Raw genomic sequence first — 57,671 nt, forward strand, 5'->3', positions numbered from 1 at the left:
CAGGGTTCCGACATCAACGTCTTCGTCACACGCGACCTCGACTTCGCAGACCTTTATCCTGATCCGGTTCGCGAGCGGTTCGAGAGCTTGCGCAAGCAGAGGTACGGCGAATGAACGCACGCCCTGCAATCTCCGCGGAACGGCATTTTCTGGCCGAGGCGCTGGAACCCATCCGGGCCTTTCTCGACGATCCTGCCGTCGTCGAGATTTCCTGCCAGCGCAGCAACGAGATCTGGCTCGAGAAGATCGGCCAGCTCAGCATGGTCAGCCAACAGGTCGACGGCCTGGACCAGGACGCAATCCGCCACATGGCGTCTCGCGCGGCGTCTTTTACCAAGCAGACCGTCAACGCTGAGAACCCGCTGTTGTCGGCGACACTGACGGGCGGCGAGCGCGTGCAGTTCGTCCTCAGTCCGACGTCGGCGACGGGGCATGCCTTCTCGATCCGTAAGCAGTTCATTCGTCGCTTTGACCTGGACGACTACGAAAAGGCTGGCGCGTTTCGCTTCACTAAGGTCACTGGCGATGACTATATCGATGACGTGGATATCGAGCTTTCAACGCTGCTCCGCGCCGGCAAGATTCGCGCTTTCCTGGAACTCGCGGCCGTCAATCACCGCAGTATGCTGATTTCCGGTGGGACATCCACCGGCAAGACGACGTTTCTCAACACTATGCTGACTTCCATTCCAAACCAGGAACGCTTCATCCTGATGCAGGATACGGAGGAACTCGAACCGCGACAGGAAAATGTCGTGTCGCTGCTGGTCTCGAAGGGAGGCCAAGGGGAGGCCAGGGTCACCATGACTGATCTGCTGGCCACGGCGCTGCGGCTCAGGCCGGACAGGATCTTCATGGGCGAGCTGCGCGGCGACGAGGCTTTTGATTTCCTGAACGCGATCAACACCGGCCATCCCGGATCGATGTCGACCATCCATGCGAACTCGCCGCACCATGCGTTCAACCGCCTGTCGACGCTGGTGCTCAACAGCAATGTCCGCATGGAGCGCGACGATATCATTCGATATATCCGTTCGATCATCCCGATCGTGGTGCAGTTGAAGAAGAGCGATGCCGCCGGCGGCCGCGGCGTCAGCGAGATCTACTTTGCCGATGAGGTGGACAAAGATGGCAAGCGTATTCACGTCAGCGGAGACTGACCGCCCAAAATGGACCGTTCTGCAGCGTGCCTCGCTCTTCACCTTGCCGGTCGCCCTGTTTTGCGCCGTCATGCTATGGCTTCTTTTCTTTACGCTGATCTACGACGCCTATATCTTCTCCTTTGGATCGGCCTCCTACTTCGACTATGTCGGGCAGGTGCGCTTCGTCGATGCTCTCCGCTATACCTGGTCGATCATTCACACTCGCAACACGGTCGGATTGTCGCTGCTGGCTTTCACGCTTGCCGTGCCATTCCTGTTTCTCCTGCTGTGCCTCTGGATGCTGAAGGGAGGCAGGACTCTTTCGCGCAAGATCCTCTACCTTTTGCATGTCCGCTCGATGTTCAGCCTGATCGCGCATACGGCTCTGGTCTTCGCGGCTGCCTATGCCGGCGTGATCGTCTATGGCGTGGCATTTTATCTCGTGGCCACCAAAGCCGGCGAACACGCCGAGATCGCCGGCTACTATAGTAATCATCTGGCCGCGATGTATCAGGCGCCTTTCGGTGCGACCGACACGGCTGGGACCTATCAGAAGCCTTCCCGGCAGACGGTGCTCGCCGCACTTGCCGGTCTTGCCGCCGCCGGCGTGCTGGTTGGATTTCCGATCGCCGCCGCTATTGAGCGGCGTCAGCGGATGATCATGGGTCGGGCGCGCCTGGCGACCCTGAAGGATGCGGCCGATTTTCGTCTGCGCGACAAGCGCGGCATCGTCCTCGGTCTGAAGCAAGGGCTTCTGCTGCGCAACGACGGCGACCAGCACGTCATGGTCATCGGCTCGCCGGGGCAAGGCAAATCGCGAGGCTTCGTCATCCCGACGATGATGAGTTTTGAAGGGTCGCAGATGGTCCTCGATATGAGCGGCGAGCTGTTCGAGGAAACGTCGGGATACCTGAAGAACAAGGGCTACGAGGTATTTCTTCTGGCGCCAGGCTCGAAATTCACCGACGGCTATAACCCGCTCGATCTGATCAGCACCGAGCCGAACCAGCGGATCACCGACCTGCAGAAGCTGACGCAGATGCTGCTGCCGGAACGCCTGCGGTCCGACTCTTCCGACTTCTGGGAGGAGAGCGCCCGGATCCTACTGACGGCGATGCTGGGGTTTGTGCTCGAATGCCCGGACACGCGCAAGTCGCTCAGCGAACTGTACCGCATCCTCAATTCCATGTCCGACGAGCGCAAGGCGATCGTGCAATTGCTGGAAAATTACGAGGCGGTCCTTTCCGACCAGACCCGTATGCAATTGACCAAATTCGCCGGCCGCCACGAAAAGATCGGTGAAGGGATTGCCGCCGAGATCGTCGCCAAACTCAACTTCTTGCAGAACCCGCTGGTCGAAGCGCTTACCTCGATCACGTCAATCCCGATCGACACCATCAGAAAGCGCAAGATGGTGGTTTATATCCAGGCAGACTGGAACGCCATGCAGATCTACGAGCGGCTAATATCGATGTTCATCCAGCAGATGGCCGACAAGCTTGTGCAGATGGGTTCGTTGCGCAACGGCGAGCACGAGGTCCTGATGATGCTCGACGAGTTCGGCAATGGCGGCCGCATCGATACGGTGCTGACGCTCGCGCCGCTGATCCGCAAGAACGGCGTGCGCTTCGTGTTCATTCTCCAGGATGGTGCCCAGCTCGAGCGCCTGTACCAGCGTTCCGGCCAGAAGATCCTCATGGGCGCATCGACGATCAAGCTGTTCATGAACTTCCAGAGCCAGGAGGACGCGACTGCGGTCTCGATGGCTGCCGGCAAGACGACGGAATGGGTCGAGCAATCTTCCTATTCCCATCGCCACGGACGCCGCCAAAGATCGATATCGAAAGTGCCGGTCTCGGTCGACCTGCTTCCCGTCAACACGCTGATGATGATGAAGCCCGAGGAGGCAATCCTGCAGGTCACCGGCATGCCGCTGATGCGTATCATGAAGCTCGATTCTGGCGGCGAGCGGATGTTCGCCAAAGTTCGCAAATTCGGGCCAGTGTCCAGGCCACGCATGGAGCCGATCGAATCGACAATCGGCCATCGCGACCACGCAGCCGGCAACCGATTCGGGCAATCCAACGACAAACGCTTCATCGTCAAAGACGGTGTTCGCCATGTCTATATCTCCTCCCTCGATGAGCTTCGGGATCGGCTCGACCTGGATGAAACGCGCGAGGTTGGGGTTGCCGACGATGATGCATCCGCAGCCGAGCAGAAGCAGCGACGAAAAGAACCTGCATCGACACCTGTGGGAAGGCGCCCACAGGACCGCGCGCCGAACCGACATGGTCCCGACCGTGACCCCGGCGTTGGTCTGAAAATCGACGAGCGGAGACTTGCGGATAATGTCTATTTGGGATCTCCGGCTCGCAACGGCCGTCGACGCCAAGCTGCCGACCATTTTACGGATCATGCCGCCTCGCACCCTGCGAAGCCAGGTGTTCTCAAGCGGCAGGAGGTCAGGGAATCGTTCGGAAGCGACTTGCGGGCCTTGAACGATGCGATCTTCGAACAGGCCGACGAGCTCGCACTCGAACCAACCGACCTCAATTCGGATGTCGACCTGCTGATCGGGACCTTATCGAACCGCCTGACGGAGACGAGTTCACTGGATTGCCTGCATCAGTTCGCGAGGGTGGCGCGCGATCCGTTGGGCGAGGACGTCGAGCAACTCGATGAGCCGGGCGAATAGGCGCGTTTCCCTCACCAGCAATTCAAATCGGCGAGGCAAGAAGCGCCGCGCTTTTTTGAGGAGAGCAATATCATGGGCGAGATCAAACACTTTTCGAAAGTGGATTTTTCAGATCCTCGGAGTATCCAGCAGATCGTCTCCGCGGCAAAGGCTGACGCGGGTTTCTGGTTGATGGTGAAAGAGCGCGAGATGGAGAGGCGGACGCTTGCCGTTAACGCGCTCACCACTGTTAGAAGCGAGGGGGGTAGTCCCGCTGCGGAAAGACTAACGCCGTCGATTGCCGACCTCGCCGCCGAACTGGTCTCGCGCATGTTTGGAACATGTTCAACCGGGACCCTCGCGAACATTCAAGAGGCCTTGCTCCAAGCAGCGGGTGCCGAACTGCGGGATGCTAAATTACAGAACGCGGGAAATAGCTCCAGTTCCGACGTCGATGACGGATAGCTACGGCGTATGTCCATCGGCAGATAGGCTGGAAAGATTTCCGGTGTGTCGCACCTGATCGATGACCCACGACTGCAGACGCCGGGCAGTCTCCGCCGCGTTCGCCGCAGCTAGGTTGTTCGGAAAAATTCCAAAAAGCGGTCCGAGATACTTAGCTCGCGGCAACATTACCTCCTTCGCCTGGCGATACTCGTCACTGTCCATTCCAAAGGCTTCGATGATAAGGTTTAGGGAATGGGTTGCTCCATAGCTGACGTTCAAGATGAAGTCTGGCCGGCATGGACCGATGGGTGTGTCAGAGGCGAAGAGTGGTTTGGTGATCTCGATACGAAGTTCTGGTGCGGCCTCAAATAGTGACTGTTGCAGCCAGAACAGGAGATGGGTTACGTCCCGCTCAAATCCCGATTCCACCGGAAAGAGGGTGTCGCCATTGTAGACGGGCTGTGCATAGGCTTGGACCGCTCGGGCCAGCCCATCGTCATCGTCTCCAAAATCCACATTCAACAGTGTCAGGAAGGGTCCGCGGCTGGTAGGATCGCCACGAAGCGGCTGGCGGACTTTTGCCAGGATATCGATCTTGCGCGCCGAGGATGCCGGCATGATTGTCTGTGTCGAAACGCTTGTCGCAAACAGCGCCATGAAGCCGGTTCGACGTACAGTCTCGGGCCAGTCTGGGCGCGAGGTCGCGAGCAACCGCTGCCAACGGCTGTCTGGATCACGGTAGTCGGCCGCCCATGTCGACATCAACGCGTTAAGCGTCCAGGTGCGCAGTACCCGAAACTCACGCGCCGCGGAGCGTAGCCTTGCAAGCTGATCTCCGAGGCTGAAATCCCGCTCATCCTGCAAGGGCGGAATGACATTGGTGCCGGCTTTATCGAGCACCCTCCAGAGGATTGATCCAAGCCGGGAGGGCCGATCGTTTCGCTCGACCGATCGGATCCGGTCTGAGGCGGAGACGTCGGCAAGTCGGTCGGGAATGGCTGGGAGCGCATCGATGTAGCTTCGTTCCGACTTGGGCAACGGGCGAAGATGATAGCCGCGATCGAAGAGAGAGGGCGCGACATCCTTGTCGACATGAAACGGGCAGGCATGTGCATGGTTTGGGCGCTCTTCATGCCGGCCGGGATCTTCGTCTTTCGGCAGCAGACGCCGTAGTGTGTATGTGTGCTCCTGTTGAATCGGGGCAAGAAGGGGCTGGTATCGGCCGGGCAGGCAGTCGCATTCGATCCAACCGTCCATCAACCGAGAGCGCTTGATGACGGATAGGGCGATGGCCTCGACTTCAATGGAAGCAGCGTTGCCATACCAGGCGCGCAACGCAACTGCCTCTCGTTCTTCGAGTGTGGCGAGACCGTGGGGAGGGCTATTGCGAACAACGATCCGCATGCCGACGTCCTAGTACCCTGATATCCAGACTTGGTAGCCTGTGTATCCGGAAGCCGCTGCGGCGCTTAAAGCTGCCAATGTCTCTGCCCACGCATGGACGCGGCTGTGTTTTACGAGCCGCGCGTCCTCGAGAACGGCCGACAAAAAAACGTACACTGGGATCACCATAACGTAACCAACTGTCAGGCTGTCGCCGATCGACAGGCGGGCCGTGATGAAAATCAGTCCGAGGATCAGAAGCGCGACGGCGAGACGCGTCAGGTCAAATCGATAGCTTGATGTTGTGAGCGATGCCATGCAATCCTCCGAGGAAATGTCACCACCAAACTTTAACTGCAGTATAATAGACCGGCAATGGAATTGTTGTTTAGAAGCGCAGGCCATGTCGTGCGACAATCGTCGGGACTGATGACCGGTGGACAGAATTGAGGCCGCCTGCAATCCAGGACCGCTTGCTGCATTGTTGACTGACGGTGTAGAGAGGTAACGGGCTTGTGAACGTCCCAGTGACAACGATGGGCAACAAAGAGTTATAGGCATGGTTACATTGATCATCTGTCGCCGTCGGATCCGCAATGATTGATTTATTTTCAAACATGTTGATAAACAGGCGCCGCAGCGACGACGCTGTTCCAAGGGATGACCCGTCCTGTCCCGGCATTTCGCTTTCAAACGAACGCGGGATATTCGTACAATGCCACGTGTGAAGGTCGATGCCGACGTAGAACTGGACAAGTCGATCCTCACATCGCTGTCGTTTCAGGAAAGACTGGCCGTCGGTATTGGCCGCCTGAAAGCTAGGCGTCGCGTTACCAACAAGGATTTGGCCGAGCAGCTCGGTGTATCGGAAGCCTACATGTCGCAAGTCACGCGCTGCATGCGTGACGTGAAACTTTCGACCCTCGACAAGATGCAGCGCGAGTGGAAAGTCGTTATCGAAGATCTGCTAAAAGTCACCGAAGACGATCTTCCTCGCGTCGCAGCGTTGAGATCGCGGCGGGGAAAGAAAAAGAGGACAGCGGAGCCCGCCGCCTGAGCTCGGCACTCAGGGCAGATTGAAAACGCGCGGCTAATGATTCAGGTTGAACCAGAACCGCTCCTTGACGCCCGTGTCGTCGGGTATGTCGAAGAAATAGGGGTCGGCGCGTCGCGGGCGCGGAGTGGCAATCTGCTGGACGCAGTCGGTGTCGTAGTTCCCGAAGCTGCGACGGATGGTTTGACCGGGCAGCCTCGTCGCATCTGAACGCGGGTTGGGCGAGCGGCAGACATCGACTGTCTTGATGCACTGGTCCGGCTCACCTCGCCATCCATTGTCGCCCTGCGAGCGGTAGCCGACTGTCATGCCGGCCGGGCACTCCTCGAAATCCTCGCGGCCTGGCTTGCCCGAATTGGCTTCGTGGCAGATAGGCCAATCAAATCCGGGTTTCTTCATGGCATCAATCAGCCTCTTCATGGGCGGAACGCAATAGGGAACGCCATGCCATGATGGATTCTGCGATGCCGCGCATAGGAGCACCTGACAACCCCATGACGCGTCGTCGGCCTTCGCATCAGGGCTCGATACGGTGAAGCTCCCAGCCGCCAACGCCGCGACCACGATTGAAAATCGTCTCATTACTTCGCCTCCATCTATTTCTTGAATTAACGTCCAGGTGCCACCGGTCCTTGAAGGAAAGGGCCGGCCGTCCTGACGAGGAAGGCCAATTCGGCAATGGCGACGACATTGTCCGACTTGCTCATCGGCAGTCTCAATATCCTTCAATTCCCAGGCGCTTCAGAATGATTGCGGGATCGGTTTGGCAGTCTTTTTTCCATTCCGGATGACGCGCGCAGGCGTAGGCATACTGGCTAAGGTCTGCCGACGACAGGTCGGCTAGCCGGTTGCCAACAGCCTTCCATTGCTGCACGTCCGCCGGATCACATCCGGCGCCGGCGACACCGCAGTGATCGGTGTCTCGCTGTTCGATCCGGTTGGGCGAACCAGCATTTTGCGCGCTGGCTGCAACCGGAACAGAGGCAAGCAAGGCCATTGCTACGGCAAGGGTTTCGAGAACACGTTTCATTCAGCCTCCAGGCAGATTCTTCAACTCAGCGCGTTGTTTGATTGACGGGGAGCGGCAACGGCAGTCCCGGTTCGGATTCCGGCACCCTGCGGTCGGACGTGTCTGCCTTCGCCACCGAAGCATCGTATAGCCAGGGCGGAAGCAGGTCGGGTGAGGACCAGACTCCGTACCCCAGACCCCTGGCTTTTCTTTCGATGTCGAAATAGGCAGGCACCTGAGGCTCACCCGGGTAGTTGAACGCATAGCCGATGCCTTCGGCAATTGCTGTCGCTGCCAGATTGGTCTCTCCGACGAAGCAGTGGGCGACCAACACCTGCTTGGCGTCGCGTCCGATCGGCCCGCAGTTGACGTTTTGGCCAAGCGTCCGAAGGATCATCCATGCACGTGACACCTGACCGGCCGGCCATCCCCCCCCAGCGCTCGTCGCGGTCTGCTCCAGGCGGGGCGCCTCGTAGCCGGCCAGACGGACGACCTGTCGGCTCTTGACGAATTCGAAAGTCGTTGCATCAACGACCTGAACCATGCCGTAGATCTGGCGCGGCACATCGGCTGGTCGACTTTGTGCGAGCGACGCCGCTGGTATCGCCATGAACAGCATCATCGAAACGGTCACGGCTTTCATCGTTGGGTCCTCGCCTGCTGCGTGAGGAACGAAACCGGATGCGGCATGTCAGGATACGCCCAAAGCCCGACGCGTGCGGATCGCGCCGCCTCCTCAGCCGTCCTATATCCAGGAACGATCAAACGGCCCGCCCCGTCGACTGCGGCAAATCCCCATCCCTGAGCGATCATATAGGTTGCCAGATCGTAGCGGTGTTGGCCGGTGGTTGTCTGGCACGCCACGACGGCATTGTTCTGGTCGAGATCTTTGATGGTGGCGCAGACAGGTCGGGTGTCCCGGATCAATGCTTGCACCATGATGAGGTCTAGCTCGCCGCAGTCGCGCACGACGCCGGCAGATACTGTGATATTTGTCCCTCGGAGGCACGATTGCAGGCCGTAAAGGCGATACCGCCGGCCGCCGGAAATCCAGGTGTCACCGGTTTCGAATTGCGCCTCTGAAGGAAAGGGACGGAATTTGGACTGATCGTCGTCGCGCCTGCCAGTGGCGGGCAAGTCTTGTTCAGCGGCCTGAACTCGGACGACCGGAGCGGAGGGTGTCCGCGTGATGTCGCCTTGTGCAGGCATCGGCATGACGGTCATCGCTGCATAAAAGCCGGACACTGTGATCGTGGAAATCAGCATGAGTGATCTCACCCGCATCAGTTCGTTGATAGATTGGCACGAAAGCGAGCACCGTAGGGATGGACGAAATAGGCGTTCGCCCAAATCCCCGCCTTGTCCCGGCGAGCCTGCTCCTCGGCTTTTGCATATTCCGGAAAAACAGGACGCCCGGCACCATCACGGGCAGCAAACGCCAGTCCTCTGCTGATTAGCGTTTCCGAAAGCGATCGGACCGCGCCATCTTCGACAAAGAAGCACTCGGCATAGTGGACCGTGGGCGTTCCGGGCGCATTTCCGAAGACATGACAGGGAAATGCGTTGCCCGCACCTACCTCTGCCTCATTGAGGGTCGCTGTCATTCCGGCAAGCGAGACCATCGCGCATGTCGTCCGCAACCCAGTGAACTCTACTGCTTCTATCGAAAGACAGCCCTGAGCGCCGGCCAGTTTGACAATCGTCCCATCGAGCGCGACGAACCCAGTGCCGGTAAGGGCACTTTGAGGTCTGATGGTCTGCAGGTCGAGCCGCGTTGCAATCGAGAATGTGTCGAGCGGCAAGATTGGCCCTGGTATCAGATCGCGCCCCTGCGCGTAGGCACGTTGATAGTGCTGGACGAAATCCGCAGCGGTATCGGGATCGGTGTCGGCCGCAGCAGCCGGGCGCAGCGCGATGAGGATGTTGACGAGGGTGTAGGAGAGGAGGCGATCGAGCCGCCATGCGCCATTCTTCATGTCCGCATCCGTCTGGTTTCGACTTTTCGACCATGCACGAAATTATACTGCAGTGCAAGTCTGGAAAAAGCATGCGGATTGGAGTATGTCTTTATCAGGCACTGAAAATCGCACGTGGAGAAGAGCGGATGTCAGCGTTCAGGCAGTCACTTAAGGTCGTTGTCTTCCCGTTTCGGGCGGCGTGGTTCGTCGTGTTGAGCGCCAATTTTATCATAGTGTCGGCTGTGGGCCTGTTTTTTGCGTCGTTCGTCGCATACGGCGTCGCGCTGGTGTTTTCATATGCGTTTCTCCCCACAGAATGGGCGCAAGCGCTGTGGCAATGGGCAGCTGATCTCTACGCTCATTCGTCCTGGTTCAAAGCGGCCACGATCACATTCTTCGCGCTGGTGTTTTTACAATTCCTTCGCTTTTGGCCGGGGAGGGATCCGGTCGCATATGCAACTCGTGAACGCGAAATGACACGGCTGAACGAGGATTTGATCGCCGCTCGGCGGCAGGAAGAGCTACGAGCCAAACTTCGGGCATGACGAGGGCAGGGCAGGTTCGTCCAGAGCGTGGCGGAGATGTCCGCAATCTTTGGCCACCATCGAACTCCCTTCCTCCCAACAGTAATAGTCGATGCAAGATGGTGAAGAAGCAAATGGCAGTTAAACCCCTTTCCCTCGCGATCTCGACGTTCAAGGGCGGTGCCGGCAAATCAACCTTGAACGTCAATCTCGCAGCCGAGTTCGCGCAGCAGGGACATCGAACGCTTCTGATTGACTGCGACGAGCAGGAGTCATCGACGCGCTGGTACAATGTCTCGATGAAGCGCGGGCTGCTCCCGACAGACGGCACGTTGCTGCATCTGCGCGTCGCACCTGGCGACAGGTTTCGCGACCGCCTGGCCGACGCACCTGAAGCGGATATCCGTATCTATGACGTCGGCGGCTACGTGCATCAACGGGCTATCGAGGTTTATCACGAGTGCGATGCGGTCCTCATTCCGATCATCCCGGAGCCGACCGCTGCCACGTCAGCAATCAAGGTGGCGACGATCCTGAAGGAAATATCCAAAAAGCGCGCTGCAGGGCCGATCCCCTATGCGGCCATCTGGAATCACATCGACATGATCGCGCTCAAGCACAACAGGTCACTTCCCGAGGTTCATGCGATCCTGACCAGCGGCCGGATTCCGATGGTGGAGACGGTAATCCGGAAGAGCAATCATTTCAGCGATGTCGGAGCTGGTTTCGGCTCGCTCTATTCCAAACTGGCAAGTATCGAGAACAATTCCTCGCTGACCCGATCGGCAAAGCGGCGGGCATCCGAGAGCGTGCTCGATGCGATTGATCTCGTGAAGAAGATCAACAACGAATTCATCGGCCTGCTGCAGGCGGAAGCTGCCTAACGTATGTCGAGGGAACGGACGCCCGCCGGCAATATTCTTGCCCTTGCACGGTCCAGGGAGGACCAGGCGAAGGAGGTGGAAGAGAGTGCCACGTCTTACATGCCGACGAATATCGACCTTGAGACGCTGATGCCAGATGAGGCTCTGGAAGCAGAGGCCGAGGGCCGCGAGCCTCAGGCGCGGCGGCAACCAGCCAAGACCCGAAATCCCGGTCCACTGCCACCGCAAGCGATCGCCACGGACGCTGAAACAAAGCGCAAGCGTATCTCTCTCTATCTCGACGACGACGTACTCACAAAGATATTCCGCGTGTCGCTGGAGCGGCATGAACAGCTCTCTTCTGCGACGCACCGGCTGATTTTAGAGGCGCTGAAGGCGAGGGGGCTGTAACCAGATGCGTGAGCCCGCCGTGATGTTCCGCCTCCCCGTTCACATTCTGAGCAATCTCGAGGCCGTGTCTCGCAGGCTCGATGTCTCTGTGAACATCGTCGCCAAGCTCATCGTCACCAGAGAGGTGATGCACATCCCTGCGATGCTCGAAGAACATGATCGTCAGTTGGCAAACATGCACCAGTTCCTGCGAGAACTTGCTTTTCGAAACGAGGAGTTCCTTTCCGAAGGAGACGTTCGTGCTGCAAGCGCAAAAGCGATAGCGCAGCAGCTCGAGAACGTCATGGGTGCGCTCGATGCTATCAGAGACGCAGCCTACGTCCGGCCCTCTACCTTTATCGCCGATTTGATCAGGAACCATGATGACCGACATGTCCAAAAGTCGCTTCGCATCTAGGTCCCAGGGCCGCCGACTGCCGAGCTACTTCGAGCTTATCGAAGACGAGCTCCGTCGCCGAGGCGGCGGTGGAGGCGGCGCCGCAAAGCGACCATCGTCGGCCAAGGCGGTTCCGCGCGCCGGCAAACATCCCGGCGCTGCCACGGCTTTCAGTCGTGCTTCCGGCAACAATGCGGTTGTCGTCAAAGTCCTGTCTTATGGAGCGGGCGCGGCTTCAGCGCGCAACGTGCTCGCCTATCAGAGCAAGGAAGAGAAAGCGCGCGACCAGGATGGCCGCGAGGTTACCGATCTGCGAGGCGCTGTGCGCTCCTGGGAGCGGGAGTTCGGCAACCGGAAAGGCAGTCAGGATATTCTCCGCCTGACCTACGAACTGGAGAATGCGAACCGCGACGATATCGCTCGAGGTCTTGCTTCGCTCGCGGAAGATGGTTTCCGTCAGTCCGGCGACGCAGATCGGACCTACGCGTTCAGCGTCAGCGAAGGCGTGAAGGGAGGAACCCGTCTGCATTTTGCTTTGGTCATCGCTCACGAGAAGAAAGACAGGTCGGATCGAAGCAGCGCGAACCGGGTTCCTGCGGAAATGGAGGATGTGCGTGCGATCGACGATCGATTGGACAGGGCTCTGCGGGACGCTGGAACTACTCCGGTTTCGCGCTATCCGGCGGAGTTTTCCTCTGGACCCAAAGGCCTGACGGCAACCCTGCATGCCATGCAGAGGGCAGGGGCGGAGGTCACGCTTTCTACAAAGGTACGCATTGAGGAGCGGCCTGGCAGGAGCGGCCGTTATGAACTCGGCGAGGTGCGGCGCGAAGTCACGACCAGGGACCACAAGGTATTGACCGCGGAAGGCAGGACGGTTGGGGTTCTCATGCAAACCCGCCAACCGCGGGATTTCATGCACCTTTTGCTCTCAGGACCAGCCAATGTGGACCGCGACCAATTTGTCCTCGCGGGCCGAGATTTCCTGCGGGAGCAGTTCGCAGGGCATCGTTATGCCTATGCCGTCCACAATCGTCACGATCTTGAAAAGCACCCGCACCTGCATGTGATCGTCGGACTACGCAATTCGAACGGGAAGATCCTCAACCCCAACATCCGCGACTTCACCGAATGGCGAGTCCGCTTTGCCGAAAAGGCTCGAGAGCGCGGTATCCCGATCGATCGCCAGAAGCGCATCGAGCGCGCCGGTCCACCGCCGGTGAAAAGATGGGAATGGGAGATGTTCCGGCGGATGGGCGCAACGGCTCCGGGCAACGTCGTTGATAAGGTCATGGCGAGGGTGCGTGACACTCCGACCGCACCAAAGCGCCAGGATGCTCGGATCCGGGTCGAACAGAGTCAGCGGTCCGTCGGACGTGTCATCGAGATGTTGGAGAAAATCGCAAAAGATCGATCGGCCCCCAGCACCGCACGCGATCTTAGTCACGATCTGTCCGTGGGGCTTCGTCGCGAATACCAACGGCTTGAAACTGCGGTTCGCGAGGGTCGCGATCCCATACGAGAGAAAGGCGAAGAGCATATGCTACGATCCACCCCCATTAGTGCCGCACAGGCGAGGGCGGCGAAAGAAACACTAGCGAACACCGCTTTGAGCGTTGCTGCCAAGATCACCAATCCGTCCGATCGGTTGATCTTCGAGCAAGCGACAAAGATCATCGGCAAGGTGGTTGGGCTGCAGCTCGATTCCCGGGTCGCGAAAAATCGGGATCGGGCAGAGGTTGGCAAGAATAAGCGCACTTCGGATAGCCTGGAGACGAAGTCGGCGACCGGGCGCGACCATGTTGCGGAGCAGGGCGTCGTCAACAAGAGTTCGAGCAACCGTGCTGTTGATCAGTCGCGCGTAGCCCGCTCGAATGCCGAGCATGATAGCCCTGACAAAGATCGTTCGGATCAGCAGAGAGCCCAGCAGCGCGATCGCGAGATATCGAAATCGATCAAGCTGCGCCCCCCGCAGAACAAGGATCGGGACCGCGGACGGTAGCCCGGACCGTCGAGCTACATCAAACGAAGCAGCCCCCGCTGCACGTGACGCACTGCCGAGGTCGGCGTTACTCTAGATCCAAAGCATGCTTGATCTTCGTCTTCAGCCAACCCACAGTCGCCCGCCGACTGGTGTCGGAGGGGGCGACCGCGTTTAATCCTGGATAGAAGATCTCCATGAGACCGGACTTATTTGGTTTGACGAGGGGCGCTTCCGCTTTCCGTACCACAACCGTCTTGTTGAGATCGGCTTCACGCCACCGCGTCAGGCTTAGTATCAGATCGAGTTCAGATTTGCTGTGCGGATGCTGTCGCTGTCTTAGGTCCAATGCGCAGGCTGCGTCTATCCAGAAGTCGGGTAGGGCGCCCGATGCCTTTAGGAGATCGTCGAGCAGCCGTGTCAGCGTCGCGCTTGCGATACCGACACGTTGGTCGAATGGCGGAGTTGAATGGTGAGAAATAAATCCAAAACAAACATCAAGTTCACGCATGTCGTGAAGCATGGCCACGAAATCAGCGTCGATATCACTGAGCGTATGGTCTTCAATCTGCGGCTTGTGTCTCAGGAGGATGTCGTCACGCTCGAAAATGACCAAGCCAGTTGAACCCACTTGCCTGTGGATGCAATGCACGTCGAATACGTCAGAATCCATAGCTGCAATCAAAGCTGAAATAGCTTTCTCCTGGGCGAAGTCGGTTGCGAACTGCGTCCGCCCCAAACAGGCACTAATGCTCTGCTTTCAATGGAACGGCGCCTTGCTGAAATTGACAGTTTCTAACCATGGTGCTTACCGCAGATTGCGCGATGGGATGCGAATCCTAGCGAAACAAAACGAAACGAGGCTTGCAGGCTATTGTTTTACAGCGGAAAGTTTTTATCAGCGAGTGAAAGGAGAGGGCAGGCCCGCGCTGCTACCGGGCGCGAGGAAAACATGGCTTCCTTGCCGCACTCGCGCTTCAGCCTTCCGGCGACAGAAAGCGCTTCAAGCTCCAGCCTGCGAGCAAGATGTAAGGGGGCATCGCGAGGGAATAGTGACCGCAGTTCAGCTCTAGGACGCTTGGCCTGGCCCCGGCTTCGTGTAGTTTTTCGATGAAGCGTCTCGATAGTTCGGGTAGCACCACCTTGTCTCGGGTCGCGATCACCAGGTGAAGCGCGAGGTCTGGCCTCGCCAGATTAGGAGCGTAGCTCTCTAAATTCAGCAGGCCCCATGCCTTACGAAGATCGCTGATCTCGATCGCAGGCTCCAGGCTATCACGTATCGCCCGGGTCGCACGGCCTGTCCAGACCATGTCAGCGAGGCTACCAGCCGTCAAAAACAGGGACGCCTTCGTTACTGCCGGTTCATGTGCAGCGATCAGTCCGGCAACCCAGGAGCCAAGGCTCATGCCGAGAACCGAGATCTCTTCATAGCCTTCCCCTCTCAGCCAGCGGATGAGCTTTCGCCCGTCCAATACAGCCTGCCTTACAGACTGAATCGTTCGACCGAGATTCGGGCTCAGCATGTCCTCGGCATAGAGCGAGCCGGGCCGGCTGCGTTCAAAGTGATAAGGCATAGCGATCTCGAGAACCGTAACGCCACGCTGTGAGAAAAACTTGGAAATCTGGCGATTTCGGCGGCCCGCATTCCAGTGGTGAAAGATCACCAGTGCCTGATCAAGCGAGCCGCTTTCGGTTACCTTCGCCCAAACCAAGTTGTTCTCTTCGACCTCGGTAGAAAGGTCTGAAGGAAATCTCAGCCACCCCTCTCGCATCACAAAGTCATGATCGCTCTCGCTGGGCTCGTCGTAGAAGCTTGAATCAGTCAAGGCGCGGTCGGCAAGGGTACAAAACTCCTGTACAGTTCCCGCCCTCTTCTCAGCCGGGAACGCGAGGGAGCTGTCGAGGACGAAAGCTGTTGCTTTTTTCGCTTCCTCACCACGTCGCGCTCGCTGCTCGTCCCAACGATCAAGCCATTTATGATACACTCTGTTTGCTCTCCACTTCGATTTCCCGCCGTTGCCCAAACTCCGGATCAAAGAGACCGTACACTGCGAGCAAAACGCCAGCGCCGAGGAGGATCGAAAAGCCGTCGAAGGCGTCGATCAACACATAGCTGGCAAAGAGCAGACCCACGACCGCTGACATCTTCCACAAAGTTTCACGGACCTGCTTTCCGTTCGCCAAGCGAAAGGAGCCATAAACAAAAACGACACAAGCCGAAATGGCGACGAGCAAACTGCTGTAATGGGTCGGCATTCGATAGCCCAAGCTATTGCTGCCGTCGGGGAGGCCATAGATAGCCGAAAACATGTCGTGGATTATCCAGGTCACGACGTCTTGTCCATTCGAGCTCAAGTACGCACTTTGGAGTTTCATGCATACGGCCACGAGAACACCGAGGACGGTGCAGCGGAAGATCCCCCGCATTACCCTCAGGCAGATTTCGCCTGTCTCGCGCCGATGCTCCACCTCTGGCGGCGTCCTCGGACCCCCTCCGAGTCTCCAAAGATCATGGACGATTGTGTGCAGCAAGATAAGGCCGGCAAGGAAAAGATAAAAGCAAACACTCATGTAGAGGTAGGCGAGCGCGGTGAAGACGATCTCCGCTGACACCGATATGAGATGAGGTTGCACAATCGCTATCGTGCCCCAGCTGATGGCGTAATCGCCATTCCCCTCTAGCAGGGGGACGAGACACACGCCCATCCATTGAAGAAGACCAGCTACTAAGACGCAGACCAGGAAGACTGCCCAATAGGAATATGAGTAAGCGCGAACATTGCTCGTCCAGTCGTTGGTGCTTTTTGAGCTGTCGGCTTGTGCTACCAGTCGTAAGCGCGCGTTCTGTTTCCAGAAGGCCAGCATCTCAATTACGACCGCGAAAAATAGCGGGAAGAGCACCATGAAGAGAAGCGTCCAGTTAGGTGCCCATAGAAAACCGACTTCCTTAACGACACCATCTGGCCGCCTATACGTCACGTTGTCGATCCCAACCATGTACGACAAAAACCCGAGGGCGGAAGCACCGGCGAATATCGATGCCGGGAGATTCAACGGGGATCCATGACTGAAAAGCGCTTCCGATCTTTCCGCTAAGCTGAAGCGTTGTCTTTTTCGGGGAACTTCGCTGTCTTGTGTGACACCGCCTGCAGGTTGCGCCTCATCAACGGTGAGAGACGGCGGCGCCTCTGGCACGAGCGATGCCGTGCTTCTTACTGAATTTTTCGAATCTCGCCTTTTTGAGGTTAACCGTGATTGAGCCGCGCTGAGCTCCATCAGCCATTCGCTGGTCGCCTCCGGATCATCGCATCCAAAGATCCGTGCCAGCCACCGGATGTTGGAAGAGCTAATCCCTTTATCATTTTCTTGAAACCAGAGCTGAACTGTGCGCAAGTCAACCCCCAGCCGGTTGGCATCGATCTGTGATATCGCCTCAGCTAACAACTCGGGCGTCCATGGGCCTTGCGGAAACCCGTCGCGACCCAAAGGCCGGCCTGCTCCGACGGCGGCTAGCTGCTTGAACAGTTCTTTGAAATCGCGCCCGTCCTTCAGAGGGGTGACAAAAATCTTCCCGTTCTTTTCCAATGGCTCAGATGCTCAAATTCGGTTTCGCTTTATTTGGCCGCGAGGTCACATACCGCCGGGATTTTGGGCGCAGCATCGTGATAGGACGCGGGCTATCTATAGGGCAACTACCGCAGGTATATAGTTCTACGAGATAAGGAGAAAGCACAACGAGCGGTGGCCGTGTGCTCGTCCGTTCAAATTTTTGTGATTTCTAGGGAAAAACAAAGGAATGGCGTTGCGACAGAGGCGCGACTCCCTCGACTGTCGACGTGAGACGGCAAGCTATAGTTGCGAAAATCGCATAAGCATATTTATGGAACATCCTGACCAAGGCCATCTCACCATCGGCTACGGGGCGAACTAATTACGCGAACGCTATCCCTTTTTTCGCGATCTCGGGAGCACCGGCCTGCGTTCTTAGTTATAGGGCATCGTTCGCAGCCGAATAGCAGGCGCGACTATCCTTCGCGTCGATCTGGTTGCCGGCCTTGACCAGCGCATCCGAGCGTGACGTCGCTTTCGGCAGGCAGCGCAGTTTCGATCTCATCGCTTCGATTAAAAGGCAGCACACGCCCGGGCCTTCACGGCTTGGCCGGTCGCGACCAAGATGCGGAAAATAGCCCCGGCATCGGCGCGGAATTCGGAGTGATCTTGCCCGACACTCCGGAGGGAGCACTCGCGGCTGCCGAGCGAATGAGGCGAAAATATAGGCAATTACGTTCACTCTCCGCAGCACACCCTGTCACGTCGGAAGGTGTCGGCGTTTCCGTCGCGAAATCGCACTTCACCTCGAGCGAGCAGACGTCGGGCTATACGAGACCAAACACGACGGTCGCAATCCGCGACCGCCTTGGTTCCACTGAAGTGGCAGCCTAGCGAATCGACTGCCGTGTTGGAGCGAGGCTTGATGACCTGGGTGTCTCGCTAGGACTCAACGACGCGAGACTGGCATCCATCGCCTCCCATACAGGATCAATCATTCACATACTTGCGCCAATTGTGTTCCTCTTTGAAGCCGAGCAGCTCCCGGATCTTCCGGTTCGACAGCAGGCCCTCGTTTTCGCCCACCGGCCGCCTGAGAGGGACATTTGGGAAGAAGCGAGCAAGGAGCTCCGAATTGGGCTGAGGGACTGAATTGGAATCGTTGCTGGCGTTGAAGACCTGATAGCCAAGCCCGTCTTTGCGCAGGCAAAGGTCAACGATCTGCCCTAGGTCACGGGCATCCACGTAAGAAAACGTCAGCCTCCGCCGGGCTCCTGGGTTTTCCGCGAAACCAGGGAATCGGGCATAATCCGAAGGCTCCATCACGTTCCCGATCCGCAAGGCGTAGACGTCAGCTCCTGTTCTTCTTTGGAACCCCTCCGCAGTGACCTCGTTCACGCGCTTTGAAAGCCCGTAGGCATCGACCGGATCGATCGGATAATCCTCCTCGAGCGGGAGCCATTTCGGATCCACGATGCCGTCAGTCAGGCAAATGCCATAGGTCGTCTCGGAGGATGCGATAATGACCTTTGGCACCTTCATCTTGGCCGCCACTTCCAGCACGTTGAAGGTGGACATGACGTTTACCCGAAAAGTCTCGGCGTCAACCGGTATATGTCCTGCGGGTACCGACGCCGCAAAGTGAACGATCGCGTCAAAGCCACGATGACCGATGCCGTCGTCGATTTCGTGGTCGTCGGCATATGTCTGCATGACCGAGAAAACCTGACCCAGATCCGTCAGGTCGACCAGCATGTCGCGAACCTTGGGATGGCGCAGTGGGGCCCGATCAACGTTCACCACCTTGTGCCCCGCCCCCGCAAGGTAATCCACCACGTGTGGGCCCGCCTTGCCGCTACCCCCCGTAAATAAAATCCGCATATCAACGTCCTCCATCAAGACTTTCATTGGCATTTGATCGCGAGGCATGCCGCCGTGGCGGGTGCGCGATACTCTTGATAATTGGGCACAGCCAAGCAGTTCCGACCGACGCCAGCGAAAAGGCATGCAGAAAGCGGTCTGCCGCGCTCTGCATGCCTTCAAACTTCGACTGGGAAAATAGGAAGTGCGAGGCAGGTCGCAATTGGCTACCAGCGCGGGCAGTCCTTCACATTGTCTTTGGTCAGCGGGAAGAGCTTATATGCGATGTATTGGCCCTTCTTGGCCTCCGCCGGATTGCTCACAGCCTTGAAAAGTGCGTCGAACGACAGTTCGCCGATCAGTTTCGGCTGCGTGCACACCGAGGCATCCATTTCGCCGGCTGTCAGGGAGTTGTCCCCGAGGTCGGAACCGCCGCCCGTGGCGATAAGAAGAGCTTTCGAATTGGAGGCTTCAATAGCCTTCGCGCAACCGATCGCCATGTCGTCAGCATGACTGAAGAACATGTCCAAGTCCGGATTTGCTGTCAACGCATTCTGGCAGATCCGTTCGCCCGATGAAGGAGTCCAGTCAGATGGTTGAGACGAAACAATCTTGAACTTGATCCCAGCCTCGTTCAGCGCTGCTTCGAATCCCTGCTGCCGTTGTTTTACGACGGAGAACCCCGGCGCTCCTTCGACTACTGCGATCTGCGCTTCCCTGTCTTTGGGTAACACGGCCGCAGCGTAGACGCCAGCAACATGCCCGGCGTCGATATCGTTTGTGGTCACAAGCGCTGTGAGGTTTGGATAGACGTAGTCGACCGGATTTGTATTGGGGTCGCCAACCGGAACAGCAGAGGCCACGATGGGAATGCCCGCGTCGGCGACCTTGTCGACAAGGGTCTGGACCGTGACTGAGTCGTTCGGCATGAACGCGATGCCATCGACCTTCTGCAGAAGGAGATCGTCGAACTGGTTCGCCTGCGTTTCCATGCTCATCTTCGGATCGAGCAGAATAACCTTGACGCCGTTGGCCTCCGCCCTTTCCTTGAAGCCGTTCACAAGCACGACGTCATACGGGTAGGCCATCGTATTCGGTATCAGCCCGAATACGAGGTCCTTCGCCGACACCACGTTCGCCATCAGCAAAGCCGTAGAAAGGCCTCCCAACAGCATACTTCCAATCTTGAGGTTCATTTCCGGTAATCCTCCCTGATACGGCCCCCCTGGTTCACCGATTTCACGGCGACCTATGGTCGGACGTCGTTTTGAAACTTAGCGCGAATGAGTTGATCATTCCGATGCTGGGATCACTCCCTTGATCCAAGCGCACAGAAACACCGCCCTATGTACTTGCTCGACCGCTATTCAGCTCTCTCGGTTTCTGAGTGCGGCTAAGAGCGGTTAAGACAGGAAACAGCGTAGCACGTAGAACTCATCGGAAAAGTAGCGCTCACCGCAAACGTCTTTAGCGAAATACGCAAAGGTCAGCCGCGCGGGGACTATATAAAACACAAGATCAGATGTGAGTTCATGGCCAACCGCGACCTGCGGACTTCGAGACGCTAACCGTACGCCGGATTTGCGCGAGGAGTTTCTGGCGGAAGACTTCGGCGGGTGTTTTGTAGCCGAGGCATTTGCGTGGTGTCGCGTTCAGATGATTGCAGATCTCGGTGAGATCGCGGTCGCTGAGGCACAGAGGATCCACCTTTCTCGAAACCCATTTACCGTCTGTTGGTGTTTTCGACGGTGTCTTTCTGCCATGGAGATTGTGGATCGCAGAACCATGCTTGCGCTGCGATGCTCGCAAGGTGATTGAGCGGCGGGCGAGGTGGGGCACAGACTGGAGGACCTGGATCAGCCAGTCCATGACGGGTCTCGACTGCCGGTCATTGTTGCGCAGGAAGACGGCGAAGCGACTGACGCGTTCGACCAACATTGGCCTTTCCTAACTTCTTGCGAAACTGGATGATATCGCCTTCCCAAAGCCCGAACTGTTTCCGCTCGGCAACGGCGTCTGGCCGGTAGAGAATGTTGACATCCGGGGTAAAACGCCTGCCATGGCGGCGCCTGGCGTGCCGTGGTCGGCGTCTGGCACGGTGCTCCGGCAGATGTCGCCGCAGCTTGATCGCATGACCGTCCGAACTTGTAGATCGTCTCATGGCTGACGCAGATCGGATGGCGCTCAAGCTGCAATCGGCCGGCGATCTGTTGCGGCGATCAGCCATGCATGATGCGCTCGATCACCGATTGGCGCAGATACGAGAACCGGGCAATTTTGCGCGGCCTGGCACGTCGTTCTCGCGCCATACATTGGCCATTGCGCAATAATAACCGTCGAGGTCCGGCATCTCACCATCCTCGAACGCATTGCGGCGCAGCTCACGGAAAGCAGCTCACGAAAAAGGGTCGAACGATGTCGGTGCAGTTTCTCGGCTATGACGTCAACGCTGATTCCAACCGTACGCCAGCGCGCGATCTTGCGGCGTTCATCCAGATTAATCTGGGATTAGGTGCGCTTCATGTCTCATTCCTTGCAAGGGTAAACGTTGCTATCTATTGCAAGTCGCACTTTATCCTCGAACCCACCCCGGCTACATGTTGTCGTCACATAGCTAATGGAACTAGCTGTGTTTAGGACGTGATTTCGATCCCCAGCGCCATGGTGATCTTCGGCTGGCGATAGACAAATAATTGATTCCGGAGCGCTAAAGCCGTAGCAGGACCTTGGTTGCCCGTCGCTCGTCCATTGCCCGATATCCTACCGCGACGTCGGCCAGTGGAACTTCCAGATCAAAAACTTTGCCGGGATTGATGGTACGCTTCAGCACCAAATCAATGAGATCTGGCAAAAACCGACGGACAGGTGCTGGCCCTCCCAGCAAATTTTTCTGCGCAAAAAAGAGAGTTTGTCCATCAAGCTGGACGCCATGCGGTACACCGACGAAGCCGATTGAACCGCCCGGTCGCGCAGAGCTGATCGCTTGCGTCATGGCCTCCTGTGTACCCACGCACTCCAATACGGAATCCGCGCCCACTCCACCAGTGAGTTCTCGAATGCGGGCTACCCCCTCGTCGCCGCGTTCGGAAACAATGTCCGTCGCACCGAATTCGAGCGCAAGATCCTGCCTGGTCTTGTGGCGGCTCATAGCAATGATGCGTTCCGCACCCATTAGCTTGGCGGCCAAGACGCCCATCAACCCCACCGCGCCATCGCCTACGACGGCTACAACTGATCCGGGACCGACGCGAGCTGCATCTGCTGCGTACCATCCGGTACCGAGTACGTCGGATGTCGCCAGCAAGCTTGGAATAAGGTCGTCAGGAGGTACTTCGGCCGTGGCGACCAAGGTACCGTCGGCGAGGGGAACGCGCGCATATGGCGCCTGAGCTGCAGACATGAATTCGCGCTGCTCGCAGGACGATTGAAACCCGAATTGGCAGTGTGGGCAGGTGTTGTCCGAAATGCAGAAGGATCCGACCACAAACTGGCCAGGACGCAGTGTTCTGACGGCGCTCCCGACTTCAACCACTATGCCGCAATACTCGTGCCCCATATGCATCGGGCCTGAAACGTCTTGCAAGCCGCGATAGGGCCAAAGGTCTGAGCCGCAGATGCATGAGGCAGACAGCTTGATAATGGCATCGGTTGGAAGCTGAATTTTGGGTTCTGCTACCTCCTCACAACGAATTTCTCCGGGAGCGCGAAGCACGGTACCAAGCATAATATCCTCCTCCAGCTGCCATCGTGAGCCAAGCGGAAAGTTCCGCGACGCCATCACCGTGCAGCGCATTGTCACGCCATAAGCATTGAATCGGAACCATATCGTCCACTGCTATGGTTGATTAGAGCAAATGATTTCATCACAGTTATCGACTTGGCTCATGAATACAATCATATCGACTGTCTTCAGTCAGGCCGACCTCAACGCGGCTGGATGTGCCAGGCCGTCAAACCGGCAGATAGGATGGCCGCGCTGTGGGGTCATACCTGCTGTTATCCCGCTTGCGGAGGCACCCCGAATGCGAACTGACTGCACGTACGGAGTTGGCGTTAAAGCCGACCCGCAGAATCATACAGTACCAACATTGGCGATCTGGACGCCGGACAGGACCGTTGTAGGTGGCGATTTAACGTTGCGTCATCCTGCCATCCGCTAATAGCCCCAACGCGCCGCGGCTAGAAAGCCGAGCAACCAGAAAAGCCGTAAAAGGGCTTCAAGATGACGTCGGGCAAGGGTTTGAGCAGTCGATTTGAAGAGGGGTATAACATCGAGTTTGCCGGCCTGTTCTGAGCGACTTCACCGAAAGATCGTGACATGCCATATGGATGGCAAAGCCATGGGCAGGCAGAGGGTGAGGCATTTCACGGCGGCTTCCGCGACGCTTAATTCTCTGAGGCGCGCTCAGGTGGTAGGCGAGCCTAAGTCGAAAAGTTGCTGATCGATTAAAGGAAATAAAATGAAGACCTATTCGATTGCTCTTATTCCCGGCGACGGTATTGGTGTGGCGGTCACGGATGCTGCCTGGCAGGTGCTGGAGCTCGCAGCCCGGCGGGCGAAGTTCACGCTTAAGGCAACGACCTACCCTTGGTCTTGCAACTTTTACAGGGAAACCGGTGCGATGATGCCCGCCGGTGGAATTGAGACCCTTCGGGGCCACGACGCTATTTTGTTGGGGGCCGTCGGTTGGCCAGCAGAAGTGCCCGATTCCGTTTCGCTGCACGGGCTATTGCTGCCGATACGCAAGGCCTTCGTCCAATACGCCAATATTCGACCTCACCGGCTTCTGCCAGGCGTCGAGGGCCCCCTGAGGTCAGGCGGTTTCGATATTCTTTGTATCCGCGAAAATACTGAGGGGGAATATTCCGGTGCCGGCGGTCGTGTGCATGTAGGCACTCAGGACGAAGTGGCTGTGGAGACATCGATTTTCACCCGAAAGGGTGTTGAACGCATTTTGCGTTTCGGCTTCCAACAGGCCCGCCTGCGCCGCAAAAAGCTGGCATCGGTGACAAAATCAAATGCGCAAAAATACTCGATGGTCTTTTGGGACGAGATTACCGAGAAGCTGGCGGCCGAATATCCCGATGTCGAGGTTAACAATTATCATATTGATGCCATGGCGGCGCGCATGGTTATGGCGCCTGAAAGTCTTGACGTCGTTGTTGCATCGAACCTCTTCGGCGACATTCTGACGGACCTTGGGGCCGCTATCCAGGGCGGCCTGGGGTATGCGGCATCTGCCAACATCAACCCCGATCATAGTTCGCCTTCCATGTTTGAACCGGTTCATGGTTCAGCGCCCGATATCGCTCATCTTGGGATCGCCAATCCTATCGCGGCTATTTGGTCGGCCGCAATGATGCTTGATCATCTGGGCGAAGCAACAGCTGCGGCTGAGATCATCGGCGCCATTGAGACGGCGACCTTACGCGGTATTGGCACCAAGCCAGGCAACGACAAGACGGATGAAATCACAGCTGCCGTACTTACGGCTCTTGCCTGATTGAATAGGATTATCAAGATGCAATCTCTCAAAGACCCAACTCTATTCCGGCAACAATGCCTGATTGACGGCGTGTGGTGTGATGCTGCGTCTGCTGCGTCTGTGCCGGTGACGAATCCGGCCACACAGGAAGTCATCGGCCATGTACCGGACATCAGTGGTGACGAAACGCGCCGGGCTATTGCGGCCGCGCAGACAGCCCTGGCGCGCTGGAAAGCAAAAACTCATGCGGAACGTGCCCTACTCCTGGAGGCTTGGCATCGCCTGATGCTCGAACACGAGCAGGATCTCGCGATGATGCTTACAATCGAGCAGGGAAAGCCTTTGGCGGAAGCACGTGGCGAGATCCGCTACGGCGCTTCCTTCGTCAAGTGGTTCGCCGAAGAGGCACGCCGGATCGGCGGAAACATGATCCCGTCCCCGACGCCGGGTAGCCGCATTATCGTCCTCAAAGAAGCGGTGGGCGTCTGTGCCATTATCACACCGTGGAACTTTCCGAATGCCATGATCACACGCAAGGTTGCCCCCGCACTGGCCGCTGGCTGCACCGTGGTCGTCAAGCCCTCCGAATTCACCCCGTTTTCTGCTTTGGCGCTCGGCGTTCTGGCCGAACGTGCAGGCATCCCGGCAGGCGTGATCAACATCATCACGGGCATGCCGGCTGACATTGGCAAGGAACTGATGGCGAATGAAACCGTTCGCAAGATATCGTTTACCGGCTCCACGCGCGTTGGTTCTGTGCTGATGCGCGGCGCGTCAGACAGTATCAAGCGGTTGAGCCTTGAACTTGGCGGCAATGCGCCGTTTATCGTGTTTGATGATGCAGATCTCGATCTCGCCGTCGAAGGCGCGATCACGTCAAAGTTCCGCAATGGAGGCCAGACGTGTGTGTGTTCAAACCGCATTCTCGTCCAGGCAGGGGTCTATGACGAGTTTGCCGAGAAGCTCTGCGCACGGGTGTCTGTCATGAAGGTAGGTCCAGGCGCCGGCTCGCCTGTTGATATCGGACCGATGATCAATTCCGCAGCCATCGACAAGATCAACCGGCATCTTGAGGACGCACTTTCGAAGGGCGCTCGTATCCTGTCCGATCGTCCTCCGATGCCTAAGGGCGCGCAGTTTGCCGTACCTATGGTCTTGGGAGGCGCTACGACAGATATGCTGCTGGCAAGTGAAGAGACCTTCGGGCCGGTGGCACCGCTGTTCCGTTTTGAGACGGAGGAGGAAGCAATCGCTATTGCCAATGCCACGCCTTTTGGCCTTGCCTCCTATTTCTATACCGAGAGCTTGAGGCGCTCCTGGCGTGTCGCCGAAGCGCTTGAGTTTGGTATGGTTGGTCTTAACACGGGCTCTGTCTCGACCGAAGTCGCGCCCTTTGGAGGAGTCAAGCAATCTGGCTTAGGGCGCGAAGGGTCTCAAAGTGGTATCGACGAATATCTAGAAATGAAGAGTTTCCACATCGGCGGCCTCGGCTGAAGCGCAAGGGAAAGGACGAGCCGTCCAAATTTGATGGCTGTGCGCTTTGCGCCCGCCATGGGGCTGCACGCATTCATGAGCAGGGCTCATTACAGCATGCCAATTTAATACGGTAATCGGGATGCTAGTTTTGGGATACGTTAAGAGTAACGGACGCCATCCTACGCATCAGGAGAGATTACGATCAGACATCGCTTTCCAATTGCAGGCGTCCTCCGAGCGTTTGCCCGTGCTGATGACCAGTGAGTGTGATGGCCAATAAGCATTTATCTGCCAGTTTGCCGGACGCGACAGCAACCGCGCTCAGCCGGGCGGAACGCACGGGCTTCAAGATTGCTGTGATCGGTCGAACAGCGGCAGTCATGATGATCGCTGTCGCCTATCTTTTGAGTTTTTATTTTCCTATCAATATTGCGATCTTCGCGATAACGGGAACAATAGCTGTCGCTGGCCTCACCCCTCTGGCTGCCATCGGCACGCGGTTTGAAAAACCAGCGCGCTTTGCGCTGTTTGCATTTGATGCTTCAGCAGTAACGATATTGCTGGCATTCGTGCCTTTGAGCAGTGGCGGAAATATTCCCCAGAACCTGGTTTTCCTCACAAGCTCGGTCCAGCACTATTACCTGGTGGTTGCCGCGGCAATCTTGACGCTTTCTCCACCGCTGGTCCTGTGGACCGGAGCGTGGGCTGCTGGCGGCCTGCTCTTTGCAACATGGTGGATCATGTCTGGCATGGAGCATATTGTGAGCTACAATGACCTGCCAATCTCGCCGCCCAGAGACGTTTACATCCAGACGGTTCTGAATCCGAACTTTCTTGGCATCGCTTCCCGTGTGCAAGAGGCTTTGATCGTCTCTCTAGTGACCGCGATTGCCGCCTTGGCCGTATATCAGGCGCGGAAAGTCGTGCGGGACCAAGCCCAGGCCGAAGTGAGTGCGCGCCGCGTGCAAACATTGTTCGGGCGTTACGTCCCTGCCCCGGTTCTCCGAGAACTTATTGATGAGGGGCACCTTGCGCCTCAAACACGGCTGGCGACGCTGATGTTCGCGGACATCGAGGGTTTCACGAGCCTGTCGCAGGGAATGAAGCCGGCAAAGCTTGTTCAGATCCTCAACGAGTTCTTCACAGCCATTACAGATATCGTCGATGGTAACGGCGGTGTCGTCATCAATTATATCGGTGATGCAGTTCTGATATCTTTCAACGCCCCGCTTCCGATCGATGGCCACGCTGACCGGGCGCTGAAGGCGTCTCAAGAAATTCTGACGATGTCAGAAAGCCGGGTATTCGATGGAAGGACTATACGTGTTCGCATTGGTGTGGCGACGGGTTTCATCTCTGCCGGAACGGTTGGAACAGGTGAGCGCCAAACCTACACGGTCTACGGTGACGCCGTCAATTTGGCGCAGAGGCTCCAGGAGCTGAACAAGGAAATGCGGACAAATTGTCTTATCTGCGGAACTACCGTCACGAACGCGCGCGAGCATCAACCGCTCACAAGGTTGGGTGAGGTCAAGATCCGAAATCTTTCCGGGTTGATAGAGGTGTTTGCGCCGACTGCCGCCCCTTCCCCGGCGACAGTGGCAAGATTGAACGGGGCATCGACAAGCGGAGATCATGTCTAGCGGGCAGTTTGTTTACATTTACGGCGCGCCGGCCCCAATTACCCTCGGGGCTGCGGAACCCCGGAAGACGAAATGCGCGGAGTGTAGTCCACTGCCGGGCCTGATGTAGGGTAATTCAGGTTCGACGCATTATCAGAATTCAATCTGCAGGAGCCTAAATGACCGATATCGATGCAAAATTCTCTGGCCAGTTCCGCATCGGAGGCGAACTCCCGATTAACCGCCTTGGGTTCGGTGCGATGCGCATCACTGGACCTGGCGTCTGGGGCGAGCCCGAAAATCATCAGGAGGCCGTCGATGTGTTGCGACGCCTGCCCGAGCTTGGCGTGAACTTCATCGATACGGCGGACAGTTACGGTCCCTTTGTAAGCGAGGATCTTATTGCAGAGGCGCTTGCTCCGTATCAAGGATTGACAATCGCGACCAAGGGCGGCTTGGTGCGACCGGGCCTGACGGAGGGGCAATGGCCGCAGATTGGTGATCCCCATTATCTCGGGCAAGCCGTTCGTATGAGCCTGCGGCGCCTCAAAGTAGAGCAGATCGACTTGTGGCAACTCCATCGTATTGACCCCAAGGTGCCGGCGATTGAGCAGTTCGAGGCCATTCGTTCGTTCATCGATCAGGGGTTCATACGCTTTGCCGGACTTAGCCAGGTATCGGTTGCTGAAATTGAGGCAGCGCGAAAGATCTTTCCGGTCGCAACGGTCCAAAACCGTTACAATCTTGTCGACAGGGCGGACGAAGACGTGCTGGACTATTGTGAAGCCAAAGGCATCGGATTCATTCCGTGGTTTCCGCTAGCGGCAGGCGAATTGGCTAAGCCTGGCGGGATGATAGACACCCTGGCGCAGGCGAAGAACGCGACGCCCGGGCAGATTGCACTGGCCTGGATGCTCAAACGCAGCCCTGTCATGCTGCCTATCCCTGGCACCAGCCGCGTCGCTCATCTGGAGGAGAATGTGGCTGGCGCCGCAGTCACACTTTCAGACGATGAGTTCCGCCAGCTTGATCAACTTTCCTTACCTTCATGAAGTTAGCAGCGGCAGCCCGCAAACGCTGCCGCTGAAATGCCACAGTGGATGCATGGCGCTATGCGTCCGATACCGCCAGCAGCCTCTTGCTATGGAAAGGTCAGTTGCCGTTGCTCAATGCGCATTCTCGGCTTCGAGGCACGTTTTAGCGATTTTTGCCGAAGACATTGCCGCCGGCCAACCGATATAGAAAGCCAGATGGGTGATGACTTCCGAAATCTCAGCCTGTGTCACGCCCATCATCTTCGCTCTTGCGAAGCGTCGAGGAACTCAATCGTCATGGGAGCTGGCTTGGCGCCATGGCTCAGTCAAACAATGATCAGGGTGCGGATCAGACGCCAAATGAGAGCGACCTGAAGACAGCCGCTTATCTCGGCCAACGCGTTTCCGAGATCACGCTGCGCTTCTTGTCTGGGTCACCCGGGAGCAACTGAACATTATAACGGTGTCGGAGAAATTCGTCCTTCGAATTCCTGACGGCCTTGATCTGGCCGGCCGGTGCGTCCCCATTGCTATGCCCTGGTATTACCACCTGGTCGCCGCTCTATCGTTGGAACGTCGGCAAGGGAAGCAAGGTCGCCGTCATAGGCCTGGTTGTCCCGGTCACATGGCTCTGGAAGGGGTGACAGTTTTCGTCGAGACGGTGGAGGCAGGTAGCTTCTCGCGTGCCGCTGAAGCGTTCTGCTGCAGCGATTGCGGATCGCCAGCGGACGACGGCCAGTGCCGAGCAGCCCGCGCCTGGATCCCAGACGTCCACCGTGGTTGCTCAGGAAGTCTCCACATCTCAGACCCAAATCGTCGTCACCGAATAATAACGGACATGTTCTGAAAGGCCGCTGTTACCCCGGGCGGTCCTCCATCTGCTGCCATTGCATTCCGGCCAGGCCGCTCGCTGCAGAGATACAAAATCCGACCGGTGCCCCTCAGGCGTCCTCTCCGACGATCAGATCTGGCTCTCGTTTTCGCCTCCGCGCACAAAAATATCGCTACCGGGACGGTGGCAGCAACTCACCGAACGAGCGAAGTTTCCGTGCCTGCCAAACCTGGATTGCTCTGGACTGACCGCAATTTGCGCCGGCACATTGATGAGTATTCTTCATAATCGCATGCAGGATTGAGCACCTAGTTCGCTATTCGCTCGCCTCTTATATCCTCTTGAAGGGATCGCACAGTAGGCGCTCGGCGCAATGTTGGCTCGTGAGCGCTTGTGCCGAAGCAGCGTTGTCCGCAAAAGGCGTGCCCCGCAAACTAAGATTCGTCGACGTCCTCCCGTCGCCAATGCCGCCCAGCGGCACGAGAATAACAAGGACTCAGCCTGATGCTGTTGGAACTAACTTCGAGAAGCGGTTCAGATGTGGACCGCTCTTCCTCCTGGGGTGGCGTGTTTGCCGTTTCGCTTGGTGCTTTTGCGCTCATCGCTTCGGAATTCATGCCAGTCAGCTTGCTGACGCCGATTGCAGCCGATCTCCAGATCACCGAAGGACAGGCGGGACAGGCGATCGCGGTATCGGGCGCTTTTGCCGTATTGACGAGCCTGTTTATCTCGGCAGTCGCGGGCGAGCTCGACCGAAAGCTGCTGTTGCTTTTGTTGACGGGCTTGATGATCATCTCGGGAACGGTCGTCGCCATCGCACCCAATTACGAGATCTTTATGATCGGGCGCGCGTTCATCGGTGTCTCTATCGGTGGATTTTGGTCGATGTCAGCTGCCACGGCAATTCGGCTCGTCCGTAGTGACCAGGTGCCCCGGGCCCTTGCGATTCTCAACGGCGGAAATGCACTCGCGACCGTGATCGCCGCGCCACTGGGGAGTTTCCTCGGAGGGCTCATCGGCTGGCGGGGCGCATTCTTCTTCGTTGTCCCGGTCGCAGCCGTTGTGTTTGTCTGGCAGTGGATGAGCCTGCCGCCGATGAAACCGACATCCCTGACAAGCGCGGCGGGTGTTTTTAAGCTGCTGAAGCGTCCAGTCGTGGCCTTGGGCATGGCGGCTGCCAGCATCTTCTTTATGGGTCAATTTGCCCTGTTTACCTACGTGCGGCCGTTCCTCGAAGTTGTACAGCATGTCGATGTCCCCACGTTGTCGCTTCTGCTGCTCGTCATGGGCATTACGGGCTTCATCGGGACTCTTCTGATCGGCTCATTTGTGAAGGATGGTCTTTATGGATCGCTTGTCGCCATCCCCGGTCTGATGGCGCTCATTGCCTTGGCACTCGTCCTGGCTGGTGGCAACCTGTCACTGACAGGTGTTCTTCTGGCACTCTGGGGTCTCTTTGCAACTGGCGCTCCTGTCGGTTGGTGGACCTGGATAGCGCGTACGATGCCGGATGAGGCCGAAGCCGGCGGCGGCCTCATGGTGGCCGTCGTTCAATTGGCAATCACCTCTGGCGCTGTCGTGGGGGGCATACTCTTCGATGCAAGCGGCTCAGGTGACTTTTGGCGTGAGCGCCGCCCTGCTGTTCATTGCCGCTCTTCTCACGGTTCTTACAGCTCGCAGCAGTCGTGCCGCACTCGCTCTACTTCGCGGAAGCTAGCCTTATCGAGGAAGTTAGCTCACTCACTCATCCTGCATTTCGGCATGGTGTGCTGGCTTTGCCGCGAATATCTTTTGCGCTGTGAGCAATGATAAACGCGGTCGAAGGGTATAATGTCGGTGCAGCCGGCTGCGCACCGATTTCAGCCACGCCTAGATTGCGGGAAGGCAGATGATGACGGCGGCGGCGTTGTCGCTAGAGGAAGCCGTTGCTGTTAGGCAGGCCGCGGCATCGAGGCTATTCAGGGAGGGATTGTGCCGGTGGACGTGATAATAGCGGGAGACTGCGGACCGGCTCATGGGCCGAAAGAAGGCTTTTCTATCGGGGGCTATGTCGAACTCATTGCGCCAGCGCTGCGAGCGGCGGATTTCCGGCTCGTGAATTGCATGCGGACCTACTCTGCCAGGCCCGCGGCAAACTCAGACGCGCCGCAGGTCGCACAACCAGTCGCAATGGCAGAACTGTACACCCATGCTGGTTTCAACGGCGTCACAATGGCGAACAACCATGCCTATGATGCCGGCCCTGAGGCAATGCTCGACACGGTCGAATTGTTTAAGGCGCGCGGTATCCAGGTTACCGGTGCAGGCAGAGACTTCCTCGAAGCCAGCCGACCAATTATCCTGGAAAAAGATGGGGTACGCACCGCCTATCTTGGCTGCACGTCGCTTGGGAAAGCCGATGGAACCGCAGCTAACGACAGGCCCGGCGTGTTCAACATCGGCATACAGACGAGCTATGAACATCGCGGTCCTCATGCACCGGTGCGCATTCTCACCAAACCCGATGACAGCGAGCTGGCCCGGCTCACGGATATCGTCAAACAGTTACGCCAAAGCGTCGATAGCGTGATCGTTGCGTTTCACTCTGGCGTCATTCGGGTCCCGCGGGTCATTTCCGATTACCAGGTGACCGTTGCTCACGCGTTGATTGATGCTGGCGCCGATCTGGTCGTATGCCACGCGCCGCATATACCAAAAGGCATTGAGGTCTATAATGGCAAGGTGATCTTTTACAGCATCGGTGTCTTCGCCATGACGAAGCCGTTCGCAGCACCGTCGTGGTCCGAACCGGCGTGGGCCCACGGGGCCATTCGCAATCACATGGACCTTCACCCGGATTACCCTTACATGCCCTATGGCACGGACAGCCGGTTCGCCCTGTTGGTCAAGAGCGGCTTTGACAGAAATGGCGTCACACGCGTGTCGTTTCTACCGGTGTTTTTTGACCAGTCCTATCGGCCACGGACGCTTGACGCCGGAGACCCGCGTTTTCAGGAGGTCGTTGACTATATTGAATGGGCATCGGCCGATCTGCCCCATGCGTTTAGAATCGAGGGAAACGAGGTCTTTGTCACCGCTTAAGGCAGCATCGGAGAAAGCCGGTGGTCGGCAGACCACGCCTTGCGGCGGTTTGCACGGCGGTATTGAATATATTTGGGAGGCACAGAATGGATCTTGGTCTATCGGGAAAAGTCGCTTTGGTAACGGCGTCCAGCGGCGGCATTGGGATGAGCGTTGCCAAAAGCCTGGCAAGAGAGGGTGCCGATATCGTGCTGTTGGCGCGTTCGTCGGACAAGTTGCAGCAACTGGCCACTCTACTAAGAGAGGAATACCACGTCCGCGTCATGCCCGTCGTCGGCAGCATGCTGGAGCCTGCCGACCACGACCGCCTGTTTTCGTCGATTGAAAGCGAATTCGGCAGGCTGGACATCGCAGTGCTCAACACCGGGCGGCCGCCTTCTCCGTTGCGCGACGCGCTTGCCGAAGCGGATGGATCGCGGTGGCAACAATCCTATGAGACATTGTTGGCCTGCATCATTGCGATCACCCAACGCGCCTATCCGTTGATGGTCGCAAACAAGTGGGGCAGGATGATTGCCCTGACCTCCGCCTCGGTCCATCTCCCAATGCCACATCACGCGCTTTCAAGCGTCTTTCGGGCTGGTGTAGAAGCCTATATGCGGCATCTTTCGAGTGAGATTGGCGCGGCTGGGATAACAGTGAATTGTGTGGCGCCAGCACTCATCGATTCCTCTCATCGCGAAGCAACTTTATCCTACTCCGCCGAGCAGACGGCGAAACGCACGGCGATGAGTGCCCTGAAGAGGCTCGGCACCCACGAGGAGCTTGCCAGTGTCGTTACCTTCTTGGCCTCGGTGCCAGCCGGGTTTGTAACGGGCGAGTCGCTTCGTGTGGATGGTGGCATGGTCACAGCCGCGCTGCATCATTAAAGAATACACGCACAGGCGGCAGCGCCAGAGCAGGGTTAACTTTGCTGGTTCGCCATTTCGCACGGGCCGCTTGCTCGAGCGAGATGACTATCAGGGCCGTCGAAAAAGCTCGACCAGAAAATCGATAAATACCCGTGTTTTTCGTGTCATTCCCCTGGCGTTTGGATAGACGGCATAGACACCTGTATCCACTTCCGTTGGGCTCACCTCGTAGTCGGGCAAGATCCGCACGAGCGTCCCCTCGGCAAGAGCTGAGCGCACTGTAAATTCCTGAAGTACCGCCAAGCCCATACCCGACAAGACGGCAGTCACGAGAACCGGACTGGCATTGGTGCGCAAGTTGCCATGAACCGAGACGTCGATCTGCTCGTCGTCTTTCGTGAAACGCCAGAAGTCCTGGTAGATCGACCCCTGATAGACGATGCAATTGTGCTGCGTGATTTCCTGCGGCGTGGTGGGGATTCCATGTTTGGCAAGATAGGTCGGGCTGGCGCAGATTACTCTTTTGCTGGGCGTCAAACGTCTTGCAACGATGCGCGAATCTTCCAAATGCCCAAGCCATACTGCCACATCGATTTTATGAGCTACTAAATCGAGCCGTTCGTCACTCAGCATAACGTCAAGGACAAGGCCCGGATGATTTTCCAGGAAGGCTGGTAGAGCGGGAAGAATGATCCGGCTTGCGGAGATACGCAAACAAACGCGCAGCTGTCCCTTTACCGTCGTCTGAAACGATGACGCATCCTGTTTGGCGGCCCGCAATTCGGTCAAGACAATACGCGCACGCTCATAGAAATTTGTGCCCGGTTCCGTCAGCGAGTTACTGCGCGTTGTCCTGTTGAGCAGCCTGACACCCAGCTCGTCCTCAAGCGCTTTGACCTGACGGGCAACCGAGCTGACGGTCGTATCTTTGCGTCGCGCGGCTGCTGAAAAACTTCCACACTCCACGACATCGATAAAGGTCTTTATATTGCCGAGTTCATCCACAACGAACCTCCCCGTTCCTTGCAATCCACGCGATAATGCCGATGATGGCAAGCGCGACTATGGGTTAATTCAATATGGATTCTCGACGATTGACAATGTCTTTTGCGCGTGGCGCGAAAATAACGTGGTGGATTTGATTGACCGCCTCCTGCAGACGGGTTCAATATCTTTGCAAGAAAAACGAATTTTGACCGGGAGGTCCCGTGCTAGAACCGCGCGCAGTGCTCGAGCTTTACCCGCCGCATGACAATACGCTGAAGGGGCTTTTTGACAGCCGAGCCTCCATCGGGCCGCTGCGTCCTTTACTGAATTTTGTCGACAAGCGTTATAGTTGGCAGTCCTTTCAAGGCGAAGTTGACCGTGTTGCCGCCATGCTGCACGCGCGCGCTGTCGGCAAGGGCGATCGCGTCGCAATTGTTGCAACAAACAGCGATGCTCATGTCATCTTGCTATTTGCTCTTGCGCGTCTCGGTGCTGCAATGGTGCCGCTCAATCCTAGCTTTGGCGTCGCTGAATTGGCTTATATCATTGGGCACGCGGAGGTACGAGGAGCCGTGGTCTCTCAGGCCGTCCTAGCCACCGTCCAAGCCGCCATCGGACAGGTTGATGTGCAGCCGTTTCTCATGCTGATAGACGGTGAAGCTGATCATATACCAGGATTCTTCGGTCAAGTTGCTTACGCCGGCGATGCCCCCATCCGTGGCGAACCGGACGACACTTGCCTTATCATCTACACGTCTGGAACCACAGGGCTGCCAAAAGGTGTGATGCACAGCCAAAAGAATTACGTTGCCTGCGCGGAGATCGCTGGCGCGCGGACGGCACTCCAGCCCGATGAGAAAGTTCTCATTATTCTGCCATTCTTCCATGTGAACGCATTGTTTTATTCCTTGGGTTCGATCTTTTCGGCCGGCGCAAGCGGGACGCTGCTGTCGCGGTTTTCCGCCAGCACCTTCTGGGAGAGCGTGGTGGAAACACAGGCAACCCACGTCAATATTATCGAAGCAATTGGCAATATTCTTCAAAAGCGCCCTCGAGAAGAGTTCCGCACCGACCATCAGCTTCGTGTCGTCTATGGCGTGCGTGCCGCCTTTGTGAAGACCTTTCGCGAGGAGTTTCAGATCCCCGTTCTCGTTACCGGTTTCGGGATGACCGAGTGCCCGGGCGTTATCTGCAATCCTCTGGGTGGTCCCGACAAGCCGGGCAGTATCGGGATTCTCGCAACACATCCCGACACCACGCGACCTTGGACGCAGGCACGTGTGGTTGATGATGAAGGTCAGGATCTGCCAAACGGCGCGGTGGGCGAGCTCTGGTTGCAGTCACCAACAATAATGCAGGGTTATTTCCGCGATCAGGAAACAACTAAGGCGGCCTATCGTTCGGGCTGGTTCATGACCGGCGATCTGGTTCGCCGTGACGATGATGGATATTTCTATTTCATCTCCCGGAAGAAGGACATCATCAGGAGGCGTGGCGAAAATATTTCAGGCGCCGAGCTCGATCGGGTCATCGGCGAGCACCCCGGCGTTTACGAGGCCGCTGCGATCGCGGTGCCTGCCGAGCTTGGCGAGGATGAAATCCTGGCCGCCATCGTACGCAAGCCGGGCGTCGAGCTCAGCGCACTGGAAATTGCAGATTGGTGCCGCCAGCATCTCGCTCCCATGAAGGTGCCACGCTATGTCTTGTTTTTGGACGAACTGCCGCATACGCCTACACATAAGGTTGCCAAAGCCCAATTGCGTTCCGATCCAAGTTTGCGCCAGCGCGCCACCGACCTTGAACGAACATCCTGAGAAGGATCATTCAGGATCCATTACAGCAATGGTCCAGGTGGGTGAAGGCATCCGCGAAACGGCTTGAACCGCTCGTCTTTTTCGATTCCTTCAATTGTCGTGATTTTCGGGTCAGCGACAATGCCAAGGGCCGTCATGCAAGAGCGGGCGATTTGCCCGCCGACAAGAAGGAACATGCGCCGCATTGGGCAGCCGTGAGCGGACCCGCAGACCCGGCCCACCGGCCGAATCTCGCTCGGGTCGACCATCATACCGCTTGTCGGCATCGAGCTTGAACCAAGAGCGGACACCGCTGCGAGATCACGATTAAGCGCGCCGGTCCCTGAGAAAATCGCGAAGACGGCCGGCCGTTTGCTTCCGACGACGCTTGTTACATCTCCGGCGGAATATCTGAGTCCATAGCGGCGCCTGCCGCTGATCCGCAAAGTCCAGTCAGGACTTTTGGGCTTTGAAAGCCGAAGGTATCGCGCTGGATACGGATTCAGCCCTTGTCGATCTGCGATCGGATAGATCTGACTTCCCGAAGCAGCACCCCAACTGTGAGCGCTAGCGGCCCACAGCCAGGAATCGGGCAGCCGCCCCAGGATTGATGAATCAGCCTCATAAGCGCATCCGAAGCAACTACCCTAATCGGCAAGGCCGATCTCGACTAAATTTCGCGCCGTTAATGCATCCATCCGGATGGAGACTTCCTATGAACGCGATATTTAGAATGGTGCCATGTTAAATCAGACGGTGAAAAGGTGGAGCGGCTCCGATCTGGATGAGCTCGCATTGATCCTATCAACGCCACACTGCCAGTGGAACGTTAGCGCACTCGATAAAAACCCGGCCACGTTTCGCGCGAGCTTCGTCTCGACCGGCGGAATAACAGTCGCTGAGTGCGCTTACAACGTTTCGCTTCTCCTTGAGCGCGAGGGCCACAGCGATCGGCTGCTCGTTTTTCTTCCGACAATGGGAAATGCCTTTTTTGAAGATGGGCAGACCCAGGTGCTTTCAACGCCCGGACGAGGAACTATTCTTGAGGCCGCTCACAACAGCGCAGCTCGCTTGTTTGGCCCTCGGCATCATCTGGGATTATTTGTTGATCGGCAGAAACTCACAACTCATCTGACGCACTTGCTTGAGCGACCCACTGGGGGGAGCCTGGACTTTCGAACCGAGATCGATTTAACAGACGGCCCTGGGCTGGCTCTAGCACAACTAGTAGAGACCGCCCGCAGTGGGCTTGGCGACGGTGGTTCATTGCAAAGGTCGCCGTTAGCCCTCGCCGCGCTTGGGGATGCAATTTGCTACTTGCTTATCGAAACCCTCCCGAATCGGTATTCCGATGAGCTTGCTCGCTCGGCGCCGGCGCCCGCACCACGACATGTGAAAAGCGCTATAGATTTCATGCACGGCAGCATTGCGAAACCTATTTCACTACACGATATCGCAACGGCGGCTAAGGTAAGCGTCCGGACCTTACAAACAGGCTTCAGGCAATTCAGGAATATTTCCCCGTGGTCTTATCTGCGCGAGATCCGAATGGTTGCAGCTCGTCACGATTTGTTGGCAGGTGATAAAGCGCCAACAGTGTCTGATGTAGCCGTGAAATGGGGTTTCGCCCACCTTGGCCGATTTTCCGTCGAATATAAGAAGCGGTTTGGGGAATCTCCGTCGCAGACTTTGAAGGCTAGATCGCACTAGCCCGCGGATGAGCACCTGAGGAGCTGACGCGGAAACCTCTTTTGAAGTATCAGATTGCGAGACTTGCCCGCATAGAGAGAAGTCTGCTGGAGCGTGAGAGGCGGGTGTACGTAAGGGCAGATTAACGAAAGACTAAAAATCCCATCCCTCGTCGATCAAGCTATGCCGTTGGTAGTAAAATACCCAGCCCCAGCTATCCATATCGCGCAAGTTCATCCAATTGCGCGACACAATTCAAAAGCGCCGCCTTCGGTAAATTTCTATAAACGAATTCAGCGCTTGTGTGGCGTCCGATGAGAACTGCCGATGAGAACTGCCGGCTAGTCATCACTGAGCACTATGTTTCCTGTGCCCTTGGGCAGAATGATTCTGCTTCCGATCAAATTGTCTATTGCGAGCAGTGTTGTGCTGCTGGGAGCTTCGAATGAAACGTCCAAGAATTAGAACTGCGCTCATATTTGCGATGGGATTAGTCGCAGCCACGTTGCTCGCTTTCACGGGTGTTGCCGTGAAAGGCATGGGCGCGCTTGATGAAAGCACTCACGAAATTTCCTCTGGGTGGCTTCCGAGGGTCGCATTGTCGAAAGATATGAAAATTGAGCTTTTGAACGTGCGGCGCGGTTACCTCAATCATGTCATAGCTTTGGATGATGCTAATCTGAGGTCGGCTGAAACGAGTATCTCGGCGGCCAACGCGGGTTTTTTAGACGCAGTCGCGAAATATGAGATACTGCTAAACGATGATAGCGGTCGGCAGATGATCGAGAAAGTGAAAGTATCCTTTGTCGCGCTGAGCAACCTCGGCAGTACCATGATCGAGCTCTCGCGTGCACGGAAGCGCGATGAGGCGACGGCGCTTCAGCAGCAGCAGATACGCCTGGTGGCCAATGATATCGACAAGTTGCTGAATGAAATAGTCGCCGTAAATACTGAAGGTGCAGCCGCGTCAGACAGCGCGAGCAGAGAGACCTATAGCTCGGTTATGAAACTTACCTATCTTATAATCTTTCTTTGCCTTGCGGTCATTGGCGCGTCTATCTACTTCGCGATTACCGGGGTGGCGAAACCGATCCAGATCATCACAGCGTCGATGAAAAAGCTCGCCGACGGCGACACTTCTTCTGCCGTTCCTTACAATGGCCGTGCCGACGAAATCGGCGAAATGGCTGCAGCCGTCGAAGTGTTCCGCGCTAATTCCGCAGCCAACCTGAGGCTCGAGCAGGAAGCAATCGCAAATCGCAGCCAGTCGGAAGGTGAGCGTCGCAGAATAGCCGAAGCGGATCGGATCAGGGCGGAAGCCATGGTGCAAGTGACAAATGGACTTGGCAACGGCCTTAAGCATCTGGCCCAAGGCGATATGACCTTCCAGTTGGTGGATCCATTCGCCGCCGGATTCGAAACGCTTCGCTCAGACTTCAATGACGCTGTATCACAGTTAGCCGAGACCCTGCGCGCGGTGGCCGGGGCGACTAGCGCGATCGACAATGGCAGCAAGGAGGTAAGCACCAGCGCGGACGATCTTTCCAAGCGCACTGAGCAGCAAGCGGCCTCGCTTGAAGAAACCGCGGCCGCTCTGGATCAAATCACAGTTAACGTTGCGAACTCGTCCAAGCGCGCTGATGAGGCTCGTAAGGTCGCTATGCAGGCCAACGAAAGTGCTAAGCAGTCCGGCAAGGTCGTCGCCAACGCGGTCGACGCGATGCAGAAGATAGAACAGTCATCCAATCAGATCTCGAACATTATTGGGGTTATCGACGAGATAGCCTTCCAGACAAACCTGCTGGCATTGAATGCCGGCGTAGAGGCCGCACGCGCAGGGGATGCTGGTAAAGGCTTTGCAGTTGTCGCCCAGGAAGTGCGGGAACTTGCACAGCGCTCGGCCCAAGCGGCCAGGGAGATCAAGGATCTTATCCGTAACTCATCGGTTCAGGTCCAGAGTGGCGTCAAGCTGGTAAGCGATACCGGTGAAGCACTGAAGACCATCGAAGACTATATTGTCATGGTTAATCAACACATGGAGTCGATAGCCACGTCGGCCAAAGAACAATCTATCGGCTTGGCTGAGGTCAACACCGCGGTCAATCAGATGGACCAGGTCACGCAGCAAAACGCCGCCATGGTCGAGGAAACTAGCGCAGCTGGAGCAAGTCTTGCCAATGAAAGTGGGCGGCTGCGCGAACTGATCTCGCAGTTCCAACTCGGTGACTCTCTTCGTGGTGCCGCGGCTGCAATGGCTGCACGCCCGACCCACAGGCCGATCGCGTCTCCCGCCCGACAGCTAACCGGTGAGATCGCCCGCGTATTAGATGGCAATTTGGCTGTCAAAGAGAGTTGGGAAGAGTTTTGATGACAGACTCAGATTGACCATCCTATGAACATTCATCCGGCGTTAAATACGGCGTCGGGGACCCATCGGTTTGCATTGTCCGGTGGGTCCAAAAGTTATTGCCGCTGTCAAGGTGTTACCTGCCACTGATCCGGCGGCAAATTAGAGCCTCGGCGGTTTTGAATAAGCCAGGGGGCGCGGTGTGAGCAACCGGCCGAAACGCGGAGCTTTCATCTCGCGCAGCGCTGGAGCTGTTGGAGCCGGTCGCGGCAATGGTATCGGCATAGGTATCCGAGCGACGAGTACGGCCGGAAATCGTTGTAGTCGTCGGCCATTCAGCAATGGCGCTTCGGGCATCATCGAGGCGAAAAGAGGCTTTCGTTGAGTAGCTCGTCACGCATGCTCCCGTTGAAGTTCTCGACATAGCCATTCTGCATCCTCCCGGGCGACGTAGTGCCGTAAGCCTCCGGTGAAGGCCGCAGGTCAGGCCGCTTGAGCGTTGACGGTCGGCGGCGTCCAATTCCACGGAAGCAACTGCTCCAGCCTGGTAATCGACGTATCAGCGATGCTGGCAAGAACGTCGGCCAGCCACACCTGCGGATCGATGTCGTTGAGTTTTGCCGTCATAATCAATGTGGCCATGAAGGCCGCACGATCTGCACCGCGGTCTGATCCGGCGAAGAGCCAGGATTTTCTGCCGAGCGCAAAGCCTCTGAGCGCTCGCTCTGCCGCATTATTCGTCAGGCAAATCCGGCCGTCCTGCAGAAATGATGTGAAGCCATCCCAGCGCTTGAGCATGTAGTCGATCGCCTCCGCCACCGGAGAACTGCGTGAGAGCTTTGCCCGCTCGGTTTGAAGCCAGACCTGCAGATCATCGACGAGTGGCAGACAGTCTCTCCGGCGACGCTCCAGGCGTTGATCGGCCGTAAGCCCGTTGATCTCGCGCTCAATATCGAACAGGCCGTCGATCCGTTTGACGGCTTCGAGCGCCATAGGCGAGATCGGCGCGGCATTCTTTCCACGCTTGGCATTTGCGGCGATGTCGGCGAGCACGAAGAACTTACGCCGCGAGTGTGCCCAACAAAACGCCTGCCTTAGAGGATTTGGATCGCGATCAACCTTGAACAGCGGATTGTAGCCGCCATAGGCGTCCGCCTGCAGAATGCCGTTGAAGGTCTTCAGGTGGCGCTCCGGATGCTCCTGCCGTCGGTCCCGCGAGGCATAGTAAAGGGCCGCCGGCGGAGAGAGCCCTCCGAACGGCCGATCGTCCCGGACATAGGTCCAGATGCGGCCCGTATCGGTCTTTCCCTTGGCCAGGATCGGCACGGTCGTGTCGTCGCCGTGCAGACGTTCGGCAGCAAGGACATGCGCCTCGATCAGGGAGTGAATGGGCTTCAACGCCGCGGCACATGCTCCAACCTGATCGGCCAGCGTCGACAAGCTGAGGTCGACGCCCTCGCGGGCGTAGCGCTCGCTCTGGCGATTGAGCGGCTGGTGCTGGGCGAACTTCTCAAACAGGATCATCGCCAGCAGGTTCGGCCCGGCAAAACCGCGGGGTGTCACATGGAAGGGTGCGGGTGACTGCGTGATCTTCTCACACTCGCGGCAGGTGAACTTCTCCCGCACCGTCTGGATGACCTTCCACTGACGCGGGATGACTTCCAAGGTCTCGGTAATGTCTTCGCCAAGCTTCGACAGTTTAACCGATCCACAACAGGCGCAATTCGTGGGAGCGGCGATTACGACGCGCTCACGCGGCAGGTGTTCGGGAAAGGGCTTGCGTGACGGACGCTTGCGCTCGAAGGCTTTGACGGCTGAAGCTTTGACTGCGATCTCCGCCGCCAGTTCATCTTCACCGGCGTCCGCTTCCAACTCCTCGAGCTGCAGTTCCATCTGCTCCAGGAGCCGCGCCTTGCGCTCGGACCGGCTGCCGTAGAGTGCACGGCGAACCTTGTCGATCTCCAGCTTCAGCCGCGCGATCAGCGCCTCGGAATGCGATACGAGTGCCTTTGCGCTGGCGGCTTCTGCCTTGGCGGTCGCTGCTTCTGCTTCGGCTGCGACACGTCGAGCGCGTTCCTGGGCCAGCAGTGCAAGCGCACTGGCAAGGTCGTCCGGAAGCTCTTCGGTCGCATTGCTCATAACAGGATGGAATCATATTCGACCCTGTCATTCCAGTGTTTTTGCTTATCCGGCCGACGTCGGCCGCCAGGTCTTTTGCGGCATCCGCCAGTCGATACCTTCCAGCAGATAACCGAGCTGCGCAGGCGTGATCACCACCGTGCCATCGGCCGCTGATGGCCAGATGAAGCGGCCGCGCTCCAGCTTCTTCGTGAACAGGCAAGCGCCCTGGCCGTCATGCCAGATCACCTTGATCAGACCGCCACCGCGGCCGCGGAATACGAACAGGTGTCCACACATCGGGTCGCGCTTCAACGCCTCCTGCACCATCAACGACAAACCGGGGAAGCCCTTTCGCATATCGGTGTGGCCTGTCGCCAGCCAGACCTTCACGCCACTCGGAACCGGAATCATCGCAGCCCCAGCACGCAATCGAGAATCCGGCCAAGGGCATCCGTATCGATGTCGCTATCCACGCGCACGCGCCGACCCCGTCCAAGCTCGATTGTCACATCGCTACGCTTCCGACGAGGGTGGGATGTGGTGGGCGATTCCGGTTGAACGGGAGAGACTGTCGAAGCGGCCTCGGATACGATCACCGGCACCAAAGTCGCCGTGTCAGACCTTGGCTCCTCGATCCGGCAAAGCTCTTTGCGCCAACGGAACAACTGGCTGACATGGATGCCGGCCGCGCGGGCAATCTCGGAGATGACCGCGTCTGGCTCAAAGCATGCAGCGACAAGGCGCTCTTTATCTTCGCGTGACCAGCGCCGACGGCGCTCTACAGACGTGATCACCTCAATTGGATGCTTCGTCATATGACTACTCCTAGTGTTACCACTAGGACTGGCAGTCAGAAGCCCTCTATCGCAAGACGGCCTTCACCGTGGGCTTACGAAATGATGTCCCTGGCGGCTGAAAGGAACGCGTCCATTTGGGTTCTGGTGCCGATGCTGACGCGGATAAAATTTTCCAAACCGGCATCGGGAAAGACGGCTACAAGTATGTTCTGCCTATCCAAAGACGCTTGCCACCATTTGCCATCTCGTCCGGGTGGCACCCGAGCTAGCAAAAAGTTTGTGTGGGAGGGAATGACAGAAAAGCCCAATTGAGACAAGGCAGTGGTCGTTCTGTGTCTTTCATGTTTAATATATCTGTGGTTCTCGTCGTAGTCGGCGCGGTGCGAAAGGATACTAATGCCCACCGCATGGCCGATCACGTTCATGTTAAAGACATTTTGCAGGTTGCGTAGCCTCCCAATAAGTTCGGGATGACCAAAGCCGAAACCGACGCGAATTCCCGCGGCTGCAAAGCCTTTCGAAAGTGTTCTCAATACTAGAAGGTTTGGATGACGATCGACTAGGCGCAGGGCATCATCGGGTGCAAAGTCGACATACGCTTCATCCACCACTATCAACTGGTCCGATTGCGCGACGAGGCGGTCGATTTCAGCCACCGGAACGAATGTTCCCGTTGGATTGTTCGGATTGGCCAGCAGTATGAATTTTGCATCTTTTGCTGGACCAAGAAGCAGCTGCTCGATTGGCAGAGAATAAGACTCGCCCCATTCGATTTCGAGAAATCTGGCACCCTGCAACTTGGCCAGTTTGCGGTTAAAGGAAAAACCTGGCGATATCATCGCAACGCTATCTCCCGGGTCGAGGAATGCTCTGTAGATGAGCCCAAGCAGCTCCGACGAGCCGTTCCCGGCGACCACCTGATCCTGGGAGAGGCCATACGCGCTGGCGGCTGCGTCGCGCAAGCTCAGATTGTCATCTTCGGGATACAGATAATGCCGTTCGAGGGCCGCCAGCGCACTTTGCAACACCATCATCGGCAACGGAAACGGATTCTCATTCGTGTTTAGTTTAACGCAGTTCGCATCTCGCCCCGGTTGATTGGAGGGTAGCGCATTTAGCTGTCTCGCCATCGGCGAAAGAGCCGAAAGCACGGCTTGCAGCTTTGCATCAGCCATATCTTTTCTCCGTTTCAGTAAGCCGAGTCGTGAGCGCGTGATCGGCCGTCTCCTGTTGAAGCCACATCGGACGTTGGCGCGGGCCGCCTGCGGGCTGCTACGGTCGCCGCGTAGTTAATAGGCCAAGGACCGCCGCGGCCGCTTCAAGCCGCCAATGGTCAAGCCTCCCCACTCTCACACTCATGCGTCACTTGCTCCATTCGCCTTTCGAGGAACTGTTCGATCTCAAACGCCAACGCCGCAGGGTCGTGGCCAACCGTTTCGAGATGTAATTCAGCGCCCTCAGGGATTTCGTACGGCGAGGAAACGCCGGTGAAATTGGCGATCTTGCCGGCGAGCGCCTTCCGATAAAGCCCCTTCGGATCGCGTCGCGCGCATTCCTCAAGCGGCGTGTCGACGAGGATTTCAATAAGCTCCCCTCCTCCATCAGCTCGGCGACCTCGGCAACGCGGCGGATGTTCTCGACGCGATCGGGTTGATTGAAGCCAGGTCGCGATTGAGCCCGTGGCGCACGTTGTCGCCGTCGAGGATGTAGGTGTGCTTCCCGTGGGCATGCAGCAGCCGGTCGAGCGCATTGGCGATTGTCGACTTGCCGGAGCCGGAAAGTCCAGTGAACAAAAGGACGGCTGGCTGCTGACTCTTCATCGCCGCGCGCGCCCTTGTCAGCGTCGGTCGCCTGCCAATGCAGGTTGTCGGCGCGCCTTGCCCAGCTTTGGCTGCCACTGAAATTGAAGACCCCGGTCGGCCCTTGGGCTTTGCGAAAGAGCTCGGGAGGATCGACGTGGTCGATGAGTTCCAGCTCGTTTTCCCAGCACAGCTTCCACCGCACCTCAGAACGCATGCAAAGACCTCCTTTGGTATTTCCTGCTGCTGTTTTTGAAGCCCGCACTGTGCGATCGAAGCAGTGGCCGCCCCGATGCATGTCGGCGCCGTTGCTCGGGTTCGCGCTATAGCCAGTCCGGATCGTCAAATGTTTCGCCGTCACTCGCGTCTGAGATCATTCCTAGTGCATCATCACGGGAGATTGGTAAAATGGATTGTATGAATGGAATTATCGATGCTTTGTATGTCGAATATACGGGTTTCTTAGACTTTGACGTGACCTCCCTGGCACTCGCGGCGTAAAGACGACCGCGCGTCCCCTCCAGCGGCCGAAAGCAGGGATGCGTTGGACCAGTTGACCCAACTGCGCCCTCCCCGGTTTACCCACCTATGTCCCGGAGTGGCGATGAACGGTCGCCAGCTAGTCCTTCGCGGTTTCTGATGGAACTTCATCAGGGACGCACGTTCTGTTTATTGAAGCTAGCGATCTACGTCCTATTCGCGATCGTCTGCAGTGGCGCTGGTAGACGCGACTTTCATGGCACGATCGCCGCTATCGCTACCGGTCTCGTCTATGCGGCTTAGTAAGCTGAAAATATCTTGCAAGATCTCTTCATCGAAAGTCCGCAACTTCACGATAGTAGCCAGCAGCAGAACCGCTTTGGTTTCAGTTTCGCCCCAAAGATAAGGTGCCGCCGGGGCGATAATCTCTTCCGGAGTGGCATCCAAAACCTCACACAGATGAATCAGTCGGCTCACGGTCAAGCGGGATACTCCATTTTCGTACCGGCCGTAGACCTGCTTAGTGATGCCAAGCAAGGGCGCCAGTTTCGAGCGCGGGAGTTTTCGCTTATCGCGGGCTTCGCGAAGGCTGATGCTGATCAAGTTTTCGAGTTCGGCGCTAAGTGCAATCCGTCCGTCAAAAGGTTTTCGATAGACCGGCTTGTCTATGCCTGGATCATCGACTTGTTGCAAACCGAGTTCATTAATCCATTGCTTCAATGGTGGTCCTGACATTGCTCCGACTGAGGTAAATGCGCCAAAGCTCTTTATACAGAAAGTGATGTGCTTGGAACCACCAATGTTTCGTTTCGATCTAATTTGGCGCATTTTGGGCCACGCGGACCTCACCCGATAGCTATCGTTCACCAAAATATATAAGTGATCGCAAGTACATAGACATAGATCATACCGAAATCGCTTCACGCAAGGATTATCCACTTGCGCCAAATTGGCTATGACCCTCAGTGATTTTGGTGATAACGGTCGCTTCATTTCCTCGTCTAGCTCCCGGGACGTCGTGTGCGGGCATGGTGGCCTTTTGTCCTGCACGTGGAGCTCTCGGTTCACGGCAGACCAATCACGGCTCCGCGCGCTGGCTGCTCTGGTGTTTGGTTCCGGCATTTGATGGTGCAATATTTTCCTTGGCATGGAGGGAAGCACTATGGGCCAGGTTCTACACGGGAGCGCCACGACGACAGAGGCAATCCGTCGAGCAATAGTGAAGAGAGCCTGAAAACGCTTTCGAAGCGATACGGGATCAACCAGAAAACCGTGGCGAAATGGAAGAAGCGGACATCGTTGGTCGACCTTCCTACAGGCCCAAAGGACCCGCACTCGACGACCCTTTCCCTCGAAGAAGAGGCCGCTATCGTCGCCTTCCGCCGGCACACGTTGCTGCCGCTCGATGATTGCCTCTACGCTCTTCAGCCGACCATTTCACATCTGACGCGTTCGTCGTTGCACAGGTGTTTGCAGCGCCACGGCATTTCACGTCTGCCGGAGGTCAGAGGCGACAAGGAGCCGAAGAAGAAGTTCAAAAGCTATCCGATCGCTTACTTCCACATCGATATTGACGAGGTGCAGACGGCTGAGGGCAAGCTCTATCTCTTTGTCGCAATTGACCGAACATCCAAGTTCGCGTTCGCAGAACTCTATACCAAAGCCGGCAAGATGAATGCCGCCCAGTTCCTGCGCAATCTGATCGCGGCCGTGCCCTACACCATCCATACCATCCTGACCGATAATGGCATTCAGTTCACCAATCGGGCCTGTGACCTATACGCCTTCCATCACATCTTCGACCGGGTCTGCGACGAGAACGATATTGAGCATCGTCTGACCAAGGTGAAGCACCCCTGGACCAACGGACAGGTCGAGCGGATGAACCGAACGATCAAGGAAGCCACCGTCAAGCGCTTCCACTACGACGATCACGCTCAATTGAAAAAACATCTGGCCGACTTTATCGACGCCTACAATTTCGGGCGCCGGCTCAAGACGTTAAAGGGCCTTACGCCTTACGAGTTCATCTGTAGACGATGGACTTTGGAGCCGGATCGATTCATCATCGACCCCATCCATCAAATGCCGGGACTAAACACCTAGGCGATGCCCTTACCTCTGAACGGCGACAGCCATGAACAGCGTTTCCAGTCTCAGCGACTCGACCCCGTTTTCGCGGAACCTGATCGTGATGTCAAAAGACTGTTTCCGAGCCGAATGGCAAAAAGGATCGGCGCGATGGAACGGAGGCGCGGAGAGGACGGGCTTAGATTCAGCAATCGAAATCAAAGCATGCGCGCCGGCAGCTCGAATACCCACATGGCATTGAGCGGGAAAACCCAACGAGGGAGTTTAACACAGACCCTACTGTCGAAGCAAAGCGCATGCAAATAGACTTGGCGTCGCTCGCCGACGAATCGCTCGAGCATCGAGCGAGATCAACGCCAACCAAACATCGAAAAATTGCGCAATCGGCGCGTATTGTTGATCAGACGGAAATTCGAGTGAAAAACTAAGTTGTGAGATTGCGGGTGTCTGCACACCGACGACAGCGCGTCGGCTGCGACAGCTATCACCAATACTGCTAACTACTGGTCGGGGCGTCATAGACAAACCCAGCTCACTTCACGGGCTCCGCTACATCACTGATACCTCTGTCGCTCTCGTCGTCATCGGGGATCATTCGCTGCAGGAGCCGAATAAGATCGCGCGTCGTGCCGTTCGGAAGTCTCCTAAGAATCCTCGCCAGTGTGAGACAATCCTCGGCCTCCTCCGATGTGCGGCCCCAAAGATGTGGCGCAGCTTCAAAGATCATATCGATAGGCATGAAGCCAAGAATCTCACACAGATGGATCATCCGAGTAACAGTCATTTTGGAAAATGCCCGCTCGTAGCGTCCGTATACAGGGATGGACAGACCAAGCATTGGAGCAACGTCTGCGCGAGACAGGCCCTGCGCTTCGCGTGTCTTTTTCAGGAACGCGCTGATCAATTCCTCCATGTGACCCAACGATGTAATTTCGCCGCCGAAACCTGGCTTTCGATAGATCGCCTTGTCAACCTCCGGATCGGCGGTGCTGACGAGGCCTCTCGAACTTCTGTAGCTTGCTAGATCTTCCGTCACCGCACGTCCCTGTTTTCCTGCCACTCGTTGTAGGCTTGAGCCAACCTGAACCGATTTGAACCACTTGTCATCGCCACACTACAACCGTTTTAAATACCCATTTTGGGCATTTTTTGCGTTATAGCAAATATTTGAGAGTTTAGCCAAATTGCTTCATGAATGCATTCAAAACAGTCTCGCTAGACCGGTGGCCCAGTTCCATGAAAGATGAGTCGGCTATGGCCGCACCCGCGACTGAAACATCTAGGTTGCGTCGAATTTGAGCGAAAATTCACATTCAATGCTCAACATCTTCTAAGCGGTCTTCGTTGAGGACGATAAGACATAATCCTCGAAAACCGATCCATTTCCCCGTCCCACGATATCCCATTTGGCTAGCTGGGAAAGCTCCGCCGTGCTGGAAATCACTCAGCCAAGAACCCATATCGGTTACCGCTCCCGCTAGCGTGTAGGTTCGATGCTCTCTGAAAATTCCGGCATCATGGAGCAAGTGCCACAAACGTGAACTTTGCTAAACGAAGCCGCCACCTTATCGCATCCACACAAAGGGCTTGAAATAGTCGACCGTGAGGGTTATATCTTTGTGAGCAGCAGACAACGAGGCTTCCGAAAGGTCGCTGTTGCAGGTGCACCCTTAGAGGTCGGTACACCACGGTAGGGCACACGCGTTCGGCGGAAACGCCATGGGAAGGCTCCTTTAGGGGGCCTTTTTTGTTTCTAGGGCACCCTTATTTGCTGGAAATGAGCCTTTTTTACGAGTTGGCAGACGTTACACCTTCGCTTGATGCGGCTGAAATTAATTTCTTTCTGATCAGCGCTTTTTACCACCAGTTCTACGTTGTGTTCGTCTGATCTGCTCGGGAAAAGGTAATAAACAACAAGATCATTAAGGCCAGAGGTCAGGACAGGGCCTGAAACGGCAATGTTACCTGCCCAGTAAGGCATACAGAGGTAGGCACAAGATGCTCGAACGTGAATCTACCTTGCGGATGTTCGATTGTTGGGAACGAGTCGTTAATAGTCGTCATGAGGCGCGGTCACCCGAAGACAGCTCTCACGATCTGGACCCATTCACTGAACTGGATTATAGATTGCGCTGGGTAGTCTGGCTCTGAGACATTGAATTTTCTCCCGATATAAGGGCACGGGTTTGACAACCTTACGAAAGTGCTAACCCCTGAACGTGGTTTCGTTCTCCTGGTAAGGGTCCTTTCATGTTCAAATCGATACGAATAGAGCACTGACCTTTCGCTTCCGTCCTTACGACGGAGTTGTCTGCTTATGTCTCGCGTATGGACCGGAAGCCTGAACATGCTGCAGGAGCGAATTCCATCCTGAGACCGAATTCCTACGACGCTTTCTCCGCAGGAGACCGGAGGTTCGAAATACGACCAGTGCGCCTGGCCTGACCCGAGAGAGGCTTCGGGCAGCCGAGGACGACACCTACGGCCTGTTCGTCGACTTCCGTTGGCCCAAGAACGTCGGGAAGCCATATTGCCCTCGCTGTGGCTGCCTGGCGCCGTACGGCGTCGTCGTTCTGATGCTCGGAGCCGGAATGCCGCGCCGAATTTTCGGTTTTCGCCGACCGCAAGCTTTCATTCAAGAAGATCATCATGGCAATCTGGGAGGAATCACGGCCGCCAAGGGCATGGCGGCGCTCCATCTGAGCCGCAAGGTCAACGTCCAGTACAAGAGTATCCATCCGGCGAAGGCCGCGGCACTTATGATTTCGGCTCGTCTGCCATGATGCGTTCGAATCTTGTCGCGATCGCATTGCTCGTCGACAAGGAACTGCCGAACACCTCCTTCCCAGGTGCGGATATCGGCGAGGAACTCCTTCAAGCTTTCGATGCCCCGGTCGGTGAAGGTCGTGATGCCCTCTTCGCTGCCGTCATGGGCATGGATCATCTCACCATAGTCGATGTTGTCGGAGTTGCTGGCGACCTCCTGGATGAGTTCGAGGTTCTCGCCAATCAGCGTGGCGACGTAGTTGATCGTGTAGACATGCGTCGGGCGCGCCATCAGGCCGCCATCTGCCGGGCGCTTCCGGCGGGCCAGTTCCACGGCAGCAGTTCCGGCAGCCGTGATACGGGAATGCCAGGCATGCGGGCGAGCACGTCCGCCAACCAGGCCTGCGGATCGATATCGTTCGTCTTTGCCGTGACGATTAGGGAATACATGAAGGCAGCACGCTCGCCTCCGCGCTGGGAACCGGCGAATAGCCATGCCTTTCTTCCGAGAGCAATGCCCTGTTCATTCTGCCCATGTCGGCGATGAAGTCGAGGTTCACTATTGCTGGCATCCATATTTTGGCCAGAAGGTTTCCATTCGTCGCGTCGAAGAACGAGCGACAGGCCGGTTTTTGAAGGTTCTGGGGCCGACAGGTGTCGTCATCGCGATCTCAGGGTGGATGATCGATCCCGTGGTCTGCCGCGGCATGACCATGGGAACGCCACGCGTCGATCTTGCGACGCTAATCGAATTGAACAGGCTGGTCTCTGGCGGCAGCAAAGCGGCACCCTTCCGAAGTGGACGTAGAATCACTCAGGAGGACCATGATGAGATCTCGCAATACGCTGGTGCCGGCGTCGGGCCGGCAGCTCGACCTGATATTCGAGGAGCTCAACGATGACCATCACTGATTTGATTCCGACAGCGCTGCTCGCGCGCAAGGCCGTCGTTTATGTGCGGCAATCCACTCAGTCGCAGGTTATAACCAATCTGGAAAGCCAGCGACGGCAGTATGATCTTGTTGACATTGCGCGACACCACGGCTTCAGCCACGTCGAGGTGATCGACGACGACCTCGGGCGCTCTGCCAGCGGAACCGTCGCCCGTCCGGGCTTCGATCGTCTCGTCGCCCTACTGTGCGCCGGCAAAGTTGGTGCCGTTTTCTGCTTCGATGCTTCACGGCTTGCGCGCAACGGTCGGGACTGGCATCACCTGCTCGAACTGTGCGGCCTGGTCGAAGCCCGCGTCATTGACCATGACGGCGTCTACAATCCATGTCGACCCAACGATCGGCTGCTGCTGGGAATGAAGGGCAGTATCAGCGAGTTCGAACTGGGCGTGCTGAGAGCCCGGATGCTCGATGCCGCCAGGTCGAAGGCGCGCCGTGGCGAACTGCGACTTTCTGTTCCGTTCGGCTACATTTGGCATCGGGAGGCCGGGCTTGGGCTCGATCCTGATCTGCGTCTGCAAGAGGTAATTCGATCCATCTTCGCCCGCTTCCACGACCTTGGAAGCGCGCGTCAGGTGCTGCTGTCGATGACGAAAGATCACATTCACTTCCCTCGGCCGTCGGATGAAGGGCGCATGACCAACTTCGTATGGATGCCAGTACGTTATCGCAATGTGATCGGCATCCTCAAAAACCCCTTCTACGCCGGCGTTTACGTCTATGGGAAGAGCGAGAAGCGGACTGCCATCGTCGATGGATGGGCTCGGCGCAGTTACGGGCACGGCAAGCCCGTCGGTACCTGGGAGGTGATGATCCGGGACCATCACGAAGGTTACATTAGTTGGGGCGAATACGAGCGTAACCAACAGCAACTGGCCCTCAATAATTATGGCCGATCGGGTGGGACTAAATCGGGCCGCGGCGGCAAAGCATTATTATCAGGTCTCCTGACCTGCGGACGGTCTGGACGGCGACTGAGTGTTGCCTATACGGGAAATCCACAAAATCCTGTCTATCGCTGCTATAAACAGAACCTGATGATGGGCTTGCCCCGTTGCATGACGTTCGGCGGCTCGAAGGTCGATGCGGCGGTTGCGCGCGAGTTGTTGCGCGCGGTAGAACCATTAGCGATCGAGGCGACTTTTAAAGCAGAGCGGATGCACCGGGAGCGACAGGAAGACCAGCGCCACATTCACGATCTGGAGCTACAACAGGCCCGCTACGAGGCTAGCCTCGCCGAGCGCCGCTATGCGGCATGCGATCCCGACAACCGCCTGATAGCTGCACAGCTTGAGAAGAATTGGGAAACGGCGCTACGCCGCGTCCGTGATCTGGAAGTGCGCAGGCCTACCGAAAGTCCTTCAACCATCGAAGTTGACCCAGGCACTTTCGCAAACCTCGCCGACAATCTGCAGGCGGCCTGGGAGTCGCCGGATGTCACCATGCGCGTGCGCCAGCAACTGCTACGTACATTGATCGCCGACATTGTTGTCGATGTCGATGATGAGGTGCGCGACGTGGTGCTGACCATCCATTGGAAAGGCGGTCAGCATTCGGAGCTCAAGGTTCGCAAGCCCCAGACGGTTGAACACGGGTGCGCCACAACGGAAGATGCTTTGGCAGTGATGCGGAGCATGGCAGGACGCTGGTCCGATGAACATATCGCCGCGTCGCTCAATCGAATGGGAATGCCCACGGGGCAAGGAAAAACCTGGACTGCACACCGGGTCGCTTCAGTAAGGCGGGTCCGGGCCATTCACGCGTACAAATCAGCCGATAAAGAGGGCGAATGGCTGACCATGACAGAGGCGGCGGCGGTTTTGGGCGTGACCAACCACCGAATACGCCACCTGATCAAGACGAACGTGTTGTCTGCCGAGCAGGTGGTTCCCGGCGCGCCGTATCAAATCCGGGCCAGCAATCTGACTTCGGCAACCGTCCAAGCCGCGATAGCCCGAAAGGGCCGCCCGTGTCGCATTGCTGACACCGAGACGCTTCCAATGTTTACAGATACTTAAAGAGGGAGTGCACAATGACTCAGGTACGGCAACGCCGCGCAGGGCTCGTTCGGCGGCATTGTTCGTCAGACACAGTCTGCCGTCGTCGAGGAACCGGGCGAAGGCTTCCCAGCGACCCTCCTTCTCGAACATGTAGTTGATCGCCTCGGCGACGGGGTTGTGCTTCGACATTTGCCCGCGCTGGGCCATGAGCCAATCGTGCAGTTCTTCGACGAGCGGGCGAGCATGTTGCAGCCTCGCTGCGAGCCTATCCTCGGCAGGCATTCCGTTTATGCCGCGCTCGATGTCGAAGAGCGCGTCGATGCGGGCAACGGCCTCAAGCGCGACGGGCGATATCTCGTGGGCAGGTTTGCCCTTGCGCACGTTGCCGGCGATGTCAGCGAGTTCGAAGAATTTGCGCCGCGCGTGGCTCCAGCAAAGTGCGCTGATCACCAGCGCGGGGCGGCGGTCGGCACGATAGAGGTCGTTGTAGCCGCCATAGGCATCGGCTTGCAGGGTGCCGTGCCATCCGGCGAGATGCGTGTTGGGGTGGGTCTTCTCGCGATCGGGAGAGAAGTGGAAGAGTGCGGCGGGAGGCGCGCCGCCCGCGAAAGGGCGGTCATCGCGGACGTAAGTCCAGAGCCTCGCCTGCTTTGTTGCTCCCCTGGCCAGAAGCGGCACGGTGGTGTCGTCACCATGCAGCCGCTCGGCGGCCAGAACATGGGCACGGATCAGGTCATGGATCGGCTGCAGGGCCGTCGTGCAGGCTCCGACCTGATCGGCCAGTGTGGAGAGACTGAGAGCGACGCCTTCCCTGGCGTAGCGCTCAGCCTGGCGGTTCAATGGCTGATGTTGGCCGAACTTCTCGAACAGGATCGTCGCCAGCAGGTGCGGTCCTGCCCATCCCCGCGTGTCGCATGGAAAGGGGCCGGTGGCTGGCTGATCTTCTCGCAGTCCCGGCAGGTGAACTTCTCGCGCACCGTCTGGATCACCTTCCACTGGCGCGGAATGATCTCCAGCGTCTCGGTGATGTCTTCGCCCATCTTCACGATGCGGTGCGAGCCGCAGCAGGTGCAGGTCGACGGGGCATCGATGACCAGGCGCTCGCGCGGCAGGTGCTCGGGAAACGGCTTGCGGGCCGGCCGGCGGCGTTCGAAAGCGGAGACATTTGTGATTCTCGTCGCCACGCGTTCCGCAGCGATCTCGTCTTCGGTGGCGTCGGCTTCAAGTTCTTCGAGCTGCAATTCCATTTGCTCGATCAGCCGGGCGCGGCGCTCCGAGCTCTGGCCGTACTGCTCGCGACGTATCTTGGCGATCTCGAGCTTGAGATGCCGGATCATCGCCTCAGACGTCGTCACGACCGCGCGCACCTGTGCGAGGTCGGCCTCGGCAGAGGCGGCACGCGCTTCCGATGCCGCAAGCGCGGCGCGCAGTCTGGCTATCTCCGAAGCAGCATCATCCATGGCCGAAAGCTACCATGCCGCATGCCGAAAGCCCAACAAAAACAGAGGAATGCAGGCGGTCAGCCTGCCTTCGAAGGCCGCTGCGTCCAGCGCGGGTTGCGCCAGTCGATCCCTTCCAGGAGATAGCCGAGCTGCGCCGACGATACAGGCACGGCGGAGCCATTCTGGCTGACCGGCCAGATGAACTTTCCAGCTTCCAGCCGCTTCAGGTAAAGCGACATGCCGACGCCGTCATGCCAGAGGACCTTGATCAGGTCACCCTTGCGACCCCGGAAGCAGAAGACTTCGCCGCCATGAGGATCGCGGCCAAGACCTTGCTGAACCTTCAGCGCCAGGCTGTTCATGCCGCAACGCATGTCCGTCACCCCGCCCGCGATCCACACCTTTACCCCCGCGGGAAACGCGATCATGACCCATCCACGACGGGCAACAGGCGGGCAAGAATGGTCGGATCAAGCGAGGCTGGGATCGTCAGCCGTCGGCCATTCGGCAGGCCGATCTCGATCGTCATGTCGTCTTCAAATCGCGGCCGTGAGGCTACCTCGCAAGATGCCGCCGCCGGTGGCGAAATCGTAAGTGGCACGAAGCCCGTTGTAGCGGAACTGCTCAGAAGACCACTACGGTATTCCCGACGCCAACGGGTCAACAATGACCGTGACAATCCATATCGCCGCGCCGTCACCGAGCCTTTCCGAAAGCCTTGTAGACTTTCCTCGACGATCCGAACCTTCTCTTCGTCCGACCAATCCCGTCGGCGACCAAGATCGTCGACGGACAAGACCTCAATGGGGGAAATGATTGTAGCGCATGACATAAGGCATGGACTTAAAGCCAATCAGCAAGTCAGGACAGACGGCCTTCGCCGGATGGGTACGTACAAGACCGCCTACTTCCTGCTGCAGAAGCTCCGGGAGGCAGCCGACCTTCGCCGTGATGCGATCAAGCTGCACGGTACGGTGCAGATCGACGGCAAGTATGTGGGCGGCGTCCTCCGCAAGGTGACAAGAAGGAAGAGCGCAAGGACGGGCGCAAGAAGGAAAATCAGAACGGCAAGCGTATGTGAGTTCTGGCGCTGAGGGAGGCCAACCGCCATGCACCGAACAGAACGGTGACGCGGGTGATCCTGGACGAGAACGGCAAGGATGCATGGGCGGCCGTCGCCAAGCATGTGGAGCCGAAGGCGCTCCTGATCGCTGACGAACACAAGGCGCAACCAGGGCTTTGAAAGAAAGCGCTGTATAGATCCACCTGCTCCGCCCTTTTAGTCCGCTAGCAAAAGGCGGTAGGGGACCGACTTTTCGAAGCGGTTTCCTGCCGGCCGACAAGGGCTACGGCAGCGCTGAAATCCTCGCCAAGCCGGTCGAGTGTAAGGCTTCGGCAACATCGCGCCGAAGAACAACTGGAAGGCTCAGTCGTCTTCTCACGCTGGGTCTATCGGCAGCGTAACCTCGTGAAACGTCAAAAGCATCGGTTCGATCGTAATTGACGCAAAGCTGACAGTCGTGTGCGATCGCGCACATTGACAGGCTGGCATGATGCAAGCGCCGACGTGCATTGTGACCTCAACCCAAATCACTCCAATGCTGGGTTGGCCTTCGGACGGATCGCTCGCAAGGTTGACGCTGTTCAAATACTAGGCGGAGTGGCACAATCCGCGACTCCCGACACACGGTGAGCACCGGAAGACGCCTTCTGTCGCCATTGAAACATTCACTAACAATGATCTGGTGGCACACCAATTGCTTGTAGGAGCCCAGATCTCTGCCAGCAATGGTTCCGGTCCAAGCTCCAGTGGCTACTATCGACGATGACCAACACCTTTAGATGTAAGGCCCATCTTCGCCCATGTCGTACCGTACGAACGGAGCTCGTCAGCGATCATCACGCGCGGCGGCGTGCAGCCGATCCAAAGAGCTTTGTCACCAGCCACTGCTCAGCGCGGGAGCCTCTTCAGCTTTGGACCAAGACGTTGAGAGCGATGCCATTCTGGCCGACAGCGCCGCCGGAGCCAATGTTCTTCGCGCGCGATCGAAGTAACCGACGTTCAGATGTCAGGTCGCCACGAATGAGACTGCTTCAAGGGATTCCAGTGGGAGATCGCCTTGCCGAGTTAAGGCTCCCACTGGCACACGGTTTCATTGGTCACGCCGGTGCCGCATGTTGGCCGCCGCAATCCGCTAAACTTAACGGTGCCTTAGAACCTGAAGAGACACAGCGAAATCGGCCTTTTGTTTGGCACCGGTTGGACTAGGCCCGTTTTCGTTTTCGTCTCAAAAGTGGAGATGCGATATGATTTCGAATCACCAAGCCGACGTGGTTGGCGATAGCGACAAGCTCATCGAGCAAGCGCTGCGAGCTGCCATGGATACTGCTCTAAGTCCGGCTGCGCCGGCTCACCTGCGTGGAGCGCTGGACGCGGCAGTGTTTCCAGGGGGCTCCCGGATGCGCCCCAAGCTCTGCTTGAAAGTCTCCTATGTGTGCGGCGAAAAAGATCCTGAGCTGGCGACAAGAGCCGCGGCAGCAATTGAATTGCTGCACTGTGCCTCGTTGGTGCATGACGACTTGCCTTGCTTCGATAACGCGGCGCTACGCCGCGGCAGACCAACGGTGCACCGGCTTTTCGGAGAGCCTATCGCCGTTTTGACCGGCGATGCCTTGATTGTGATGGCTTTCAAATACCTCAGCTTGCAGGCTGCGCTAACACCTGAGTTGGGCGCGCGCATGATCGAGGTGGTTGCGGAGGCGGTCGGCCCCAGTCACGGACTGATCGCCGGA

The 57,671-nt window shown here is 57.3% G+C and carries 49 protein-coding genes and 9 pseudogenes (2 of these 58 cut by a window edge); 28 read left to right on the plus strand and 30 right to left on the minus strand.

Translation table 11 applies throughout. From position 1 onward, the window contains the following. The 4 genes from virB10 to AF337_RS00355 all read left to right on the plus strand — a co-directional run. Positions 1-114, plus strand: partial view of a type IV secretion system protein VirB10 gene (virB10, locus tag AF337_RS00340; RefSeq protein ID WP_049730565.1) — the final stretch only. 1,221 nt of this gene lie to the left of the window's left edge; 114 of the gene's 1,335 nt are visible here — the last part of the coding sequence; its start codon lies off the left edge, out of view; it ends in the stop codon at positions 112-114. Further along, positions 111-1,160, plus strand: a complete 1,050-nt coding sequence (virB11, locus tag AF337_RS00345) for a P-type DNA transfer ATPase VirB11 (protein ID WP_049730566.1) — start codon at positions 111-113, stop codon at positions 1,158-1,160. The genes virB10 and virB11 overlap by 4 nt, the downstream gene beginning before the upstream one ends. After that, positions 1,129-3,840: a type IV secretory system conjugative DNA transfer family protein gene (locus AF337_RS00350; protein ID WP_049730567.1), complete on the plus strand. Its 2,712-nt coding sequence runs from the start codon at positions 1,129-1,131 to the stop codon at positions 3,838-3,840. Before virB11 ends, AF337_RS00350 begins: the two co-directional genes overlap by 32 nt. Positions 3,841-3,912: 72 nt before the next feature. Next, positions 3,913-4,284: a hypothetical protein gene (locus AF337_RS00355; RefSeq protein ID WP_049730568.1), complete on the plus strand. Its 372-nt coding sequence runs from the start codon at positions 3,913-3,915 to the stop codon at positions 4,282-4,284. On the opposite strand, the gene AF337_RS00360 is transcribed toward AF337_RS00355, so the two are convergent. Then, a complete protein-coding gene (locus tag AF337_RS00360; RefSeq protein WP_049730569.1) occupies positions 4,285-5,670 on the minus strand; it encodes a hypothetical protein in 1,386 nt (461 codons plus the stop codon). 9 nt (positions 5,671-5,679) lie between these two features. Continuing rightward, positions 5,680-5,967 carry a hypothetical protein gene (locus tag AF337_RS00365; protein WP_049730570.1) on the minus strand — a complete coding sequence of 96 codons (288 nt, stop codon included), beginning with the start codon at positions 5,965-5,967 and terminating at the stop codon, positions 5,680-5,682. 397 nt (positions 5,968-6,364) lie between these two features. On the opposite strand from AF337_RS00365, the gene AF337_RS00370 reads away from it, so the two are divergent. Beyond that, positions 6,365-6,706, plus strand: coding sequence for a helix-turn-helix domain-containing protein (locus AF337_RS00370; protein ID WP_049730571.1), 342 nt, complete (start codon positions 6,365-6,367; stop codon positions 6,704-6,706). 33 nt (positions 6,707-6,739) lie between these two features. On the opposite strand, the gene AF337_RS00375 is transcribed toward AF337_RS00370, so the two are convergent. From AF337_RS00375 to AF337_RS00395, 5 genes are all read right to left on the minus strand, one after another. After that, positions 6,740-7,285 carry a hypothetical protein gene (locus tag AF337_RS00375; RefSeq protein ID WP_049730572.1) on the minus strand — a complete coding sequence of 182 codons (546 nt, stop codon included), beginning with the start codon at positions 7,283-7,285 and terminating at the stop codon, positions 6,740-6,742. A 133-nt stretch (positions 7,286-7,418) separates the two neighbouring features. After that, positions 7,419-7,733, minus strand: a complete 315-nt coding sequence (locus AF337_RS00380) for a hypothetical protein (protein WP_049730573.1) — start codon at positions 7,731-7,733, stop codon at positions 7,419-7,421. 25 nt (positions 7,734-7,758) lie between these two features. Further along, the gene (locus tag AF337_RS00385; protein WP_049730574.1) at positions 7,759-8,355 is read right to left on the minus strand and encodes a thermonuclease family protein; all 597 of its coding nucleotides are present in this window, start codon (positions 8,353-8,355) and stop codon (positions 7,759-7,761) included. Further along, the gene (locus tag AF337_RS00390; RefSeq protein WP_049730575.1) at positions 8,352-8,978 is read right to left on the minus strand and encodes a thermonuclease family protein; all 627 of its coding nucleotides are present in this window, start codon (positions 8,976-8,978) and stop codon (positions 8,352-8,354) included. Before AF337_RS00390 ends, AF337_RS00385 begins: the two co-directional genes overlap by 4 nt. A 17-nt stretch (positions 8,979-8,995) precedes the next feature. Beyond that, entirely contained in the window at positions 8,996-9,688 is a 693-nt protein-coding gene (locus tag AF337_RS00395; protein ID WP_049730576.1) for a thermonuclease family protein, read from the minus strand. A gap of 128 nt (positions 9,689-9,816) precedes the next feature. On the opposite strand from AF337_RS00395, the gene AF337_RS00400 reads away from it, so the two are divergent. The 5 genes from AF337_RS00400 (at position 9,817) to AF337_RS00420 (ending at position 13,846) form a co-directional block, all read left to right on the plus strand. Further along, positions 9,817-10,215 carry a hypothetical protein gene (locus AF337_RS00400; protein ID WP_049730577.1) on the plus strand — a complete coding sequence of 133 codons (399 nt, stop codon included), beginning with the start codon at positions 9,817-9,819 and terminating at the stop codon, positions 10,213-10,215. 113 nt (positions 10,216-10,328) lie between these two features. Further along, positions 10,329-11,078, plus strand: a complete 750-nt coding sequence (locus tag AF337_RS00405; RefSeq protein ID WP_244471147.1) for a ParA family protein — start codon at positions 10,329-10,331, stop codon at positions 11,076-11,078. 99 nt (positions 11,079-11,177) lie between these two features. Further along, positions 11,178-11,468 carry a hypothetical protein gene (locus tag AF337_RS00410; protein ID WP_244471148.1) on the plus strand — a complete coding sequence of 97 codons (291 nt, stop codon included), beginning with the start codon at positions 11,178-11,180 and terminating at the stop codon, positions 11,466-11,468. Positions 11,469-11,472: 4 nt separating this feature from the next. Then, positions 11,473-11,865 carry a hypothetical protein gene (locus AF337_RS00415; protein WP_049730580.1) on the plus strand — a complete coding sequence of 131 codons (393 nt, stop codon included), beginning with the start codon at positions 11,473-11,475 and terminating at the stop codon, positions 11,863-11,865. Next, on the plus strand, positions 11,828-13,846 hold the full coding sequence (locus AF337_RS00420) for a relaxase/mobilization nuclease domain-containing protein (RefSeq protein WP_244471149.1): 2,019 nt from the start codon (positions 11,828-11,830) through the stop codon (positions 13,844-13,846). The genes AF337_RS00415 and AF337_RS00420 overlap by 38 nt, the downstream gene beginning before the upstream one ends. Positions 13,847-13,913: 67 nt before the next feature. On the opposite strand, the gene AF337_RS00425 is transcribed toward AF337_RS00420, so the two are convergent. From AF337_RS00425 to AF337_RS00455, 7 genes and pseudogenes are all read right to left on the minus strand, one after another. Beyond that, positions 13,914-14,498, minus strand: a complete 585-nt coding sequence (locus AF337_RS00425) for a hypothetical protein (RefSeq protein WP_049730601.1) — start codon at positions 14,496-14,498, stop codon at positions 13,914-13,916. A 304-nt stretch (positions 14,499-14,802) separates the two neighbouring features. Next, positions 14,803-15,810, minus strand: a complete 1,008-nt coding sequence (locus AF337_RS00430; RefSeq protein ID WP_049730582.1) for an alpha/beta fold hydrolase — start codon at positions 15,808-15,810, stop codon at positions 14,803-14,805. Then, positions 15,800-17,410 carry an RcgA family putative transporter gene (locus AF337_RS00435; RefSeq protein ID WP_049730583.1) on the minus strand — a complete coding sequence of 537 codons (1,611 nt, stop codon included), beginning with the start codon at positions 17,408-17,410 and terminating at the stop codon, positions 15,800-15,802. The genes AF337_RS00430 and AF337_RS00435 overlap by 11 nt, the downstream gene beginning before the upstream one ends. Before the next feature lie 954 nt (positions 17,411-18,364). After that, positions 18,365-19,270, minus strand: a complete 906-nt coding sequence (locus AF337_RS00440; protein ID WP_244471150.1) for an NAD-dependent epimerase/dehydratase family protein — start codon at positions 19,268-19,270, stop codon at positions 18,365-18,367. 191 nt (positions 19,271-19,461) lie between these two features. Further along, entirely contained in the window at positions 19,462-20,430 is a 969-nt protein-coding gene (locus AF337_RS00445) for a sugar ABC transporter substrate-binding protein (RefSeq protein ID WP_049730584.1), read from the minus strand. Between the two features lie 334 nt (positions 20,431-20,764). Continuing rightward, positions 20,765-21,736, minus strand: a pseudogene (locus AF337_RS00450) (IS30 family transposase). Between the two features lie 205 nt (positions 21,737-21,941). Next, positions 21,942-22,958 (minus strand): zinc-dependent alcohol dehydrogenase family protein, encoded by a 1,017-nt coding sequence (locus AF337_RS00455; RefSeq protein WP_049730585.1) that lies wholly within the window; start codon positions 22,956-22,958, stop codon positions 21,942-21,944. 736 nt (positions 22,959-23,694) lie between these two features. Between AF337_RS00455 and AF337_RS00460 the strand changes: the two genes are divergently transcribed. The 4 genes from AF337_RS00460 (at position 23,695) to AF337_RS00475 (ending at position 28,870) form a co-directional block, all read left to right on the plus strand. Beyond that, positions 23,695-24,738, plus strand: coding sequence for a tartrate dehydrogenase (locus AF337_RS00460; RefSeq protein WP_049730586.1), 1,044 nt, complete (start codon positions 23,695-23,697; stop codon positions 24,736-24,738). A gap of 18 nt (positions 24,739-24,756) precedes the next feature. Beyond that, positions 24,757-26,214: an NAD-dependent succinate-semialdehyde dehydrogenase gene (locus tag AF337_RS00465; protein ID WP_049730603.1), complete on the plus strand. Its 1,458-nt coding sequence runs from the start codon at positions 24,757-24,759 to the stop codon at positions 26,212-26,214. 251 nt (positions 26,215-26,465) lie between these two features. Continuing rightward, positions 26,466-27,839, plus strand: coding sequence for an adenylate/guanylate cyclase domain-containing protein (locus tag AF337_RS00470; protein WP_049730587.1), 1,374 nt, complete (start codon positions 26,466-26,468; stop codon positions 27,837-27,839). Between the two features lie 158 nt (positions 27,840-27,997). After that, a complete protein-coding gene (locus tag AF337_RS00475) occupies positions 27,998-28,870 on the plus strand; it encodes an aldo/keto reductase (protein WP_049730588.1) in 873 nt (290 codons plus the stop codon). Positions 28,871-28,984: 114 nt separating this feature from the next. Here the strand turns inward: AF337_RS00475 and AF337_RS45985 are convergent, their stop codons facing one another. Then, positions 28,985-29,113: a carboxymuconolactone decarboxylase family protein gene (locus tag AF337_RS45985; protein WP_082336720.1), complete on the minus strand. Its 129-nt coding sequence runs from the start codon at positions 29,111-29,113 to the stop codon at positions 28,985-28,987. A gap of 1,075 nt (positions 29,114-30,188) precedes the next feature. On the opposite strand from AF337_RS45985, the gene AF337_RS00480 reads away from it, so the two are divergent. From AF337_RS00480 to AF337_RS00490, 3 genes are all read left to right on the plus strand, one after another. After that, positions 30,189-31,493, plus strand: coding sequence for an MFS transporter (locus AF337_RS00480; protein ID WP_167347719.1), 1,305 nt, complete (start codon positions 30,189-30,191; stop codon positions 31,491-31,493). Positions 31,494-31,667: 174 nt separating this feature from the next. Continuing rightward, on the plus strand, positions 31,668-32,765 hold the full coding sequence (locus tag AF337_RS00485) for a CapA family protein (RefSeq protein ID WP_244471152.1): 1,098 nt from the start codon (positions 31,668-31,670) through the stop codon (positions 32,763-32,765). An 86-nt stretch (positions 32,766-32,851) separates the two neighbouring features. Continuing rightward, on the plus strand, positions 32,852-33,634 hold the full coding sequence (locus AF337_RS00490) for an SDR family oxidoreductase (protein ID WP_049730590.1): 783 nt from the start codon (positions 32,852-32,854) through the stop codon (positions 33,632-33,634). A 90-nt stretch (positions 33,635-33,724) separates the two neighbouring features. Here AF337_RS00490 and AF337_RS00495 read toward each other — a convergent pair whose 3' ends face one another. Further along, positions 33,725-34,621, minus strand: a complete 897-nt coding sequence (locus AF337_RS00495; RefSeq protein ID WP_063844299.1) for a LysR family transcriptional regulator — start codon at positions 34,619-34,621, stop codon at positions 33,725-33,727. A 203-nt stretch (positions 34,622-34,824) separates the two neighbouring features. Here AF337_RS00495 and AF337_RS00500 point away from each other — a divergent pair, with 203 nt between their 5' ends. From AF337_RS00500 to AF337_RS00510, 3 genes are all read left to right on the plus strand, one after another. Beyond that, entirely contained in the window at positions 34,825-36,417 is a 1,593-nt protein-coding gene (locus tag AF337_RS00500; RefSeq protein ID WP_049730592.1) for a class I adenylate-forming enzyme family protein, read from the plus strand. Between the two features lie 720 nt (positions 36,418-37,137). Further along, complete coding sequence (locus AF337_RS00505) at positions 37,138-38,106, plus strand: AraC family transcriptional regulator (RefSeq protein ID WP_082336722.1); 969 nt, start codon at positions 37,138-37,140, stop codon at positions 38,104-38,106. A 424-nt stretch (positions 38,107-38,530) separates the two neighbouring features. After that, a complete protein-coding gene (locus tag AF337_RS00510) occupies positions 38,531-40,453 on the plus strand; it encodes a methyl-accepting chemotaxis protein (protein ID WP_049730593.1) in 1,923 nt (640 codons plus the stop codon). Between the two features lie 115 nt (positions 40,454-40,568). Here the strand turns inward: AF337_RS00510 and AF337_RS39365 are convergent. From AF337_RS39365 to AF337_RS39380, 8 genes and pseudogenes are all read right to left on the minus strand, one after another. Then, positions 40,569-40,881: pseudogene (locus AF337_RS39365) on the minus strand (integrase core domain-containing protein); the annotation flags it as partial. Between the two features lie 34 nt (positions 40,882-40,915). Beyond that, positions 40,916-42,571, minus strand: a complete 1,656-nt coding sequence (gene tnpC, locus AF337_RS00515; protein ID WP_049730594.1) for an IS66 family transposase — start codon at positions 42,569-42,571, stop codon at positions 40,916-40,918. Positions 42,572-42,616: 45 nt separating this feature from the next. Beyond that, entirely contained in the window at positions 42,617-42,964 is a 348-nt protein-coding gene (gene tnpB / locus AF337_RS00520) for an IS66 family insertion sequence element accessory protein TnpB (RefSeq protein WP_008536653.1), read from the minus strand. Further along, positions 42,961-43,368 (minus strand): IS66-like element accessory protein TnpA, encoded by a 408-nt coding sequence (tnpA, locus tag AF337_RS39370; RefSeq protein ID WP_004675073.1) that lies wholly within the window; start codon positions 43,366-43,368, stop codon positions 42,961-42,963. Before tnpA (AF337_RS39370) ends, tnpB (AF337_RS00520) begins: the two co-directional genes overlap by 4 nt. 74 nt (positions 43,369-43,442) lie before the next feature. Beyond that, positions 43,443-44,525, minus strand: coding sequence for a histidinol-phosphate transaminase (gene hisC, locus AF337_RS00525; RefSeq protein WP_049730595.1), 1,083 nt, complete (start codon positions 44,523-44,525; stop codon positions 43,443-43,445). A 158-nt stretch (positions 44,526-44,683) separates the two neighbouring features. Next, positions 44,684-45,228 (minus strand): annotated as a pseudogene (locus tag AF337_RS39375) (adenylyl-sulfate kinase); the annotation flags it as partial. 39 nt (positions 45,229-45,267) lie between these two features. Further along, positions 45,268-45,447 (minus strand): annotated as a pseudogene (locus tag AF337_RS46405) (hypothetical protein); the annotation flags it as partial. 395 nt (positions 45,448-45,842) lie between these two features. Further along, positions 45,843-46,349 (minus strand): helix-turn-helix domain-containing protein, encoded by a 507-nt coding sequence (locus tag AF337_RS39380; RefSeq protein WP_004671987.1) that lies wholly within the window; start codon positions 46,347-46,349, stop codon positions 45,843-45,845. Between the two features lie 442 nt (positions 46,350-46,791). On the opposite strand from AF337_RS39380, the pseudogene AF337_RS00540 reads away from it, so the two are divergent. Beyond that, positions 46,792-47,735, plus strand: a pseudogene (locus AF337_RS00540) (IS481 family transposase). 517 nt (positions 47,736-48,252) lie between these two features. Here the strand turns inward: AF337_RS00540 and AF337_RS00545 are convergent. Further along, entirely contained in the window at positions 48,253-48,756 is a 504-nt protein-coding gene (locus AF337_RS00545; protein WP_010069248.1) for a helix-turn-helix transcriptional regulator, read from the minus strand. Positions 48,757-50,311: 1,555 nt separating this feature from the next. Here AF337_RS00545 and AF337_RS43950 point away from each other — a divergent pair. Beyond that, entirely contained in the window at positions 50,312-50,503 is a 192-nt protein-coding gene (locus tag AF337_RS43950; RefSeq protein ID WP_170965075.1) for a hypothetical protein, read from the plus strand. Here the strand turns inward: AF337_RS43950 and AF337_RS00555 are convergent. Continuing rightward, positions 50,478-50,778, minus strand: a pseudogene (locus AF337_RS00555) (hypothetical protein). The gene AF337_RS43950 and the pseudogene AF337_RS00555 overlap by 26 nt on opposite strands. Beyond that, positions 50,778-51,008, minus strand: a pseudogene (locus AF337_RS39390) (transposase domain-containing protein); the annotation flags it as partial. The pseudogenes AF337_RS39390 and AF337_RS00555, both read right to left, overlap by 1 nt. Here AF337_RS39390 and AF337_RS39395 point away from each other — a divergent pair. Together AF337_RS39395 and AF337_RS46410 are read left to right on the plus strand one after the other, a co-directional pair. Beyond that, a complete protein-coding gene (locus AF337_RS39395; protein ID WP_012489556.1) occupies positions 50,981-51,388 on the plus strand; it encodes a hypothetical protein in 408 nt (135 codons plus the stop codon). The pseudogene AF337_RS39390 and the gene AF337_RS39395 overlap by 28 nt on opposite strands. After that, positions 51,385-52,482 (plus strand): annotated as a pseudogene (locus AF337_RS46410) (recombinase family protein); the annotation flags it as partial. The gene AF337_RS39395 and the pseudogene AF337_RS46410, both read left to right, overlap by 4 nt. A 723-nt stretch (positions 52,483-53,205) precedes the next feature. On the opposite strand, the gene tnpC (AF337_RS39405) reads toward AF337_RS46410, so the two are convergent. The 3 genes from tnpC (AF337_RS39405) to tnpA (AF337_RS46415) all read right to left on the minus strand — a co-directional run bounded on the left by tnpC (AF337_RS39405) (position 53,206) and on the right by tnpA (AF337_RS46415) (position 55,710). Then, positions 53,206-54,896, minus strand: a protein-coding gene (tnpC, locus tag AF337_RS39405) for an IS66 family transposase (protein WP_237350495.1) whose coding sequence is annotated in 2 segments (ribosomal slippage) — positions 53,206-54,344 and positions 54,344-54,896 — 1,692 coding nt in all. Because the reading frame shifts where the segments join, the coding sequence is not laid out codon by codon here. A 59-nt stretch (positions 54,897-54,955) separates the two neighbouring features. After that, positions 54,956-55,306, minus strand: a complete 351-nt coding sequence (gene tnpB / locus AF337_RS00580; protein WP_016737501.1) for an IS66 family insertion sequence element accessory protein TnpB — start codon at positions 55,304-55,306, stop codon at positions 54,956-54,958. Further along, entirely contained in the window at positions 55,303-55,710 is a 408-nt protein-coding gene (tnpA, locus tag AF337_RS46415) for an IS66-like element accessory protein TnpA (protein ID WP_011053439.1), read from the minus strand. The genes tnpB (AF337_RS00580) and tnpA (AF337_RS46415) overlap by 4 nt, the downstream gene beginning before the upstream one ends. Here tnpA (AF337_RS46415) and AF337_RS00590 point away from each other — a divergent pair. From AF337_RS00590 to AF337_RS00600, 4 genes and pseudogenes are all read left to right on the plus strand, one after another. Continuing rightward, positions 55,682-55,972, plus strand: a complete 291-nt coding sequence (locus AF337_RS00590) for a hypothetical protein (RefSeq protein ID WP_008536527.1) — start codon at positions 55,682-55,684, stop codon at positions 55,970-55,972. The two genes, tnpA (AF337_RS46415) and AF337_RS00590, sit on opposite strands and share 29 nt — an antisense overlap. A 32-nt stretch (positions 55,973-56,004) precedes the next feature. Beyond that, positions 56,005-56,121 carry a transposase gene (locus AF337_RS41575; RefSeq protein ID WP_008536526.1) on the plus strand — a complete coding sequence of 39 codons (117 nt, stop codon included), beginning with the start codon at positions 56,005-56,007 and terminating at the stop codon, positions 56,119-56,121. Between the two features lie 86 nt (positions 56,122-56,207). Next, positions 56,208-56,355 (plus strand): annotated as a pseudogene (locus tag AF337_RS46420) (IS5/IS1182 family transposase); the annotation flags it as partial. A gap of 830 nt (positions 56,356-57,185) precedes the next feature. After that, positions 57,186-57,671, plus strand: the 5' portion of a protein-coding gene (locus AF337_RS00600) for a polyprenyl synthetase family protein (RefSeq protein ID WP_008536525.1). Its footprint extends 444 nt past the window's final position; only the first 486 of its 930 coding nucleotides appear in the window; the start codon lies at positions 57,186-57,188; its stop codon lies beyond the right edge, outside the window.

The sequence above is a fragment of the Rhizobium ecuadorense genome (genome assembly GCF_001187535.1).
Lineage (GTDB): Bacteria > Pseudomonadota > Alphaproteobacteria > Rhizobiales > Rhizobiaceae > Rhizobium > Rhizobium ecuadorense.

Bases quoted from the DNA above. Each gene is read 5' to 3' on its own strand.
- virB11 (WP_049730566.1), top strand. From the start codon at position 111: ATGAACGCACGCCCTGCAATCTCCGCGGAACGGCATTTTCTGGCCGAG.
- AF337_RS00350 (WP_049730567.1), top strand. From the start codon at position 1,129: ATGGCAAGCGTATTCACGTCAGCGGAGACTGACCGCCCAAAATGGACC.
- AF337_RS00355 (WP_049730568.1), top strand. From the start codon at position 3,913: ATGGGCGAGATCAAACACTTTTCGAAAGTGGATTTTTCAGATCCTCGG.
- AF337_RS00360 (WP_049730569.1), bottom strand. From the start codon at position 5,670: ATGCGGATCGTTGTTCGCAATAGCCCTCCCCACGGTCTCGCCACACTC.
- AF337_RS00365 (WP_049730570.1), bottom strand. From the start codon at position 5,967: ATGGCATCGCTCACAACATCAAGCTATCGATTTGACCTGACGCGTCTC.
- AF337_RS00370 (WP_049730571.1), top strand. From the start codon at position 6,365: ATGCCACGTGTGAAGGTCGATGCCGACGTAGAACTGGACAAGTCGATC.
- AF337_RS00375 (WP_049730572.1), bottom strand. From the start codon at position 7,285: ATGAGACGATTTTCAATCGTGGTCGCGGCGTTGGCGGCTGGGAGCTTC.
- AF337_RS00380 (WP_049730573.1), bottom strand. From the start codon at position 7,733: ATGAAACGTGTTCTCGAAACCCTTGCCGTAGCAATGGCCTTGCTTGCC.
- AF337_RS00385 (WP_049730574.1), bottom strand. From the start codon at position 8,355: ATGAAAGCCGTGACCGTTTCGATGATGCTGTTCATGGCGATACCAGCG.
- AF337_RS00390 (WP_049730575.1), bottom strand. From the start codon at position 8,978: ATGCTGATTTCCACGATCACAGTGTCCGGCTTTTATGCAGCGATGACC.
- AF337_RS00395 (WP_049730576.1), bottom strand. From the start codon at position 9,688: ATGAAGAATGGCGCATGGCGGCTCGATCGCCTCCTCTCCTACACCCTC.
- AF337_RS00400 (WP_049730577.1), top strand. From the start codon at position 9,817: ATGTCAGCGTTCAGGCAGTCACTTAAGGTCGTTGTCTTCCCGTTTCGG.
- AF337_RS00405 (WP_244471147.1), top strand. From the start codon at position 10,329: ATGGCAGTTAAACCCCTTTCCCTCGCGATCTCGACGTTCAAGGGCGGT.
- AF337_RS00410 (WP_244471148.1), top strand. From the start codon at position 11,178: ATGCCGACGAATATCGACCTTGAGACGCTGATGCCAGATGAGGCTCTG.
- AF337_RS00415 (WP_049730580.1), top strand. From the start codon at position 11,473: ATGCGTGAGCCCGCCGTGATGTTCCGCCTCCCCGTTCACATTCTGAGC.
- AF337_RS00420 (WP_244471149.1), top strand. From the start codon at position 11,828: ATGATGACCGACATGTCCAAAAGTCGCTTCGCATCTAGGTCCCAGGGC.
- AF337_RS00425 (WP_049730601.1), bottom strand. From the start codon at position 14,498: ATGGATTCTGACGTATTCGACGTGCATTGCATCCACAGGCAAGTGGGT.
- AF337_RS00440 (WP_244471150.1), bottom strand. From the start codon at position 19,270: ATGGAGGACGTTGATATGCGGATTTTATTTACGGGGGGTAGCGGCAAG.
- AF337_RS00445 (WP_049730584.1), bottom strand. From the start codon at position 20,430: ATGAACCTCAAGATTGGAAGTATGCTGTTGGGAGGCCTTTCTACGGCT.
- AF337_RS00455 (WP_049730585.1), bottom strand. From the start codon at position 22,958: ATGCTTGGTACCGTGCTTCGCGCTCCCGGAGAAATTCGTTGTGAGGAG.
- AF337_RS00460 (WP_049730586.1), top strand. From the start codon at position 23,695: ATGAAGACCTATTCGATTGCTCTTATTCCCGGCGACGGTATTGGTGTG.
- AF337_RS00465 (WP_049730603.1), top strand. From the start codon at position 24,757: ATGCAATCTCTCAAAGACCCAACTCTATTCCGGCAACAATGCCTGATT.
- AF337_RS00470 (WP_049730587.1), top strand. From the start codon at position 26,466: ATGGCCAATAAGCATTTATCTGCCAGTTTGCCGGACGCGACAGCAACC.
- AF337_RS00475 (WP_049730588.1), top strand. From the start codon at position 27,998: ATGACCGATATCGATGCAAAATTCTCTGGCCAGTTCCGCATCGGAGGC.
- AF337_RS45985 (WP_082336720.1), bottom strand. From the start codon at position 29,113: ATGATGGGCGTGACACAGGCTGAGATTTCGGAAGTCATCACCCATCTG.
- AF337_RS00480 (WP_167347719.1), top strand. From the start codon at position 30,189: ATGCTGTTGGAACTAACTTCGAGAAGCGGTTCAGATGTGGACCGCTCT.
- AF337_RS00490 (WP_049730590.1), top strand. From the start codon at position 32,852: ATGGATCTTGGTCTATCGGGAAAAGTCGCTTTGGTAACGGCGTCCAGC.
- AF337_RS00505 (WP_082336722.1), top strand. From the start codon at position 37,138: ATGTTAAATCAGACGGTGAAAAGGTGGAGCGGCTCCGATCTGGATGAG.
- AF337_RS00510 (WP_049730593.1), top strand. From the start codon at position 38,531: ATGAAACGTCCAAGAATTAGAACTGCGCTCATATTTGCGATGGGATTA.
- tnpC (WP_049730594.1), bottom strand. From the start codon at position 42,571: ATGAGCAATGCGACCGAAGAGCTTCCGGACGACCTTGCCAGTGCGCTT.
- tnpB (WP_008536653.1), bottom strand. From the start codon at position 42,964: ATGATTCCGGTTCCGAGTGGCGTGAAGGTCTGGCTGGCGACAGGCCAC.
- tnpA (WP_004675073.1), bottom strand. From the start codon at position 43,368: ATGACGAAGCATCCAATTGAGGTGATCACGTCTGTAGAGCGCCGTCGG.
- hisC (WP_049730595.1), bottom strand. From the start codon at position 44,525: ATGGCTGATGCAAAGCTGCAAGCCGTGCTTTCGGCTCTTTCGCCGATG.
- AF337_RS43950 (WP_170965075.1), top strand. From the start codon at position 50,312: ATGCCGCGCCGAATTTTCGGTTTTCGCCGACCGCAAGCTTTCATTCAA.
- AF337_RS39395 (WP_012489556.1), top strand. From the start codon at position 50,981: ATGCCTTTCTTCCGAGAGCAATGCCCTGTTCATTCTGCCCATGTCGGC.
- tnpB (WP_016737501.1), bottom strand. From the start codon at position 55,306: ATGATCGCGTTTCCCGCGGGGGTAAAGGTGTGGATCGCGGGCGGGGTG.
- AF337_RS00590 (WP_008536527.1), top strand. From the start codon at position 55,682: ATGGGGGAAATGATTGTAGCGCATGACATAAGGCATGGACTTAAAGCC.
- tnpA (WP_011053439.1), bottom strand. From the start codon at position 55,710: ATGTCATGCGCTACAATCATTTCCCCCATTGAGGTCTTGTCCGTCGAC.